At 71.2% G+C, this 57182-nt stretch carries 49 protein-coding genes, 9 tRNA genes, 2 pseudogenes and 1 riboswitch (1 of these 61 running past the window's edge); of the genes and pseudogenes, 27 read left to right on the top strand and 33 right to left on the bottom strand.

Annotated features, from left to right (window positions below; translation table 11 throughout):
- The 4 genes from purD to ABT288_RS00285 form a co-directional block, all read left to right on the top strand.
- On the top strand, window positions 1-321 hold the final stretch of the coding sequence (purD, locus tag ABT288_RS00300) for a phosphoribosylamine--glycine ligase (RefSeq protein ID WP_351600727.1). The gene continues 966 nt to the left of window position 1, outside the view; 321 of the gene's 1287 nt are visible here — the last part of the coding sequence; the start codon falls outside the window, past its left edge; its stop codon occupies window positions 319-321.
- Window positions 322-583: 262 nt separating this feature from the next.
- Complete coding sequence (locus ABT288_RS00295) at window positions 584-2554, top strand: hypothetical protein (protein ID WP_351600724.1); 1971 nt, start codon at window positions 584-586, stop codon at window positions 2552-2554.
- Window positions 2555-2786: 232 nt separating this feature from the next.
- Window positions 2787-4268, top strand: coding sequence for a N,N-dimethylformamidase beta subunit family domain-containing protein (locus ABT288_RS00290; protein ID WP_351600721.1), 1482 nt, complete (start codon window positions 2787-2789; stop codon window positions 4266-4268).
- 93 nt (window positions 4269-4361) lie between these two features.
- Entirely contained in the window at window positions 4362-5261 is a 900-nt protein-coding gene (locus ABT288_RS00285) for a phosphoribosylaminoimidazolesuccinocarboxamide synthase (RefSeq protein WP_351600718.1), read from the top strand.
- 45 nt (window positions 5262-5306) lie between these two features.
- Here the strand turns inward: ABT288_RS00285 and ABT288_RS00280 are convergent.
- The 8 genes from ABT288_RS00280 to ABT288_RS00245 all read right to left on the bottom strand — a co-directional run bounded on the left by ABT288_RS00280 (window position 5307) and on the right by ABT288_RS00245 (window position 9992).
- A tRNA-Gly gene (locus tag ABT288_RS00280) sits at window positions 5307-5379 on the bottom strand.
- A gap of 23 nt (window positions 5380-5402) precedes the next feature.
- Entirely contained in the window at window positions 5403-6017 is a 615-nt protein-coding gene (locus ABT288_RS00275) for a response regulator (protein ID WP_351600715.1), read from the bottom strand.
- Entirely contained in the window at window positions 6014-7258 is a 1245-nt protein-coding gene (locus tag ABT288_RS00270) for a sensor histidine kinase (protein WP_351600712.1), read from the bottom strand. The genes ABT288_RS00275 and ABT288_RS00270 overlap by 4 nt, the downstream gene beginning before the upstream one ends.
- 18 nt (window positions 7259-7276) lie before the next feature.
- A complete protein-coding gene (locus tag ABT288_RS00265) occupies window positions 7277-8074 on the bottom strand; it encodes an ABC transporter permease (protein WP_351600709.1) in 798 nt (265 codons plus the stop codon).
- A 101-nt stretch (window positions 8075-8175) separates the two neighbouring features.
- The gene (locus tag ABT288_RS00260) at window positions 8176-9114 is read right to left on the bottom strand and encodes an ABC transporter ATP-binding protein (RefSeq protein ID WP_351600705.1); all 939 of its coding nucleotides are present in this window, start codon (window positions 9112-9114) and stop codon (window positions 8176-8178) included.
- Between the two features lie 127 nt (window positions 9115-9241).
- Window positions 9242-9314, bottom strand: a tRNA-Gly gene (locus tag ABT288_RS00255).
- An 82-nt stretch (window positions 9315-9396) separates the two neighbouring features.
- Window positions 9397-9468: transfer RNA gene (locus tag ABT288_RS00250), tRNA-Gly, on the bottom strand.
- 206 nt (window positions 9469-9674) lie between these two features.
- Complete coding sequence (locus ABT288_RS00245) at window positions 9675-9992, bottom strand: histone-like nucleoid-structuring protein Lsr2 (protein ID WP_031164632.1); 318 nt, start codon at window positions 9990-9992, stop codon at window positions 9675-9677.
- Window positions 9993-10302: 310 nt separating this feature from the next.
- Here ABT288_RS00245 and purS point away from each other — a divergent pair, with 310 nt between their 5' ends.
- The 7 genes from purS to purM all read left to right on the top strand — a co-directional run bounded on the left by purS (window position 10303) and on the right by purM (window position 17823).
- Window positions 10303-10575 (top strand): phosphoribosylformylglycinamidine synthase subunit PurS, encoded by a 273-nt coding sequence (purS, locus tag ABT288_RS00240; protein WP_351600702.1) that lies wholly within the window; start codon window positions 10303-10305, stop codon window positions 10573-10575.
- Window positions 10572-11252, top strand: coding sequence for a phosphoribosylformylglycinamidine synthase subunit PurQ (purQ, locus tag ABT288_RS00235; protein WP_351600699.1), 681 nt, complete (start codon window positions 10572-10574; stop codon window positions 11250-11252). Before purS ends, purQ begins: the two co-directional genes overlap by 4 nt.
- Window positions 11249-13525: a phosphoribosylformylglycinamidine synthase subunit PurL gene (gene purL, locus ABT288_RS00230; protein WP_351600696.1), complete on the top strand. Its 2277-nt coding sequence runs from the start codon at window positions 11249-11251 to the stop codon at window positions 13523-13525. Before purQ ends, purL begins: the two co-directional genes overlap by 4 nt.
- Before the next feature lie 173 nt (window positions 13526-13698).
- Window positions 13699-14496: a maleylpyruvate isomerase family mycothiol-dependent enzyme gene (locus ABT288_RS00225; protein ID WP_351600693.1), complete on the top strand. Its 798-nt coding sequence runs from the start codon at window positions 13699-13701 to the stop codon at window positions 14494-14496.
- Window positions 14497-14531: 35 nt separating this feature from the next.
- Window positions 14532-14990: an META domain-containing protein gene (locus ABT288_RS00220; RefSeq protein WP_351600690.1), complete on the top strand. Its 459-nt coding sequence runs from the start codon at window positions 14532-14534 to the stop codon at window positions 14988-14990.
- Window positions 14991-15191: 201 nt separating this feature from the next.
- Window positions 15192-16721: an amidophosphoribosyltransferase gene (gene purF, locus ABT288_RS00215; RefSeq protein ID WP_351600687.1), complete on the top strand. Its 1530-nt coding sequence runs from the start codon at window positions 15192-15194 to the stop codon at window positions 16719-16721.
- 34 nt (window positions 16722-16755) lie between these two features.
- Window positions 16756-17823: a phosphoribosylformylglycinamidine cyclo-ligase gene (gene purM / locus ABT288_RS00210; protein ID WP_351600684.1), complete on the top strand. Its 1068-nt coding sequence runs from the start codon at window positions 16756-16758 to the stop codon at window positions 17821-17823.
- A gap of 78 nt (window positions 17824-17901) precedes the next feature.
- On the opposite strand, the gene ABT288_RS00205 is transcribed toward purM, so the two are convergent.
- On the bottom strand, window positions 17902-18159 hold the full coding sequence (locus tag ABT288_RS00205) for a DUF3073 domain-containing protein (RefSeq protein ID WP_071380680.1): 258 nt from the start codon (window positions 18157-18159) through the stop codon (window positions 17902-17904).
- A gap of 290 nt (window positions 18160-18449) precedes the next feature.
- Complete coding sequence (locus ABT288_RS00200; protein WP_351600681.1) at window positions 18450-19556, bottom strand: Leu/Phe/Val dehydrogenase; 1107 nt, start codon at window positions 19554-19556, stop codon at window positions 18450-18452.
- 204 nt (window positions 19557-19760) lie between these two features.
- Between ABT288_RS00200 and ABT288_RS00195 the strand changes: the two genes are divergently transcribed.
- A complete protein-coding gene (locus ABT288_RS00195; protein ID WP_351600679.1) occupies window positions 19761-20603 on the top strand; it encodes a DUF8083 family protein in 843 nt (280 codons plus the stop codon).
- A 538-nt stretch (window positions 20604-21141) separates the two neighbouring features.
- Entirely contained in the window at window positions 21142-21348 is a 207-nt protein-coding gene (bldC, locus tag ABT288_RS00190) for a developmental transcriptional regulator BldC (RefSeq protein ID WP_003949541.1), read from the top strand.
- 459 nt (window positions 21349-21807) lie between these two features.
- Here the strand turns inward: bldC and ABT288_RS00185 are convergent, their stop codons facing one another.
- The 8 genes from ABT288_RS00185 to ABT288_RS00150 form a co-directional block, all read right to left on the bottom strand.
- A complete protein-coding gene (locus ABT288_RS00185) occupies window positions 21808-21999 on the bottom strand; it encodes a DUF6274 family protein (RefSeq protein ID WP_351600676.1) in 192 nt (63 codons plus the stop codon).
- A gap of 289 nt (window positions 22000-22288) precedes the next feature.
- A tRNA-Asp gene (locus ABT288_RS00180) sits at window positions 22289-22363 on the bottom strand.
- Between the two features lie 96 nt (window positions 22364-22459).
- Window positions 22460-26425 carry an ATP-dependent RNA helicase HrpA gene (hrpA, locus tag ABT288_RS00175; RefSeq protein ID WP_351600673.1) on the bottom strand — a complete coding sequence of 1322 codons (3966 nt, stop codon included), beginning with the start codon at window positions 26423-26425 and terminating at the stop codon, window positions 22460-22462.
- Window positions 26426-26565: 140 nt separating this feature from the next.
- Entirely contained in the window at window positions 26566-26775 is a 210-nt protein-coding gene (locus ABT288_RS00170) for a DivIVA domain-containing protein (RefSeq protein ID WP_351600670.1), read from the bottom strand.
- A gap of 52 nt (window positions 26776-26827) precedes the next feature.
- A tRNA-Phe gene (locus tag ABT288_RS00165) sits at window positions 26828-26901 on the bottom strand.
- Between the two features lie 24 nt (window positions 26902-26925).
- A tRNA-Asp gene (locus ABT288_RS00160) sits at window positions 26926-27000 on the bottom strand.
- Between the two features lie 36 nt (window positions 27001-27036).
- Window positions 27037-27109 (bottom strand) — tRNA-Glu (locus ABT288_RS00155).
- A gap of 80 nt (window positions 27110-27189) precedes the next feature.
- Complete coding sequence (locus ABT288_RS00150) at window positions 27190-28743, bottom strand: metallophosphoesterase family protein (RefSeq protein ID WP_502972709.1); 1554 nt, start codon at window positions 28741-28743, stop codon at window positions 27190-27192.
- 115 nt (window positions 28744-28858) lie between these two features.
- Between ABT288_RS00150 and ABT288_RS00145 the strand changes: the two genes are divergently transcribed.
- The 6 genes from ABT288_RS00145 (at window position 28859) to ABT288_RS00120 (ending at window position 34901) form a co-directional block, all read left to right on the top strand.
- On the top strand, window positions 28859-29209 hold the full coding sequence (locus ABT288_RS00145; RefSeq protein WP_228624376.1) for a metallopeptidase family protein: 351 nt from the start codon (window positions 28859-28861) through the stop codon (window positions 29207-29209).
- A 107-nt stretch (window positions 29210-29316) separates the two neighbouring features.
- A complete protein-coding gene (locus tag ABT288_RS00140; protein ID WP_351600663.1) occupies window positions 29317-29850 on the top strand; it encodes a hypothetical protein in 534 nt (177 codons plus the stop codon).
- A gap of 259 nt (window positions 29851-30109) precedes the next feature.
- Window positions 30110-32326: a DEAD/DEAH box helicase gene (locus ABT288_RS00135; RefSeq protein ID WP_351600661.1), complete on the top strand. Its 2217-nt coding sequence runs from the start codon at window positions 30110-30112 to the stop codon at window positions 32324-32326.
- A gap of 116 nt (window positions 32327-32442) precedes the next feature.
- Window positions 32443-33978: an amino acid permease gene (locus tag ABT288_RS00130; RefSeq protein ID WP_351600658.1), complete on the top strand. Its 1536-nt coding sequence runs from the start codon at window positions 32443-32445 to the stop codon at window positions 33976-33978.
- A gap of 99 nt (window positions 33979-34077) precedes the next feature.
- Window positions 34078-34150: transfer RNA gene (locus tag ABT288_RS00125), tRNA-Lys, on the top strand.
- A 265-nt stretch (window positions 34151-34415) separates the two neighbouring features.
- Entirely contained in the window at window positions 34416-34901 is a 486-nt protein-coding gene (locus tag ABT288_RS00120) for a MarR family winged helix-turn-helix transcriptional regulator (RefSeq protein WP_351600655.1), read from the top strand.
- 210 nt (window positions 34902-35111) lie between these two features.
- On the opposite strand, the gene ABT288_RS00115 is transcribed toward ABT288_RS00120, so the two are convergent.
- A complete protein-coding gene (locus ABT288_RS00115; RefSeq protein WP_351600652.1) occupies window positions 35112-35762 on the bottom strand; it encodes an FMN-dependent NADH-azoreductase in 651 nt (216 codons plus the stop codon).
- Window positions 35763-35908: 146 nt separating this feature from the next.
- Between ABT288_RS00115 and ABT288_RS00110 the strand changes: the two genes are divergently transcribed.
- Window positions 35909-36577 carry a nitroreductase gene (locus tag ABT288_RS00110; RefSeq protein ID WP_351601179.1) on the top strand — a complete coding sequence of 223 codons (669 nt, stop codon included), beginning with the start codon at window positions 35909-35911 and terminating at the stop codon, window positions 36575-36577.
- 99 nt (window positions 36578-36676) lie between these two features.
- The gene (locus ABT288_RS00105; RefSeq protein ID WP_351600649.1) at window positions 36677-37405 is read left to right on the top strand and encodes an SDR family oxidoreductase; all 729 of its coding nucleotides are present in this window, start codon (window positions 36677-36679) and stop codon (window positions 37403-37405) included.
- 126 nt (window positions 37406-37531) lie between these two features.
- Here ABT288_RS00105 and ABT288_RS00100 read toward each other — a convergent pair whose 3' ends face one another.
- Genes ABT288_RS00100 through ABT288_RS00075 form a run of 6 tightly spaced genes read right to left on the bottom strand, consistent with a single transcriptional unit; the run spans window position 37532 to window position 43138 of the window.
- Window positions 37532-37993, bottom strand: a complete 462-nt coding sequence (locus tag ABT288_RS00100) for a hypothetical protein (RefSeq protein ID WP_351600647.1) — start codon at window positions 37991-37993, stop codon at window positions 37532-37534.
- On the bottom strand, window positions 37990-39303 hold the full coding sequence (locus tag ABT288_RS00095) for a hypothetical protein (RefSeq protein ID WP_351600644.1): 1314 nt from the start codon (window positions 39301-39303) through the stop codon (window positions 37990-37992). The genes ABT288_RS00100 and ABT288_RS00095 overlap by 4 nt, the downstream gene beginning before the upstream one ends.
- A 15-nt stretch (window positions 39304-39318) precedes the next feature.
- Window positions 39319-39504 carry a hypothetical protein gene (locus tag ABT288_RS00090; RefSeq protein ID WP_351600642.1) on the bottom strand — a complete coding sequence of 62 codons (186 nt, stop codon included), beginning with the start codon at window positions 39502-39504 and terminating at the stop codon, window positions 39319-39321.
- Entirely contained in the window at window positions 39501-40064 is a 564-nt protein-coding gene (locus ABT288_RS00085) for an ATP-binding cassette domain-containing protein (RefSeq protein WP_351601176.1), read from the bottom strand. The genes ABT288_RS00090 and ABT288_RS00085 overlap by 4 nt, the downstream gene beginning before the upstream one ends.
- A 15-nt stretch (window positions 40065-40079) precedes the next feature.
- Window positions 40080-42449, bottom strand: coding sequence for an ABC transporter permease (locus tag ABT288_RS00080; protein WP_351600639.1), 2370 nt, complete (start codon window positions 42447-42449; stop codon window positions 40080-40082).
- Window positions 42446-43138 (bottom strand): ABC transporter ATP-binding protein, encoded by a 693-nt coding sequence (locus ABT288_RS00075; RefSeq protein ID WP_351600636.1) that lies wholly within the window; start codon window positions 43136-43138, stop codon window positions 42446-42448. The genes ABT288_RS00080 and ABT288_RS00075 overlap by 4 nt, the downstream gene beginning before the upstream one ends.
- 220 nt (window positions 43139-43358) lie before the next feature.
- On the opposite strand from ABT288_RS00075, the gene ABT288_RS00070 reads away from it, so the two are divergent.
- Together ABT288_RS00070 and ABT288_RS00065 are read left to right on the top strand one after the other, a co-directional pair.
- Complete coding sequence (locus ABT288_RS00070) at window positions 43359-44984, top strand: sensor histidine kinase (RefSeq protein WP_351600633.1); 1626 nt, start codon at window positions 43359-43361, stop codon at window positions 44982-44984.
- On the top strand, window positions 44948-45592 hold the full coding sequence (locus tag ABT288_RS00065; protein ID WP_351600630.1) for a response regulator transcription factor: 645 nt from the start codon (window positions 44948-44950) through the stop codon (window positions 45590-45592). The genes ABT288_RS00070 and ABT288_RS00065 overlap by 37 nt, the downstream gene beginning before the upstream one ends.
- Window positions 45593-45630: 38 nt before the next feature.
- Here the strand turns inward: ABT288_RS00065 and ABT288_RS00060 are convergent, their stop codons facing one another.
- Complete coding sequence (locus ABT288_RS00060) at window positions 45631-46263, bottom strand: GTP cyclohydrolase II (protein ID WP_351600627.1); 633 nt, start codon at window positions 46261-46263, stop codon at window positions 45631-45633.
- Between the two features lie 115 nt (window positions 46264-46378).
- Complete coding sequence (locus ABT288_RS00055; protein ID WP_351600625.1) at window positions 46379-46888, bottom strand: MarR family winged helix-turn-helix transcriptional regulator; 510 nt, start codon at window positions 46886-46888, stop codon at window positions 46379-46381.
- 62 nt (window positions 46889-46950) lie between these two features.
- Between ABT288_RS00055 and ABT288_RS00050 the strand changes: the two genes are divergently transcribed.
- Window positions 46951-48084 (top strand): dihydrofolate reductase family protein, encoded by a 1134-nt coding sequence (locus tag ABT288_RS00050; protein WP_351600623.1) that lies wholly within the window; start codon window positions 46951-46953, stop codon window positions 48082-48084.
- 79 nt (window positions 48085-48163) lie between these two features.
- Here the strand turns inward: ABT288_RS00050 and ABT288_RS00045 are convergent.
- Window positions 48164-48237, bottom strand: a tRNA-Met gene (locus ABT288_RS00045).
- A gap of 285 nt (window positions 48238-48522) precedes the next feature.
- Window positions 48523-48667, top strand: a riboswitch (cyclic di-AMP (ydaO/yuaA leader).
- A 9-nt stretch (window positions 48668-48676) separates the two neighbouring features.
- Here ABT288_RS00045 and ABT288_RS00040 point away from each other — a divergent pair.
- Window positions 48677-49702, top strand: a complete 1026-nt coding sequence (locus tag ABT288_RS00040) for a M23 family metallopeptidase (protein ID WP_351600620.1) — start codon at window positions 48677-48679, stop codon at window positions 49700-49702.
- A 70-nt stretch (window positions 49703-49772) separates the two neighbouring features.
- A complete protein-coding gene (locus ABT288_RS00035; RefSeq protein ID WP_351600618.1) occupies window positions 49773-50717 on the top strand; it encodes an aldo/keto reductase in 945 nt (314 codons plus the stop codon).
- A 90-nt stretch (window positions 50718-50807) separates the two neighbouring features.
- Here ABT288_RS00035 and ABT288_RS00030 read toward each other — a convergent pair whose 3' ends face one another.
- From ABT288_RS00030 to ABT288_RS00015, 4 genes are all read right to left on the bottom strand, one after another.
- A complete protein-coding gene (locus ABT288_RS00030) occupies window positions 50808-52133 on the bottom strand; it encodes a PrsW family intramembrane metalloprotease (RefSeq protein ID WP_351600615.1) in 1326 nt (441 codons plus the stop codon).
- Between the two features lie 42 nt (window positions 52134-52175).
- Window positions 52176-53000, bottom strand: coding sequence for a tRNA (guanosine(46)-N7)-methyltransferase TrmB (gene trmB, locus ABT288_RS00025; protein ID WP_351600612.1), 825 nt, complete (start codon window positions 52998-53000; stop codon window positions 52176-52178).
- A 71-nt stretch (window positions 53001-53071) separates the two neighbouring features.
- The gene (lhgD, locus tag ABT288_RS00020) at window positions 53072-54289 is read right to left on the bottom strand and encodes an L-2-hydroxyglutarate dehydrogenase (RefSeq protein WP_351600609.1); all 1218 of its coding nucleotides are present in this window, start codon (window positions 54287-54289) and stop codon (window positions 53072-53074) included.
- Window positions 54290-54350: 61 nt separating this feature from the next.
- Window positions 54351-55775 carry an NsdA family TPR-like regulatory protein gene (locus ABT288_RS00015; protein WP_208900045.1) on the bottom strand — a complete coding sequence of 475 codons (1425 nt, stop codon included), beginning with the start codon at window positions 55773-55775 and terminating at the stop codon, window positions 54351-54353.
- 668 nt (window positions 55776-56443) lie between these two features.
- On the opposite strand from ABT288_RS00015, the pseudogene ABT288_RS00010 reads away from it, so the two are divergent.
- Window positions 56444-57091: pseudogene (locus ABT288_RS00010) on the top strand (asparagine synthase-related protein); the annotation flags it as partial.
- On the opposite strand, the pseudogene ABT288_RS00005 reads toward ABT288_RS00010, so the two are convergent.
- A pseudogene (locus ABT288_RS00005) lies at window positions 57087-57182 on the bottom strand (proton-conducting transporter transmembrane domain-containing protein); the annotation flags it as partial. The pseudogenes ABT288_RS00010 and ABT288_RS00005 overlap by 5 nt on opposite strands.

Below are 57182 nucleotides of genomic sequence, written 5' to 3'. Positions count from 1 at the left end.
GTCGTCGCCTCGCACAACTACCCCGCCACCCCCCGCACCGGTGACCCGATCACCGGTCTGGACGAGGTGGCCGCCGAGGACGCCCCGCACGCGTACGTGCTGCACGCCGGGACCAGGCGGGACGGCGACGCCGTCGTCAGCGCGGGCGGACGGGTGCTGTCCGTCACCGCCGCAGGCAAGGACCTGACCGAGGCGCGCGAGCGGGCGTACAGGGCGGTGGGCCGGGTCCGTCTGGACGGCTCCCAGCACCGCACCGACATCGCCGCGAAGGCGGCCCGGGCCGAGCAGGCGGCCCGGGCAGGTCAGGCGCCCACCGCCTGATCCGTCCCCTCCCGACGCAGGCCCCGGATCCCCGATCCGGGGCCTGATCCTTGCTGTCTGTCGCCCACCTCTGACCAAAGCCATTCCATCGAGTGAGCAATCGTCCATATGGCTGACGGGGGCCGGGGCCCCAACTAGGGTTCCGCGCAAGGTTCCGGCACTTGGCTCACCGGCATTGCGATGTCAGTGGCGGGTGCCACAGTGGGGGAGTGAGCACCAACAGGACAGCACGGCATCGGCAGCGAGGGGGTGAGGGCGGGACGTGACCGGAATCGGTGCGGAGGCGGGCGCGCAGGCCGCGCGCTCCCGGGCCCTCGCCGTACTGCGGGTCCGGGGCCGGGCGCTGGCCGTGGCCCTGCTGCCCGCGGCCGCCGCGGTGATCCTGCTGACCGGCGGCTCCACCGGCCACTTCGTCGGCCGGGGCTGGGACACGGCCCGCTGGGTCGTGGGCGTGCTCGCCGTGCTGGTGCTGCTGGCCGCCGCCGGTATCGCCCTGGTCGTGGCCCGGGCCCGCCCCGCCGTCAGCCCGACGGTGCCGGTCCCGGAGGAGTCCGCCCCGGACCTGTACCGGATGGTGCGCGACCTCGCCGACCGGCTGGACGTGCCGGCGCCCTCGGCCATAGCGCTCACCCCGGACTGCGACAGCTGGCTGGAGGACCGCACGCACTCGGCCAACGGCCCGCCCCCGCGCCTCGCTTCCGGCGAGGACGAGCTGGCGGGCCCGGGCCGCCGCCGCGCGCCCGTCGCGCCGGTGCTCGTCATCGGTTCGCCGTTCCTGTGGTGGATGCGGGTCGGTGAGCTGCGCGCGGTCCTCGCCCCGGTCATCGCCGGTACGGGCCCCTCGGCGCACCCCGACATAGCCGCCGCACGGCGTTTTGTGCGCGGCCTGGACGCGGCGGTCGCGGTCGCCTCGACACCGGGCCGCTGCCCCGTGACACGCGGCGTGTGCGCGGCCCTGGGCTGGGTGGCCCGGCTGCTGCTGCGCGGCTGCCGGGAGCACGCGACGCAGATGGAGCGCGGGGTCGCCGCGGCGGCGGCCGAGCGGGCGCAGGCCGTCGACTACGGCCTGCGGATCGTCGCCCAGGAGCAGGTGGGCCTCGCCTACGCCGGCTGGGACCGGCTGCTGACCAGGGTCGCGCTGCCCGCCTGGCGCATGGGCCGCTGGCCCTCCCGGCTGGACGCGGGCGTGGTGGCGGCGCTCACCGAGCTGTCCCGGCGCGACCGCCTGGCCGAGGGTTTCACCTCCCGGCTCGGCGAGCGGCCCGCGTGCGACCTGCTGGAGGAGCCGGGCGTCGTCGACGAGGCCGCGTCCCTCCTCGCCGCCCGCCTCTTCCACGGCGGCCCCGCGGAGTCCGGGCCGGACTGGGCGCCGGTGGACTGGCAGGCGTATCCGGAGGAGGTCGTGGACCGCACCTGGCGCGCCGACGCGGCCCGCCTGCACCGCGTCCTGGACTCCCTCGGCGTCCGCCCCGCCCCCGACCCCGCGGCCCCCGACCCCGGCGGCCCCACCCTGGCCCGAGTCCTGCACCACCTCACCGAGCGCCCCACGGAGGCGGCGATACAGAGATCCCCCGAGGACACCCGTCCACCCGCCGACTACGAGCGCGACCCTGCAGGCCCCTCCACACCGCGGGCCGCCGACGGCGAGGACGCCCCACACGTGCCGCCCGCACCCGGCGACGAGACCCGCACGAGTGGTGCGGAGGGGAGCCCGGACGCCGAGGGCGGAGCCGAGGCGGACGCATCCCGCACCGTCGAGGCGCCGCAGGCGACCCGCGAAGCCGAGGTGGCCCGCGAAGCCGAGGCGGGCCCCGGCGCAGAGGACCCCGGCACGGAACGCAGCGCCGCCCTCGCCGCAGGCCTGAGCGCCGCGCTGGCCCGTGAGGAGGCCGCCGCGCCGAGGTCCGGTGCGGCCGCCACCGGCGGGACCCCGGAGAGCGCCCTGTGGGACGACGGCGGCCTGCCGCTCTTCCCGCTGCAGCCCCCGCGCACCGCCCGCGACCTGCTCACCGATCACGTCACGGCGATGGTGTGCTGCGCGGCCGTCGACACCGCCGGCGCGGTGCCCGCCCTGGACTGGCTGGACGGCCCCTCCCTGCTGCTGGGCGGCGAGCGCGCCGCCGACCTGACACCGAAGGTTCTCAGCCTCATCGAGGAGGGAGACCCGGGCCCGCTGCGGGACTGGCTGGCCGCGTCCGGGATACGCCCGGAGAAGCCCGTACGGCTCGTTTAGGAGCCCTTACGGCTCGTCAAACGGGAGCTCTGTCTTCCACTTCAGGTCAATTCGCAACGACTAGTGACCGAGCCCGTGCGTTATGTGATGTGCTGGGAGCGACCACGCACCTGGCAAGAGCGTGCGACATACGACAGCACGCCCGAGGACTGCGCGTATCACCGAGCACGGAGAGCACCGCGAGCACCACCGAGACAGGACGACACGGGGGGCATGAGGGAGGGGAGCGATCATGGCCTCGGACCACATCCGCCGCTGGGAGTCCGGAGCGCTCGCGCACGCCGTCACGGACCCCTTCGGTCAGGGCCCGGTACCCTGGCTGCGCGGCAGTGAGACCTACTTCGACGACACCGGTCATGTCGTGCCCTGGTACGTCGACCCGAGCCCGCAGCCGCTCAAAGGGGTCGGTCCCACCCCGCGCGTGCCCGGGCCCCGCTCGGCCGACGACGTGCGCCGCCAGATCAAGGGCTTCACCGCGACCGGCGCGGTCACGCCCGGAGAGGCGATCGACTTCCACATCACGGTCGACCCGCCCCAGGAGTTCGGCGTCGACATCTACCGGATCGGCCACTACGGCGGCGACGGCGCCGCGAAGATCACCACCAGCCCGCGTCTGTCCGGCATCGTCCAGCCCCCGCCGCTGGCCGCCGACCGCACGGTCTCCTGCCACCACTGGTGGCTGTCCTGGCGCCTCCAGGTGCCCGCGCACTGGCCCATCGGCGCCTATGTGGCCGTCCTCACCACGGCCGACGGCTACCGCTCCCACGTGCCCTTCACGGTCCGCGACGGCCACCCCGCCGACCTGCTCCTGCTGCTGCCGGACATCACCTGGCAGGCGTACAACCTGTATCCGGAGGACGGCCGCACCGGCGCCAGCCTCTACCACGCCTGGGACGACAAGGGCCGGCTGCTCGGCGAGGCCGATGCGGCGTCCACGGTCTCCTTCGACCGCCCCTACGCCGGCGCCGGCCTGCCCCTGCACGTCGGGCACGCCTACGACTTCATCCGCTGGGCCGAGCGCTACGGCTACGACCTCGCCTACGCCGACGCCCGCGACCTGCACGCCGGCCGCGTCGACCCCGGCCGCTACCGGGGCCTGGTCTTCCCCGGGCACGACGAGTACTGGACGGTGCCGATGCGCCGGGCCGTGGAGGACGCCCGCGACCACGGCACCTCACTGGTCTTCCTCTCCGCCAACACCATGTACTGGCAGGTGGAGCTGGGCCCGTCCCCGTCCGGCGTGCCGGACCGGCTGCTGACCTGCCGCAAACGCAAAGGGCCCGGCAAGCCGGTCCTCTGGCGGGAGATCGACCGGCCCGAGCAGCAGCTGGTCGGCATCCAGTACGCGGGCCGGGTGCCCGAGCCGCATCCGCTGGTCGTCCGCAACGCCGGGCACTGGCTGTGGGAGGCGACCGGCGCGCAGGAGGGCGAGGAGATCCAGGGTCTGGTCGCCGGCGAGGCCGACCGGTACTTCCCGCGCACCCCGCTGCCCACGCATGAGGAACGCATCCTGCTCGCCCACTCCCCGTACACCGACAGCGACGGCGTCCTGCGCCACCAGGAGACCTCCCTCTACCGCGCCCCCTCCGGGGCCTGGGTGTTCGCCTCCGGCACCTTCGCCTGGTCCCCGTCCCTGGACCGCCCCGGGCATGTGGACCCCCGCGTCCAGCGCGCCACGGCGAACCTCCTGGACCGCATCTGCAAACGCGACTGACCGCCGGCGGACCGAGCCCGACCCCCCTGACCGAAACCGATCCCCCCGATAAGGGAGAATCGAGGCACTTGGACAGAACCACGGGGAGGAACCGTGTCCGGATTCGTAGAAAAGCCCGAGCCGATCCAGGTTCCGGGCCTGGTGCACCTGCACACCGGAAAGGTGCGCGAGCTGTACCAGAACGAGGCGGGCGACCTCGTGATGGTCGCCAGCGACCGCATGTCCGCCTACGACTGGGTGCTGCCCACGGAGATCCCCGACAAGGGCCGCGTCCTCACCCAGCTCTCCCTGTGGTGGTTCGACCAGCTGCGGGACCTGGCACCGAACCACGTGATCAGCACCGAGGTGCCCGAGGGCGCCCCCGCCGACTGGGCGGGCCGCACGCTGGTCTGCAAGTCCCTGAAGATGGTCCCGGTGGAGTGCGTGGCCCGCGGCTACCTCACCGGCTCCGGCCTGGTCGAGTACAACGAGTCCCGTACGGTCTGCGGCCTCGCCCTCCCCGAAGGCCTCGTCGACGGTTCTGAACTCCCGGCCCCGATCTTCACTCCCGCCACCAAGGCCGAGGTCGGCGAGCACGACGAGAACGTCTCCTACGAGGAGGTCGCCCGCCAGGTCGGCGCCGACACCGCCGCCCAGCTGCGCCAGGCGACCCTCGCCGTGTACGCGCGGGCACGGGACATCGCCCGCGACCGGGGGATCATCCTGGCGGACACCAAGTTCGAGTTCGGCTTCGAGGGCGACAGCCTGGTGCTCGCGGACGAGGTCCTCACCCCGGACTCCTCCCGCTTCTGGCCGGCCGACCAGTGGCAGCCGGGCCGCGCCCAGCCGTCGTACGACAAGCAGTTCGTCCGGGACTGGCTCACCTCCGCCGAGTCCGGCTGGGACCGGAAGAGCGAGCAGCCCCCGCCGCCGCTGCCGGACCGGGTCGTCGAGCAGACCCGGCAGAAGTACGTGGAGGCGTACGAGCGGCTCACCGGTCTGAGCTGGAGCTAGCAGCACGAGAAGACCCCGGTCCAGTGGACCGGGGTCTTCTTCCCGAGCGGACGACGAGGCTCGAACTCGCGACCTCAACCTTGGCAAGGTTGCGCTCTACCAACTGAGCTACGTCCGCGTTGCGCCGTGGCGCGAGAGCAACTATACCCAACCTCGCTCCCGTGCGAGACGCACCGCCGCATGACGGTTCTCGGCGCCGAGCTTCGTGACGGCCGAGGAGAGGTAGTTCCGCACGGTCCCCGGCGACAGCGCGGCCCGCTCGGCGATCTCCGCGACCGGCGCCCCCTCGGCCGCCAGTTCCAGCACCTCGGCCTCCCGCGCGGTCAGCGGGGAGTCACCGGCGGAGATCGCGTCGGCGGCCAACTCCGGGTCGATGTAACGGTTTCCCGCGTGCACGGTCCGGATGATCTCGGCGAGCCGCCGCGCGCTGACGGTCTTCGGGACGAACCCGCGCACACCGGCCGCGAGCGCCCGTTTCAGATGGCCGGGGCGGCCGTGTCCGGTGACGATCAGGACCTGGCAGCCGGGCAGTTCGGCGCGCAGGGATGTGGCGACCTTCACACCGTCGGCGCCCGGCATCTGGAGATCCAGCACGGCCACATCGGGTGCGTGGGCCCGCGCCATCGCCAGCGCCTCGGGCCCGCTGGCCGCCTCCGCGACGACCAGCAGATCGTCCTCCAGCGACAGCAGCGCGGCCAGCGCGCCCCGGATCAGGTGTTCGTCATCGGCGAGCAACAGCCGTACCGGAGTGCTCATGACGTGACTTCACTCACTTCCTGCATCAAAGGCACCTCGGCCACCAGCCGGAACCGGTCTCCGTCGATCGCCCCGGCCTCCAGGGTCCCGCCGACGACCGCCAGCCGCTCCCGAAGCCCGGCGAGCCCGGAACCCCCACCCCCGTGAGGGGTTCCCGTCACCCCGTCGTTCTCCACCGTCAGCACCACACGCCCCTCAGGCACCCGCAGTTCCACCTCACACCGGTCCGCATCCCCGTGCCGCAGCACATTGGTGGTGGCCTCGCGCACCACCCAGCCAAGCGCGGACTGCACCTCGGCGGGCAGCCCCGTGGCCTCCGCGCGGACCTCGCACGCGATGCCCGCGGCCGTCAACACGCCCTGGGCACCCGCCAGTTCGGCCCCGAGATCGGCTTCCCGGTACCCGCGTACGACGGCCCGCACCTCCCGCTGGGACTCCTGCGCGATGCGCTGCACCTCGATCATCTGCTCCACCGCCTCCGGCCGGCCCCGCCGGGCCAGCTGGACGGCCAGCTCGCTCTTGAGGGAGATCACGGACAGGTTCCGTCCCAGCACGTCATGCAGATCCCGTCCGAACCGCAGCCGCTCCTCGGCGACGGCGAGCCGGGTCTCCACCTCGCGGGCCCGCTCCGCCTCCCACAGCACGGCCAGGGTCCAGGCACCGCAGCGGCCGGCGAGCAACGCGAAGACCGCCTGGAAGACGGCCATCGCACCGGTCGCCACCAGCCCGGCGCCGTCGCGGTCGGCGAGCCCGACGGCAGCCGTGAGCAGGACCGCGAACACCGCCGACCGACGCAGGAACACCCGGACCGGGACCGTGAGTCCGTACAGCAGCGCGAAGGGAAGTACGACACCACCGATCGTGAACCGGACCGCCATCGGGGTCGCCGCGTCCAGCCCGGCGAGCGCCACGATCAGCGCCAGCGCCAGGCCCAGCAGGACCGCCGGTGCGCGGTGGGTGCGGGCCGGCAGCTCGGCGCGCCCGAGGTAGTGGTCGAGCACGGTCCTGGTGAGCCGGTTCGTGAGCGCGCACTGCAGGACCGCCACGAGGGCGAGGAGGGCGCCGAGGACGATAGCGACCGGCCGGTGGGCGAGACCGCCGGGCAGCGGCAGCAGCACCCAGCAGCCCATGATGAACCAGACCGTGCCGTGCCAGGTGAGGACGCTGTACAGCTCGACGCGCTCGGCCTTGCTGCGCTCCCCCCAGTGCCGCTGCTGCCACCGCCGTATGCGTCCCGTCATCCGCGCGTCCCCCGTCCCTCAGCGCCGCGGCTCCCAGCGGAACCGCCGCTGTACAGCAAACACCGCCAGGAAGATCCAGGCCAACGCGGTCGCCAGGGCGCCGAGCGCCTCCCCGGTGCTCAACTGGCCCGTCCAGCCGCCGCGCACGAGCCGGATCGCCGGGGACAGCGGGAGCAGGTCGCAGACGGTGGCCAGCTTGTCCGGCATGACCTCCGTGGGGATCGTGATCCCGGAGCCGACCATCGACAGGAACATCAGCGGCATCGCGGTCACCTGGCCGCTCTCCACGGTCCGGGTGAAGGACGCGGTGAGCGCGGCGAGCGCGGCACTGACCAGATAACCGGCCACCAGCCCGGGCAGGATCAGATACGGCGCCTTGGGCGCGCCGGTGTGCAGCAGGGCCGCGCATCCGGCGCACAGCACCAGCGCCTGGGCCAGGCCGATGACGAGCGCGGGCAGGGCGGTGCCGGTGAGGATCTCCGTGTCGGAGAGCTCGCCGGTGCGCAGCCGTTTGAGGACGAGTTCCTCGCGGCGGGCGACGTAGGTGTTGACCAGGGAGGTGTAGACGGCGAAGAGGAAGGAGAAGCCGATCGCGGCCGTCAGCAGGGTGGTGCCGATGGTCAGCCCCTGCTTCTTCAGATCCAGCTGGTCCATGGCCGGCCGCACGGTGAACGGCAGCAGGAGCGGCACGGCCAGCGCGGTGAAGACGACCCCGCGGTTGCGGCTGAGCAGGGTGAGTTCGGCCCGCCCCAGCGCCCACAGCCGCCGGCCCGCCGACGTCCCCCCGCCGCGTTCCGCCCCGCGCACGCCGCTCACGCCACGGCTCCCGGCCTCCGCCGCGGTCCCGCCCCGGCCCACGGCGGCTCGCGCTCCCACCTCGCGCATTCCGCGCCCCCTCGCTCCCGTTCCGGTCCCGCTCATGCCACCGTCTCCCGCTCGCGTGCGATCCCGAGGAACGCCTCCTCCAGCGAGGCCGACCGCACGTCCAGTCCGCGCAGTTCGACCCCCGCCTGCTCGGCCCAGGCCAGGAGCCGGGTCGCGGTGGGCTGCAGCTCCCGCGTCCGCAGCCGTACGACCCTGCCGTCGGTTTCGTGCGCGCACACGCCGAGCTCGGCCAGCGGGGGCAGATCGCCGAGGAAGTAGCCGTCGGGCAGCTGGAAGGAGATCCGGGAAGGGCGGCCGGCGGTGACCTCGGCCGGGGTGCCGGAGGCGGCGACACGGCCCTCGTGCAGGATGGCGAGCCGGTCGGCGAGGCCCTCGGCCTCCTCCAGATAGTGCGTGGTCAGCAGCACGGTGGTACCGGCGTCGCGCAGCGCGCGGACCAACTCCCAGGTGTCCCGGCGGCCTTCCGCGTCGAGCCCGGTCGTCGGCTCGTCGAGGAAGAGCACCTCGGGATCGCCGAGCAGGGCGAGCGCCAGGTCGAGCCGGCGCCGCTCGCCGCCGGAGAGCTGTTTGACCCGGACGCCGGCCCTGCCGGTCAGCCCCACCAGCTCCAGCGCCTCCGCCTCCGGCCGCGCCCCGCTCGTGCAGCCCGCCCACATCCGGGCCGTCTCGGCGACGGTGAGCTCGGCCGGAAAGCCTCCTTCCTGGAGCATCACACCGGTGCGCGGCCGTACGGCGGCCCGCTCGCGGTACGGATCGTGGCCGAGGACCCGGACCCGGCCCCCGGCGGGTACGGCCAGCCCCTCCAGCAGTTCGACCGTCGAGGTCTTGCCGGCGCCGTTGGTCCCGAGCAGGGCGAAGATCTCCCCACGCGGGACGGAGAAGGAGACTCCGCGTACGGCCTCGAACCCGCCCCCGTAGACGCGCTTGAGGTCGGTCACCTCAATCACGTGCTCGTGTTCGTCGTAGTCCATGACGCCAGCGTCCCGGCGGCCGGAGCGGTGCGGCAGTGTGCGATGTCATCGCCCGGCATGACAAATGTCAGAGCGGATCACGGACAACGAAAAGACCCCGGTCCAGTGGACCGGGGTCTCATTCCCGAGCGGACGACGAGGCTCGAACTCGCGACCTCAACCTTGGCAAGGTTGCGCTCTACCAACTGAGCTACGTCCGCACTGCTCCCGACCGGCTCCCACCGATCGGTGCGAGCACCAGCCTACCTGATCCACCAGAGTGGTCGTGACAAGCGGTGCCGGAGCGGGTGACAGGAATCGCACACTGCGCCTTCCCCCTGGAAGGGGGATGTTCTGCTACTGAACTACACCCGCACGCTCCTCGGGGTTCCGGCCTTTCGGCCTCGCCCCTCGGCGTGTCCCAGACATTAGCTGATCAACAGGGGGGTCGCGCAAGTCGGCTCCCCCTGCTGCCCGGTATGCCCAAGTGCGCGGCCCTCAGGGTCCGCTGACGGGCCCTGAGGGCTGCCCCTTCGCGGGCTCATGCGGCCGGGCCGCTCGTGCGGCTCCCGGCGCGCGCCTCACTGCGCGGCGCTGAACGCCTCGTAGACCTTCTTGGGGATGCGTCCGCGGGCGGGGACGTCCATCTTGTTGGCCTGGGCCCAGGCGCGGACGGCCGCCGGGTCGGGGGCGACCTCCGTCTGCTTGTACGCCTTGCCGGAGCGCGACCGCTTGCGGCCGGCCTCGACGTAGGGCGCGAGCGCCTTGCGCAGTTTCTTGGCGTTGGTTTCGTTCAGGTCGATCTCGTACGACTTGCCGTCGAGTCCGAAGGCGATCGTTTCCGCCGCTTCCGAGCCGTCGATGTCGTCAAAGAGCGTGACCACGACCTTTTGCGCCACGAATATCGGTCCCTTCGTGCGGCACGTCGATACAGCTCAACGGCGATGACGTGCCGAGTATCGGCTATTGCCAATTCATTTGTACAGTGCCCGGCAATGCAAAGTGAAGCCCGACTAAATCCGTCCGCGTGTCCGAAGACAATAGGTGAACGGGGCGGACTGTGGAACTTTCCCAGAACTTTTCACGGGCGTACGACTCCGACACCCGATCGTGATGCGCCTCACGTAGATTCCTACAACTCTACTCGCGTAGAAATTTTGTGCGGGTAGTCTGAAGGAACCTGCTCAGCACCACACACCGGGAGTGCCAGTGGCACGCGTCGTAGTCGACGTCATGCTCAAGCCGGAGATCCTCGACCCCCAGGGCCAGGCGGTCCAGCGTGCGCTGCCGCGCCTGGGTTTCGAAGGGATCTCGGACGTCCGCCAGGGAAAGCGCTTCGAACTGGAAGTTGACGGGCCGGTCGACGAGGCCGCGCTCGCCCGCATCCACGATCTTGCGGAATCCTTCCTCGCCAACACCGTGATCGAGGACTTCACCGTCAAGGTGGAAGAGGCCACGGAAGTCGCGGAGGCGGCCAAGTGACCGCTCGTATTGGCGTCGTCACTTTCCCGGGCAGCCTCGACGATCACGATGCCCAGCGCGCGATCCGCCTCGCGGGCGCCGAACCGGTCGCCCTCTGGCACAAGGACAAGGACCTCAAGCAGGTCGACGCCGTGGTCCTTCCCGGCGGTTTCTCCTACGGCGACTATCTGCGCGCCGGTGCCATCTCCCGGTTCTCGCCGGTGATGGAGACGGTCATCGAGCAGGCGAAGGCCGGACTGCCGGTCCTCGGTATCTGCAACGGCTTCCAGGTCCTCACCGAGGCCCACCTCCTCCCGGGCGCGATGCTCGGCAACGACCACCTCCACTTCATCTGCCGCGACCAGAAGCTGCGGGTGGAGAACGCGGAAACCGCCTGGACCAGCGACTACCGCGCCGGCCAGGAGATCCACATCCCGCTGAAGAACATGGACGGCCGGTACGTCGCCGACGCGTACACGCTGGACAAGCTGGAGGCGGAGGGCCGCGTCGTCTTCCGTTACCTCGACTTCAACCCGAACGGCTCGCTGCGGGACATCGCCGGCATCACCAACGAGGCCGGGAATGTCGTCGGCCTCATGCCGCACCCCGAGCACGCCGTCGAGCCGCTGGTCGGTACGGGCCGTACCGACGGGCTCCCGTTCTTCACCTCGATCCTCAAGAAGCTGGTGGGCGCATGAGCCGGACGCCTCTGGACACGGTCGAGCACGCGGCCGCGACCCCCGACGTCGAGCTGCCCTGGGCCGAACTCGGCCTGAAGAAGGACGAGTACGAGCGGGTGGTGGAGATCCTCGGCCGCCGCCCGACCGGCGCCGAGCTCGCCATGTACTCGGTCATGTGGTCCGAGCACTGCTCGTACAAGTCCTCCAAGGTCCACCTGCGCCAGTTCGGCGAGAAGGCGCCCGAGAGCGACGCCCTCCTCGTCGGCATCGGCGAGAACGCGGGCGTGGTGGACGTCGGCCAGGGTTACGCCGTGACCTTCAAGGTCGAGTCGCACAACCACCCGTCGTACGTCGAGCCCTACCAGGGCGCGGCCACGGGTGTCGGCGGCATCGTCCGCGACATCATCGCCATGGGTGCGCGGCCGGTGGCGGTCGTCGACCCGCTGCGGTTCGGCGCCGCCGACCACCCCGACACCAAGCGCGTCCTGCCGGGCGTGGTCGCGGGCATCGGCGGCTACGGCAACTGCCTGGGCCTGCCCAACATCGGCGGCGAGGTCGTCTTCGACGCCTGCTACCAGGGCAACCCGCTGGTCAACGCCGGTGCCATCGGTGTGATGCGGCACGAGGACATCCACCTCGCCAAGGCCTCCGGCGCGGGCAACAAGGTCATCCTGTACGGGGCTCGTACGGGTGGTGACGGCATCGGTGGTGCCTCGATCCTCGCGTCCGAGACCTTCGACGACGCCAAGCCGTCGAAGCGCCCTGCCGTCCAGGTCGGCGACCCCTTCCAGGAGAAGCTCCTCATCGAGTGCACCCTGGAGGCCTTCAAGGAGAAGCTGGTCGTCGGCATCCAGGACCTCGGTGCCGCGGGTCTGTCCTGCGCCACCTCCGAGCTGGCGTCCAACGGCTCCGGCGGCATGCGCGTCACCCTGGACGACGTCCCGCTGCGCGACTCCACGCTCTCGCCCGAGGAGATCCTCATGAGCGAGTCGCAGGAACGCATGTGCGCGGTCGTGGAGCCGGAGAAGGTCGACCGCTTCCTGGAGATCTGCGCCAAGTGGGACGTCATCGCCACCGTCATCGGTGAGGTGACCGACGGCGACCGGCTGGAGATCTTCTGGCACGGCGAGAAGATCGTGGACGTCGACCCGCGCACGGTCGCCCACGAGGGCCCGACGTACGAGCGCCCGTACGCCCGCCCGGACTGGCAGGACGCCCTGCAGGCCGACGACGCGAACAAGCTGCCGCGGCCCGAGACGTCGCAGGAGCTGAAGGACCAGGTCCTGCAGCTGGTCGGGTCCCCCAACCAGGCCTCCAAGAACTGGATCACCCAGCAGTACGACCACCTCGTGCAGGGCAACACCGTCCTCGCCCAGCCGGAGGACTCCGGCATGATCCGCGTGGACGAGGAGACCGGCCTCGGTGTCGCCATCGCGACGGACGGCAACGGCCGTTACGCCAAGCTGGACCCGTACACGGGCGCGCAGCTGGCCCTGGCCGAGGCGTACCGCAACGTGGCCGCCACCGGCGCCAAGCCGCTCGCCGTGTCCGACTGCCTGAACTTCGGCTCGCCCGAGGACCCGGCCGTGATGTGGCAGTTCGCGGAGGCCGTGCGCGGTCTGGCGGACGCCTGCCGGCAGCTGGGCACCCCGGTGACCGGCGGCAACGTCTCGCTCTACAACCAGACCGGCGAGGCGGCGATCCACCCGACGCCGGTGGTCGCGGTCCTGGGTGTGATCGACGACGTGGCCCGCCGCACGCCCGTCGCCTTCCAGGAGGAGGGCCAGCTGATCTACCTCCTCGGCGACACCCGCGAGGAGTTCGGCGGCTCGGCCTGGTCCCAGGTGGTCCACGACCACCTCGGCGGCCTGCCCCCGAAGGTCGACCTGGAGCGTGAGCGGCTGCTGGGCGAGATCCTGATCTCCGCCTCCCGCGACGGCATGATCGACTCCGCGCACGACCTGTCCGACGGCGGCCTGATCCAGGCCGTGGTCGAGTCCGCGCTGCTCGGCGGCAAGGGCGCGCGGCTGGTCGTACCGGACGGCCTGGACGCGTTCACGTTCCTGTTCTCCGAGTCGGCCGGCCGCGCGATCGTCGCGGTGCCGCGCTCGGAGGAGGTCCGCTTCAACGACATGTGCGGTGCGCGGGGCCTGCCGGCCACCCGGATCGGTGTCGTGGACGGCACCGCGTCTGATTCCACTGCAGTGGTCGAGGTTCAGGGCGAGTTCGCGCTCACCCTGGAGGAGCTGCGGAAGGCCCACGAGGAGACCATCCCGGCGCTGCTGGCGTAGGCAGACCTGAAGAAGGGCCCCGTCCGGAAGCCGGACGGGGCCCTTCTCATGCGGCCACGGGCTCATGCGGCCACGGGCTCAAGCGGAAGAGACCGTCGACCGGGCGGGCCGGGCGTTCGGCCTGGTCGAAAATGCCCTGAAGGCCCGCGCCGCCAGGGCATAGGCTCACCGCCATGCCACCGGCCAAGAAGCGCGCCCGCAGCTACGACCCCGACAGGACCCGCGCCGCGGTCCTCGCCCAGTTCGGAAGCGTCCGGGAGGCGGTGCGCGGTCTCACCCCGGAGCAGCTCGCCCTGCCCACCCGGCTCGGCGAGTGGACCGTACGCGAGCTGGTCGTGCACATCGGCATGGCGCTCACCGCGATCCCCCGGGCGCTCGCCCTGCCCGAGCCGCCGAAGGCGGACGCCGTCCTGCTCGACTGGCCCTTCGCCACCGCGGCCAACGCCGCCGCCATCGACGAGTTCACCCGGAACCTGTCCGCCGGACACCAGGACCTGGACGCCCACCTCACGGACATCGACCGGTCCCTGCGCACCCTGCTCGCCGAGCACTCCGGCAGCCGGATCCTGCAGACGAGCGCCGGTGCGCTGCCCCTGGACGACTACCTGGTCACCCGCACCGCCGAACTCGTCGTCCACACCGACGACCTGAACGCCGCCGTACCGGGTCTGGACATCCCGTACGACCGCCAGGCCCTGGCCGCCGCCACCCGGCTGCTCGCCGACGCGCTCGCCGTGAAGGCGCCCGGCGGCTCCACCGAGGTGCGGGTGCCGCCGTACGCCGTGGTGCAGTGCGTCGAGGGGCCCCGGCACACCCGTGGCACCCCGCCCAACGTGGTGGAGACCGACCCGCTGACCTGGATCCGGCTCGCCACCGGCCGCCTGAGCTGGAAGGACGCCGTGGAGGAGGCCAAGGTGAGCGCCAGTGGGGAGCGGGCGGACATCGGGGGGCTGCTGCCGCTCATGTCGTAGCGGAACCGACCCGGCCGCTCCACCGTCGAATCGCCATGAACCGGTACAAGCAGCGCATGGTCCTCGCACCGGCGGCCGCCGTGCTCGCCGTCCTCACGGTGGCGTGCGGCAACGGGAGGGCGGACAGTGGTGCGGTGACCGTCCAGCAGCCCGTGACCGGCGTCGACTGGCGGGTCGACAGCCTCACCGTCGGCGGCACGACCCGGCACGCGCCCGCCTCCGCCCGCCTCCGCATCGACGCGGACGGCAAGGCGGCCGGCAACCTCGGCTGCAACCAGTTCAGCGCCCGGGTCACCGTCCACGGCGACCGGATCACCTTCGGCGACCTGCGCACCACCCGGATGGCCTGCGCCCCGGACCGGATGGACTTCGAGCGCGCGCTCGCCCGCGCGCTCACCACCGGCACGCTCGTCGCCGAGACGCAACACGCGAAACTGACGCTCACAGACGGCGACGGCGACCGCATCCACCTCAGCCGCAACGCGCCCGGATGATGTGCGACACCTCACTCACGCATCCGGCGAACCGGCCCGCGACCGATGCCCGCAGAGCCGCCGCCGACTCTCAGATCCCCGGGCGCGCCTCGCTGACCTGCGCAAACGCGGAAACCGACAAGGTGATCGGTAAGCCCTTTCCCGTTAAGGGCACGTATCCCCAATTCGGACCAGTGGTCGACCTCGCCTACACTCGGTGCCGTGCCACGTGGTGACGGTCGACTCAATCACGATCTGCTTCCCGGCGAGAAGGGCCCCCAGGACGCTTGCGGCGTCTTCGGTGTCTGGGCTCCGGGTGAAGAGGTCGCAAAGCTCACGTACTTCGGGCTCTACGCCCTCCAGCACCGGGGTCAGGAATCCGCGGGAATCGCGGTCAGCAACGGCTCCCAGATCCTCGTCTTCAAGGACATGGGCCTGGTCTCCCAGGTCTTCGACGAGACCTCGCTCGGTTCGCTCCAGGGTCATATCGCGGTCGGTCACGCCCGCTACTCGACCACCGGCGCCTCCGTGTGGGAGAACGCCCAGCCGACGTTCCGCGCCACCGCGCACGGTTCCATCGCGCTCGGCCACAACGGCAACCTGGTCAACACGGCGCAGCTCGCCGAGATGGTCGCCGAGCTGCCCAACGACAACAACAGCCGTTCCAGCCGGGTCGCGGCCACCAACGACACCGACCTGCTGACGGCCCTGCTGGCCGCCCAGGTCGACGAGGACGGCAAGCCGCTGACCATCGAGGAGGCGGCCCACCAGGTCCTCCCGAAGGTGCGGGGCGCCTTCTCCCTCGTCTTCATGGACGAGCACACCCTCTACACCGCCCGTGACCCGCAGGGCATCCGCCCGCTGGTCCTCGGCCGCCTGGAGCGCGGCTGGGTGGTCGCCTCCGAGACCGCCGCCCTGGACATCTGCGGCGCGAGCTTCGTCCGCGAGATCGAGCCGGGCGAGTTCGTCGCCATCGACGAGAACGGCCTGCGCTCCTCCCGATTCGCGGAAGCGAAGCCCAAGGGCTGTGTCTTCGAGTACGTGTACCTGGCCCGCCCGGACACCGACATCGCCGGCCGGAACGTGTACCTCTCCCGCGTGGAGATGGGCCGCCGGCTGGCCGAGGAAGCCCCCGTCGAGGCCGACCTGGTCATAGCGACCCCGGAGTCCGGCACCCCGGCCGCCATCGGCTACGCGGAGGCCTCCGGCATCCCCTTCGGCGCGGGTCTCGTGAAGAACGCCTACGTCGGCCGGACCTTCATCCAGCCCTCGCAGACCATCCGCCAGCTGGGCATCCGCCTGAAGCTGAACCCGCTGAAGGAAGTCATCAAGGGCAAGCGCCTGGTCGTCGTCGACGACTCCATCGTGCGCGGCAACACCCAGCGGGCCCTGGTCCGCATGCTCCGCGAGGCGGGCGCCGCCGAGGTCCACATCCGGATCTCCTCGCCGCCCGTGAAGTGGCCCTGTTTCTTCGGCATCGACTTCGCCACGCGCGCGGAGCTGATCGCCAACGGCATGACGATCGAGGAGATCGGCACCTCGCTCGGCGCCGACTCGCTCGCCTACATCTCCATCGACGGCATGATCGAGGCGACCACCATCGCCAAGCCGAACCTGTGCCGCGCCTGCTTCGACGGCGAGTACCCGATGGAGCTGCCGGACCCCGAGCTGCTCGGCAAGCAGCTCCTGGAGACCGAGCTGGCGGCCGGTCCCGCCGCCACGGCCGCGGCCGACGCGATCCGTCGCCCGTAACACCCTGCAGTACGACACGAAAGCTCTCACAGTCATGTCTGAGACAACTGGTGCCAGCTACGCAGCGGCGGGCGTCGACATCGAGGCGGGCGACCGCGCGGTCGAGCTGATGAAGGAGTGGGTGAAGAAGACCCAGCGCCCCGAGGTTCTCGGCGGCCTCGGCGGCTTCGCCGGGCTCTTCGACGCCTCCGCCCTCAAGCGCTACGAGCGCCCGCTCCTCGCCTCCGCCACGGACGGCGTCGGCACCAAGGTCGACGTCGCGCGCCGCATGGGCGTCTACGACACCATCGGCCACGACCTGGTCGCCATGGTGATGGACGACATCGTGGTGTGCGGTGCCGAGCCGCTGTTCATGACCGACTACATCTGCGTCGGCAAGGTCCACCCCGAGCGTGTCGCTGCCATCGTGAAGGGCATCGCGGAGGGCTGTGTGCTCGCCGGCTGCGCCCTGGTGGGCGGCGAGACGGCCGAACACCCTGGCCTGCTGGGCGAGGACGACTTCGACGTCGCCGGGGCCGGTACGGGCGTGGTGGAGGCCGACCGGCTGCTCGGCGCGGATCGCATCCGTAAGGGTGACGCGGTGATCGCCATGGCGTCCTCCGGCCTTCACTCGAACGGGTACTCCCTGGTCCGCCACGTCCTGCTGAACACCGCCGGCCTGGCCCTGGAGACGGAGGTCCCGGAGCTCGGCCGCACCCTCGGCGAGGAGCTGCTGGAGCCCACCAAGATCTACTCGCTGGACTGCCTGGCGCTGACCCGCACCACGGACGTGCACGCGTTCTCGCACATCACCGGCGGCGGTCTCGCGGCCAACCTGGCCCGCGTGATCCCCGACGCGCTGCACGCGGTCGTCGACCGCTCCACCTGGACCCCGGGCGCGATCTTCGACCTGGTCGGGAAGACCGGGAACGTCGAGCGCCTGGAGCTGGAGAAGACCCTCAACATGGGCGTCGGCATGATGGCGATCGTCCCCGCAGAGTCCACCGAGGTGGCCCTCGCGACCCTGGCCGACCGCGGCGTCGACGCCTGGGTGGCCGGCGAGATCACCGACCGTGGCGCCAAGGAGACCGGCGCGGAGCTGGTGGGGGACTACGCGGCCTGATTCCGCGGCCGGCGACCGTGCGCACAGCACAGAAACCGGTCGGTGGCTGTGCCACCGACCGGACTGGTCACTGCAAGGTCAAGCGCCGCGACGATGCTGTTGGTGAGGATCGTTGTCGTCCTCTTCCTCGTCGTCGTCCTCGTAGAGGTCGGCGTAACGAGAGTAGAGATCGTCCTCGTCGTTCTCATCGTCCTCGAACGGCTCGCCGTTCGGCGGCTGGCTCGAAGTCGATGCGCCCAGTTCACTGGCCAGACGTGACAGGTCAGTCCCACCGCTGTTGTACTTCAGCTGGCGGGCGACCTTTGTCTGCTTGGCCTTGGCCCGGCCGCGCCCCATGGCTCGACCCCCTCGGTGACGGGGCTCGACGGCCCCAGAGTCTGACACGCGTTCATGATCCGGAACGGACCCTCCGTGGAGAGGCCGGTCCGTAGGGCTTCCACGGTACCTGAGCCCGCGCCCATACGGTACGTCGCCCGCAGCACGCGCGTGTGCACAGGACCTTCGAGGCGCCCCGTCCTCGCTGGTCAGTGGCGATTTTAACCACTTATCGGGGAACGACCCGCCGATGGAAGTGAGAGTTCTCTCGAAGTCCCCACCGGCGGGTACCGCTCACCTGTGCGACGGACTCAGTGCGCAGCGTGGCTGCCGCGAGCCTCGGCCATCCGCTGCTCGGCGATCCGGTCGGCCGCCGCGGCCGGCGGAATCCCGTCTGCCTTCGCACGTGCGAATATGGCCAGCGTGGTGTCGAAGATCTTCGCGGCCTTCGCCTTGCACCGGTCGAAGTCGAACCCGTGCAGCTCGTCGGCCACCTGGATGACCCCGCCGGCGTTCACCACGTAGTCCGGCGCGTAGAGGATCCCGCGGTCCGCGAGGTCCTTCTCCACGCCCGGGTGCGCGAGCTGGTTGTTGGCCGCGCCGCACACCACCTTGGCGGTGAGCACCGGCACGCTGGCGTCGTTCAGGGCGCCGCCCAGCGCGCAGGGGGCGTAGATCTCGAGCCCCTCGACCCGGATCAGCTCCTCGGTGTCGGCCACGGCCGTCACGCGCTCGGGGTGCTGGTCGAGGATCCGCTGGACGGCGTCCGCGCGCACGTCCGTGATCACGACCTCGGCACCCTCGTCCAGCAGGTGCTTCACCAGGTGGTGGCCGACCTTGCCGACGCCGGCGATGCCGACCTTGCGGCCGCGCAGCGAGGGGTCGCCCCACAGGTGCTGCGCGGAGGCGCGCATGCCCTGGTAGACGCCGAAGGCGGTGAGCACGGAGGAGTCCCCGGCGCCGCCGTTCTCGGGGGAGCGGCCGGTGGTCCAGCGGCACTCGCGGGCCACGACGTCCATGTCGGCGACGTATGTGCCGACGTCGCAGGCGGTGACGTAGCGCCCGCCGAGCGAGGCGACCATGCGGCCGTAGGCGAGGAGCAGCTCCTCGGTCTTGTCACGCTCCGGGTCGCCGATGATCACGGCCTTGCCACCGCCGTGGTCGAGGCCGGCCATGGCGTTCTTGTACGACATCCCGCGCGCGAGGTTGAGGGCGTCGGCGACGGCCTCGGCCTCGGTCGCGTAGGGATAGAAGCGCGTGCCGCCGAGGGCCGGGCCCAGGGCGGTGGAGTGGATGGCGATCACGGCCTTGAGGCCGCTCGCGCGGTCCTGGCAGAGCACGACCTGCTCATGGCCGCCCTGGTCCGAGTGGAACAGCGCGTGCAGGACATCAGCAGACGCGCCGGTTACGTCGGTCACTGTGGTGACTCCTGTGTACTAGCGGCGAGTGGGGCAACCGGGCCCCGTGCGGGTGGCGGGGTACCGGCTGGCATGAGCGTAGAGCCTCGGCACGACCACCGTCCGCGCAGTGTTCAGGATCACTCTCCCGCGCCGATCGTGCACGCATGTCCGTGGGACGATTTGCAGTGGTTTCGAGCCGGGTCCGATGGGGAGGGAGCAGGCGTGCCGAAGGTGTCCTCCGTGGTCGTCCCCTATGCCGCGTACCTGCGCGTGTACGAGCCGCTGGGCGCCTTCCCGGAGCCGGAGCGCAGCCACTGGGCGCGCTACGCACGCCGCTCCGACCGCCCCTCGTACCAGGACGAACTGCGCCGCTCCCTGGCCGACTTGCTGCCCACCCCGCCGGTCGTGGTGCCGGTGCACGAGAGCAGCGACGCCTTCGTGACGGAGGTCGACGGCGTGGTCTGCGTGTGCCCCTGGCGGACCCGGCTGCGCGGCTGGCAGGCGCTCGGCGAGCTGGCCGAGGAGCTTCCGGCGCCGGTCCTGGACGCGGTGCTGCCCCCCGTCGTACGGCGCCAGGCCGCCCAGGACTACGAGCGCTGGCTGACCCGCAACCCCGACGCCCGCCCGTGGATCCGTACGGCGACCTGGCAGGTGCCGCTGAACTGGTTCGTGCTGGTCTCCGACGAGGAGCGGCGCTACGAGAAGGGCACCGCCGAGGTGCCGCCCCTGCTGCGCTACCGCACGCCGATGGTGCAGGCCCGGCGGCGGGTGGCGCGGGCGCTGCGCACGCTGAAGGACGCCGTCGAGGAAGGGCCGCTGATCGACGGCCTGGTGGACGTCGGCCGCTGGCTGGAGGAGTTCCATCCGCGCTCGCTGGTGGAGCTGGACTACGGCGGCCTGGTGCATGTGCTGTCGGCGGGCGAGCTGGAGGGCGACCACTCGGCGGCGGACGTGGCCGAGGGGATCCAGGCGCTGCGGCGGGGCGACGGGGCGGCGGCAGGAGAGGCCTATGTGCGGCTCGTGGAGCGGTGGCGGGCGGTCCGGGATCGGCGCTCGGCGAACTGAGGTTCCCGAATCCCTCAGGAGTGACGTACGTCACGGCTCGAACGGCGTCGAACGGCGTACGGTCTAGGCCACTTGACCATGTGACGGGACGTTGGTCCCGATCTGGACTTTTGCCCCAAGGGTGATGGACGGCACTTACGCGGCTCTTGCGTCGCTTACCGCTCCTCATGCCAAAATAGGACAAGGAGTCCGGGGAGGGCTCCGTCCGTCCAACTGTGCTCCATTGTGGGCGGAATCTCGGCATTGCCTGCTTTGGGGGGTCTTGTGGCTCCTGATCGTCCTGTGACTGATCGTCACAGTGGCGTGACTGTCCGCTATGGCATGGTCCATCGGCTTCCGTCGCTGATGAACACCTGGGAGGGCAATTCCATCGGTTTGGCCGACGCGGCTGGACAGATGGTGTAGTTGTAGTGCCGAGGACAAGCCGTTCGTCCTATAACCGACTCGACTCGCGTCCGCCATTTCGGGCAACGCGGGTCAAGGTGCAGAATTTAGAGGAAAGAACCGAGAAGGTTCGGTTCTCCCGAGGAGGCCGCTCATGACCGCTCGCACCCCTGATGCCGAGCCGCTGCTGACCCCGGCTGAGGTCGCCACGATGTTCCGCGTCGACCCGAAGACGGTCACGCGGTGGGCGAAGGCCGGCAAGCTCACTTCCATCCGTACGCTCGGCGGGCACCGCCGCTACCGCGAGGCCGAGGTCCGCGCACTGCTCGCGGGCATCCCGCAGCAGCGCAGCGAGGCCTGAACAACCGAATACCGGGCAATCCGGCAGGTCCCCCAACCGGCCGAGGCGCCCGAACCCTAGCTTCAAGCGACGCGGGATCTGCCCCAACAGGCCCCTCGCCCAAGCCGAAGAGAACGTTGTAGGCAGCGACACAGGGTGCGTCGTGGATCGCGCTGGACTCCGCCGGGTCCAGCGCGATCTTTTTTGTGCGCTGGCCGGGATGTGGATGGGCCGCTGTGAGCGGGCTTGTCGGAGTCTGCGCATGGCTGTCGCCATCGCTGTGCGTGACCCATGAGGGGGGTGCAATTGCACATATTAAATTGACCTGTTGTAGGACAGGGGTAAGTACCGCCCTTTTAAAAACTCATGCGGTGACTCCCGTCACATGCCCCGGCGGTTGTTGCCGACGGCAGGGGTGCGCTAGTGGAGCGGCCGGTCTCCAGCGTCCCACGCGGGCAGGGGTGTTGGGGCCGGCGTCGGTCATGCGCTGCGGGGACTTTCGTCCTCGGCCTCCTCGTCGCTCGCTTCGGGGACCCGGGTGCCGGCGTCCATCGCCAGCCGCAGCAGGTGGTGACAGACGGGGCAGTGGCGGGTGAGATGCCGGTAGGACGAGGCGGCCGCCAGATGAGCCCTCAGCAGCGCCCGCGTCTCGTGCCTGACCGATGCCGCCATACGCCACCTCCGCGGACCGCACAGGGGAACGGGCCCTGTCTTCTGGGTACCGACGGAATGTGACGCCGTCAAGGGAGCGGGGTGGCTCCGCCGGTTCGGCGGCTTCCCCGGGTGCCCCGACCGGCTCCCGCTGTGGACTGCCGCCCCCCGGCCCCCGCAACGGCCCTGAACGGGCCTTGTCCTCAAGCGCCGGACGGGCTGGAGGCGGACCGGCACCGAGCGGCCAAGGGGACGTGCCGACATGCGGAAGGGCCCGCATCCGTTGCCGGATGCGGGCCCTTCGTTCATGCGGTCCTGACGGGATTTGAACCCGCGGCCTCCACCTTGACAGGGTGGCGAGCACTCCAAACTGCTCCACAGGACCAGGTTTCGCGGCGCTTGGCTCGTGCACTGCGCTGCGAGAAGAGACTGTACAGGAGGTGAGCCCGCCTGGTCGAACTCACTCTCTGTGTCCGGACGGCTACGGCGCGGCCGCGTCGATCGCCTTCACGATCCGCTTGTCGGATACGGGGTACGCGGTGCCGAGGGCGTGGGCGAAGTAGCTGACCCGCAGCTCCTCGATCATCCAGCGGATGCCCAGGACCGAGGAGGGGACCGGGCGGCCCTTGGGGAGCTGTTCCAGGAGCCAGGCGTACTCGTCCTGCATCTCGTGGACCTTCTCCATGCGCGTGGTGTCCCGCTGGACGTTCGTCGGCATCTGCTGCAGGCGCCGGTCCGCGGCCACCAGGTAGCGCATCAGGTCGGGCAGGCGCCGTATGCCCGCCCAGGTGACGAATCCCGGCTTCACCAGGGCGTCCAGCTGCCTGCGTACGTCCGTCAGGTTCGCCAGCAGGGCGGGGCTGCGCACGGCCTTCAGGCGCCGCTCACAGGCCTGCCAGGCGGCCAGCACCTGCTGCACCTGGGCGACCGTACGGACCGTCGTGTCGACGATCTCCGCGCGCACCTTGTCGTACAGCTTCCGGTACGACTCCTCGTCCCAGGCCGGACCCCCGAAGTCCGCGATCAGCTTGTCGGCCGCCGCCATCGCGCAGTCGTCGAACAACGCCTGCACGGAGCCGTGCGGGTTCGCGGAGAGCGCCAGCTTCTGGGCGTTCGTCAGCTTCTCGGACGCGAACTTCGCCGGGTTCACCGGGATGTTGCGCAGGATCAGGCGCCGGGTGCCCTTCCACATGGCCTCGGCCTGCTCGTCCTCCGTGTCGAAGAGTCGGACGGAGACGGTGTCGCCGTCGTCCACGAGCGCCGGGTAGGCCTTGACCGGCTGGCCGGCCCGGCGGGTCTCGAAGACCCGGGTGAGGGTGCCGATCGTCCAGTCGGTCAGGCCCTTGCGCTCCAGGGACTCGCCGCCCTCGCGGGACGCGGTCGCCGCCGCGGCCTGGGACAGGGCCTGCCTCGCCTTCGGCTTCAGCCTGAGCTTCAGCGCCTCCAGGTCCTTGTCCTCGGCCAGCTTCCGGCGCCGCTCGTCGACGATCCGGAAGGTGATCTTGAGGTGGTCGGGGACCCTGGACCAGTCGAAGTCCTCGGCCTCGAAGGGGACGCCGACCATACGCTTCAGCTCGCGGGCCATCGTCACCGTCAGCGGCTCCTGCAGGGGCACCGCCTTCTCCAGGAAGGCCTTGGCGTAGTTCGGCGCGGGCACGTAGTGACGGCGGATCGGCTTCGGGAGCGAGCGGATCAGCTCCGTCACGACCTCCTCGCGCAGACCCGGGATCTGCCAGTCGAAGCCCTCGTCGGTGACCTGGTTGAGCACCTGCAGCGGGACGTGGACCGTGACGCCGTCCGCGTCCGCGCCCGGCTCGAACTGGTAGGTCACCGGGAACTTCAGCGGTCCCTGCCGCCAGGAGTCCGGGTAGTCGGCCTTGGTGACCGCCTCCGCCGACTCCCGGATCAGCATCTCCCGCTCGAAGTCCAGGAAGTCCGGCTGCTCGTGGCGCTTGTGCTTCCACCAGGAGTCGAAGTGCGCGCCGGACACGACGTGCTCGGGCACCCGCTGGTCGTAGAAGTCGAAGAGCGTCTCGTCGTCGACCACGATGTCCCGGCGCCGCGCCCGGTGCTCCAGCTCCTCGACCTCGCTGAGGAGTCTGCGGTTGTCGGCGAAGAACTTGTGGTGCGTGCGCCAGTCGCCCTCCACGAGCGCGTTGCGGATGAACAGCTCGCGACTCGTCTCCGGGTCGACACGGCCGTAGTTCACCTTGCGCTGGGCGACGATCGGGACGCCGTACAGCGTGACCTTCTCGTACGCCATCACGGCCGCCAGGTCCTTCTCCCAGTGCGGCTCGCTGTACGTCCGCTTCAGGAGGTGCTCGGCGAGCGGCTCGACCCACTCGGGCTCGATCTTCGCGTTGACCCGCGCCCAGAGCCGGCTCGTCTCCACCAGCTCGGCCGACATCACGAACTTGGGCTGCTTCTTGAACAGCGCCGAACCCGGGAAGATCGCGAACTTGGCGCTGCGGGCGCCCAGGTACTCGTTCTTGTTGCCGTCCTTCACGTCCTTCATCCCGACGTGGGAGAGGAGGCCGGCGAGGAGCGAGATGTGGACGCGCTCGGCGGGGGCGTCCTCCTCGCTGAGGTGGATACCCATCTGCTTGGCGACCGTGCGCAGCTGGGTGTAGATGTCCTGCCATTCGCGAATGCGCAGGAAGTTCAGGTACTCCTGCTTGCACATCCGGCGGAAGGAACTGGAGCCCCGCTCCTTCTGCTGCTCGCGGACGTACCGCCACAGGTTGAGGTAGGCGAGGAAGTCGCTGGTCTCGTCCTTGAAGCGGGCGTGCTGCTGGTCGGCCTGGGCCTGCTTGTCGGCGGGGCGCTCGCGCGGGTCCTGGATGGACAGCGCGGCCGCGATGACCATGACCTCGCGGACACAGCCGTTCCGGTCGGCCTCCAGGACCATGCGGGCCAGGCGCGGGTCGACGGGCAGCTGGGCCAGCTTGCGGCCGGTGTCGGTGAGGCGCTTGCGCGGGTCCTTCTGCGCGGCGTCGAGCGCGCCCAGCTCCTGCAGCAGCTGCACGCCGTCGCGGATGTTGCGGTGGTCCGGCGGGTCGATGAAGGGGAACTTCTCGATGTCGCCGAGGCCGGCCGCGGTCATCTGGAGGATGACGGAGGCCAGGTTCGTACGCAGGATCTCCGCGTCCGTGAACTCCGGGCGGGCGAGGAAGTCGTCCTCGGAGTACAGGCGGATGCAGATGCCGTCGCTGGTCCGGCCGCAGCGGCCCTTGCGCTGGTTCGCGCTGGCCTGGGAGACCGGCTCGATGGGCAGCCGCTGCACCTTGGTGCGGTGGCTGTAGCGGCTGATCCGGGCGAAGCCGGGGTCGATGACGTACTTGATGCCGGGGACGGTGAGGGACGTCTCGGCGACGTTGGTGGCCAGAACGATCCTGCGCCCGGTGTGCGGCTGGAAGACCCGGTGCTGCTCGGCGTGCGAGAGCCGGGCGTAGAGGGGCAGGATCTCGGTGCCCTGCCAATCAGCGCCTCCGGCGCGGGGGTACTTCTTCTCCAGGGCGTCCGCCGTGTCCCGGATCTCACGCTCACCGGAGAGGAAGACGAGGATGTCGCCCTGGCCTTCGGCCCGGAGTTCCTCGACCGCGTCGCAGATCGCGGTGATCTGGTCCCGGTCGGCGTCGTCCGAGTCCTCCTCCAGGAGCGGCCGGTAGCGCACCTCCACGGGGTACGTACGGCCGCTGACCTCGATGATCGGGGCGTCGCCGAAGTGCCGGGAGAAGCGCTCGGGGTCGATCGTCGCCGAGGTGATGACGACCTTGAGATCCGGCCGCTTCGGCAGCAGCTGGGCGAGGTAACCCAGCAGGAAGTCGATGTTGAGGGACCGCTCGTGCGCCTCGTCGATGATGATCGTGTCGTAGGCGCGCAGCTCGCGGTCGGTCTGGATCTCGGCGAGCAGGATGCCGTCCGTCATCAGTTTGATGAAGGTGGCGTCCGGGTTCACCTGGTCGGTGAACCTCACCTTCCAGCCGACGGACTCGCCGAGGGGCGTCCTCAGCTCCTCCGCCACGCGCTCGGCGACGGTACGGGCGGCGATACGCCGGGGCTGGGTGTGCCCGATCATGCCGCGTACGCCGCGCCCCAGCTCCAGACAGATCTTCGGGATCTGCGTGGTCTTTCCGGAACCGGTCTCACCGGCCACGATGACGACCTGGTGATCGCGGATGGCCGCCGCGATCACGTCCTTCTTCTGGCTGACCGGCAGCTGTTCCGGATAGCCGATGGAGGGCACACGGGAGCGGCGCTCGGCCATGCGGGCCTCGGCCTTGCCGACCTCCGCCTCGATCTCGGCGAGGACGGCGGCGCGGGCCTCCGGCTTACGGATCTTGCGCGCGCCCTCGAGCCGCCGGCCGAGCCGATGCGCGTCGCGCAGGGACAACTCGGACAGACGGGGGGCGAGGGTGCCGAGAGCGGGGGCGGGATGCGTAGACATACGCGATCCAGGATCTCACCCCGCCCGAAAAACACGCGAACGATTTGCCCGCGGTGTTCAGAGGGTGCGCCGGGCCGGCGGTGCGACGGCCTTGCTGCCCAGGTAGGCGGTGGTCGTGCCGCTGACCCCGGTGCCCTGACTCATCGTCCCCCGCCTCGCAGCTCGGCGATCCGCGCATCCACCTGCGTACGGTCGTACCCGCGCCGGGCGATGTCGAAAGCGGGTGGCGCCTCCGGTGCCGTACCCGCGGCCAGAACGGCCAGGTAGGCGTCCACCTGGGCGCGGTCATAACCACGCCGAGCGATGTCGAAACCCTGGAAACCCGGGAAACCCTGGAAGTCGTCTGCCACGCATGCCCCCCTACGACGAAGGCCCCGTTCGCTGAACGGGGCCTTCTGGCTGTGGCTGGGGCCGGGGTCGAACCGGCGACCTTCCGCTTTTCAGGCGGACGCTCGTACCAACTGAGCTACCCAGCCACGGTGTTTCACGTGAAACACCAGCGGTCCTGACGGGATTTGAACCCGCGGCCTCCACCTTGACAGGGTGGCGAGCACTCCAAACTGCTCCACAGGACCAAGCGTGCGTGCAACAGTGTCGCACACGGTATTGCGTGCCCCCAACGGGATTCGAACCCGTGCTACCGCCTTGAAAGGGCGGCGTCCTAGGCCGCTAGACGATGAGGGCTATCGGCCCGCCTGGGCGCTTCTCAGCGCGTCGGGGACGTGAGAAGCATATGGGATGGCGGGGAGGATCGCCAAAACGGTTTACGGCGAGGGGGCGGACGAGGCGGGGGAAGCGGGGGACGAGGTGCCCGGGGAGGGGGTGGTCCTCGGCCGGTTCTCGTCCGACAGATGGCGGCTGACCTCGGCCGTCGCCTCGCCCAGCCCGCCCAGTTTGATCGCGTCCCAGGCCTGGAGACGGTGGCTGTGGCGGTCGAAGTAGAGGATCGAGGCCTCGATGGGGGCGGGGTACGCGCGTTCCAGTGCCCGCAGCCCGCTTCCGCCCGTGGAACCCTCCATGCGCAGCCGGGTGCCGTAGGGCAGCATCTCGTCCCCCTCGTGGTGCAGATGGCCGCACAGCACCAGCGGCACCACGCCGTCCGTCTCGCGGGCCGCCGACGGCTCGTGGGCGATCGCCACATCGACCGGGGTGCCGGCCGCCCGCTGGTCGCGCAGGGCGCTGGCCAGCCGGTCTCCCGCAAGCCGCTCGGCCGCGTCCCCGCCGGGCACCACCGAGCGGTCGGGGGTGAACTGCGGGTCCCCGATGCCCGCGAAACGCAGTCCCGCGACCGTCTGCGCCCGGCCGTCGTCCAGGACGTGCACGTTCTTCATGCGCTCCAGATAGCGCTGGGTGGTCCGGGAGTCATGGTTGCCCCGCACCCAGACGTACGGCGCGCCCAGGTCCCGGACCGGGTCCAGGAAGCCGTTCTCCGCCGCCGTACCGTGGTCCATCGTGTCGCCGGAGTCGACGATCACGTTCACCTTGTACTGGTCCACCAGCGAGGCGATGATCTTCCAGCTCGCCGGGTTGAGATGGATGTCCGACACGTGCAGGACCCGGATGGTGGAGGGGTCCGGCTGGTAGGCCGGGAGCGTGGAGGTGACGTCGTAGAGCTTCGTCACGTTCGTCACCAGGCGGGCCAGCTCCTTCTGGTAGACGTCTAACTCCGTGACGATGCTGCGCGCGTTGCCGACCACCGCCGGTGCCGAGGTGAGCAGCCCGGAGAACTTCGGCTCGAGGATCGACTTCGGGTTCCAGGTGGCGTACGCGCTCGCCCCGGACGCGGCCAGCAGGGCCAGAGCGAGGCCGCCGGCGGCCAGGGAGCGGCGGGGGGTGCGGTAGACGGCGAGGCCGAGGGCCGTGGCGCCGGCGACCACGGCGACACAGGAGCGCACGGCCAGGTCCAGCGTGCCGTGCTCGACGTCCCTGGCGACCTCGTCCTGGAGGCCGGAGATCCGCTCGGGGTGGTCCACCAGGGCCTGGGCGCGGAGTGCGTCCAGCTGGTCCACGTTGACGTCCAGGCGGACCGGTGCCACATGGCTGTCCAGGGTGAGCGCGCCCAGCGGCGAGACGTTGATCTTCGTGCCGCCGGTGAGCGACGGGCGCAGCGCCATCGTCGTGTTCATCGGCCCGACCGGGGCCCGTACATTGCCGACGATCAGCAGGCCCAGCCAGGCGCCGACGAGGACCACGGCCGTCAGGCCGAGGGCGCGGAGCCAGGGATGGGGGCGGGCGGCGAGTTCCAGGGCGGGGAGCGGGCGGGCACCGCGACGGGCAGGGTGCGTTCGGCTCGTCGCGGGGCGCAGGCGGTTCGTCATCGTGCGGAGGGCTGCGACAGGGACGCGGACCATTGGTGCCGTATGCCCAAGTACGGGGGCGGATATGCGGTGCCGCACCACTCTCGTACGGGCCCTCGTACCGGACAATGACCATGTGCTGGAGATGACGCGCGAGGAGTTCGAGGAACTGGTCGCCGAGGCGCTCGACCGGATCCCGCCGGAGCTGATGCGGCTCATGGACAACGTGGCGGTGTTCGTGGAGGACGAACCGCCCGCCGACGACCCCGAGCTGCTCGGACTGTACGAGGGCACGCCGCTGACCGACCGGGGCGAGTGGTACGCGGGCGTGCTGCCGGACCGGATCACCGTCTACCGCGGGCCCACACTGCGGATGTGCGACTCCCGCGAGGACGTCGTCGCGGAGACCGAGGTGACCGTGGTGCACGAGATCGCCCACCACTTCGGCATCGACGACGCACGGCTGCACACCCTCGGCTACGGGTGAGCGCCCCGCCCCTGGGTGAGCGCCGGTGCGAACGCGGCGCGTGTCCTCTTGCGGGCGGCGGGAGTTGGGGAGGTTGACTTCTTTCCTTGCCTCCGGAGGTGGCCGCCGTGCGCCCCTTGTCCGTACCCGTCCGGCTCACCGTCACGGTGCTGGCCCTCGCCGCTGCCGCCGGCTGTGTGAACGTGGGTGACGACGCGGGCCCGGCCAGGCGCTCGCACTCGGCGGGGCGGCACGGCGGCGAGGCGCCCGACGGCGGCCCGGTGCACGGCGCCGGAGGTTTCGGCGGGCACGACGGCGCGGCCGACGACGGCAAGCACGAGCACGGCGGCAAGAAGAAGCCGGGAGAGAAGTCGGCCTCCCCGTCGGCCACCGCCCCGTCCGGCAAGGTCAGCTCGCCCGTGGCCCCCGCGCAGCCCGGCGGGCCCGGCCGGACCGTCGACCCCGGCGGCCCGGCGCCGAGCAATGCCCCGCCGACGCCGACGGCCACCTCCGCCCCGCCCGAGCCGCCCGCCTCCAGCCCGCCGCCGGCGACCTCCGAGCCCCCGTCGGCCGAGCCGTCCTCCTCGGCCCACCAGGCGACGGGAACGCAGCTCGTCCAGCGCGAACCGGCACCGGAGCCCGGGGCGGGCGTCGGTTCGTGATCTCGGCACCTGGTCCCCGGGTGTGGTCGCCGGGGCACGGCGATGCGGCTCACCTGCGGAAACGGAGCCAGTTTGCGTTCAGGGGTGGTGGGTGCGTATGGTGGTAGATCGTTTGATCCCATTTGCCCGGCGCCACCACAGAGCGCGCCGTGTGGCGCGTACTCTCCTTTGCCGTGGCGGACCGCATCGAGGCGGTCGTGAGCGAATCACGGAGTTGACGGGCGCGTGCCGACGAGACTCCGGAAGGTTTCGCATTCGCATGTCCGTGTCCAGTACTGATCAGTTCGTCGTGTCCGAGAACGAGTTCAACGAGCTCAGCGAGCTCGACAAGGAGCTCGCCGACGCGACGGCCGAGATCACCGAGGCCCCCGAGGCCGCTGACACCACCCCCCAGACCACCTTCGCCGACCTCGGCCTGCCCGAGGGCGTCGTGCGCAAGCTCGCGCAGAACGGCGTGACGACCCCCTTCCCGATCCAGGCCGCGACCATCCCGGACGCCCTGGCCGGCAAGGACATCCTCGGCCGTGGCCGCACCGGCTCCGGCAAGACCCTCTCCTTCGGTCTGCCGACCCTGGCCCAGCTGGCCGGCGGCCGCACCGAGAGGAAGCGGCCCCGCGCCGTCATCCTCACCCCGACCCGCGAGCTGGCCATGCAGGTGGCCGACGCCCTCCAGCCGTACGGCGACGTCGTCGGCCTGAAGATGAAGGTCGTCTGCGGCGGCACCTCCATGGGCAACCAGATCTACGCCCTGGAGCGCGGCGTCGACATCCTCGTCGCCACCCCGGGCCGCCTGCGCGACATCATCAACCGCGGCGCCTGCTCCCTCGAGGACGTGCAGATCGCCGTCCTGGACGAGGCCGACCAGATGTCCGACCTGGGCTTCCTGCCCGAGGTCACCGAGCTGCTCGACCAGGTCCCGGCCGGCGGCCAGCGCATGCTCTTCTCCGCCACGATGGAGAACGAGATCCAGACCCTCGTCGACCGCTACCTGAACAGCCCCGTCTCCCACGAGGTGGACGCGGCCCAGGGCGCGGTGACGACCATGTCGCACCACATCCTCATCGTGAAGCCCAAGGACAAGGCGCCGGTCACCGCCGCGATCGCCTCCCGCAAGGGCCGCACGATCATCTTCGTCCGCACCCAGCTGGGCGCCGACCGCGTCGCCGAGCAGCTGCGCGACGCCGGTGTGAAGGCCGACGCGCTGCACGGCGGCATGACCCAGGGCGCCCGTACCCGCACGCTGGCCGACTTCAAGGACGGGTACGTCAACGTCCTGGTCGCCACCGACGTCGCCGCCCGCGGCATCCACGTGGACGGCATCGACCTGGTCCTGAACGTGGACCCGGCCGGCGACCACAAGGACTACCTGCACCGCGCCGGCCGTACCGCCCGCGCGGGCCGCACCGGCACGGTCGTGTCGCTCTCCCTGCCGCACCAGCGCCGCCAGATCTTCCGTCTGATGGAGGACGCCGGCGTCGACGCGGCCCGCCACATCATCCAGGGTGCCGGCGCCTTCGACCCGGAGGTCGCCGAGATCACCGGCGCCCGCTCCATGACCGAGGTCCAGGCCGAGTCCGCCGCCAACGCCGCCCAGCAGGCCGAGCGCGAGGTCACCCAGCTGACCAAGCAGCTGGAGCGCGCCCAGCGCCGTGCGACCGAGCTGCGCGAGGAGGCCGACCGGCTGGTCGCCCGCGTCGCCCGCGAGCGTGGCGAGGACCCGGACGCCGCGGTGGCCGAGGCCCAGGCGACGGCGGCGGAGGAGCTCGCGGCCGTGGCCGAGGAGCCGGCGGAGCGGGAGACCGAGCGCGAGGAGCGTCCGGCGGCTTCGGCGCCGTACGAGCGCCGGGAGCGGCGCGGCCACGACCGGGACCGGGGCTTCGACCGCGACCGCGGTGGTTACGACCGCCGTGACGACCGTGGTGACCGCGGTGGCCGTGGCTTCGAGCGTCGCGACGAGCGCCGCTCGTTCGACCGTGACCGTGCTGAGCGGGGCTTCGAGCGCCGTGAGGAGCGGGGCGACCGTGGTGGGCGGGGCTTCGAGCGCCGTGACGACCGTCGTCCGTTCGACCGTGACCGCCGTGACGACCGCGGTGGCCGTTCCTTCGACCGGGACCGTGGCGAGCGTGGCGGCCGCGGCTTCGAGCGGCGTGACGACCGCCGCGACGACCGCCGTGACGACCGCCGTGACGACCGTCGCCCGTTCGACCGCGACCGCGGTGAGCGGGGCTTCGAGCGCCGTGACGACCGCGGTGGCCGTTCCTTCGACCGGGACCGTGGCGAGCGTGGCGGCTTCCGCCGGGACGAGCGCGCCGGGCACCGGGGCAGCGACCGCCCGTTCAACCGTGACCGCCGCGACGACCGCCCGGGCTTCCGCACCGGCGGCCACGAGCGTCCCTTCGGCCGCCGTGACGACCATCGCGGCAACGGCTCCTTCGGCCGCCGCGAGGACAAGCCGCGCTGGAAGCGCAACGGCTGACGCCGGGTGAGCGCCGCCGAGTGACCTGAGAAGGGCCCGTACGACCACGTCGTACGGGCCCTTTTTCGCCACCGCGTGACGCATGTCACGCCCCCGGGGAGGGAATTGCTGGGGGCATGACAGATGACGCGAGAGTGAGCGGGCAGCAGGAAGCGTCCGGCCCGTCGGGCCTGTCGGACGAGGAACGGCTGGCCCAGCTCGGTTACACCCAGGTCCTCGCCCGCCGGATGTCGGCGTTCTCGAACTACGCCGTCTCCTTCACGATCATCTCGGTCCTGTCCGGCTGCCTGACCCTGTACCTCTTCGGCATGACCACCGGCGGTCCCGCGGTGATCACCTGGGGCTGGGTGGCGGTGGGCCTGATGACCCTGTTCGTCGGCCTGTCGATGGCCGAGATCTGCTCGGCGTACCCCACCTCGGCGGGCCTGTACTTCTGGGCGCACCGCCTGGCGCCACCGCGCTCGGCGGCGGCCTGGGCCTGGTTCACCGGCTGGTTCAACGTGCTGGGCCAGGTCGCGGTGACCGCCGGCATCGACTTCGGCGCGGCCTCCTTCCTCGGTGCGTACCTGAACCTGCAGTTCGGCTTCGAGGTGACCCCGGGCCGCACGGTCCTCCTCTTCGCGGCGATCCTGATCCTCCACGGCCTGCTGAACACCTTCGGTGTCCGGGTCGTCGCGTTCCTGAACGACGTGAGCGTGTGGTGGCACGTGCTGGGCGTGGCGGTGATCGTCGGCGCGCTCGCCTTCGTCCCCGACCACCACCAGTCGGCGACGTTCGTGTTCACGAAGTTCGTCAACGAGACGGGCTGGGGCAGCGGCACGTACGTCGTCCTGCTCGGCCTGCTGATGGCCCAGTACACCTTCACCGGCTACGACGCCTCCGCCCACATGACCGAGGAGACCCACGACGCGTCCACGGCGGGCCCGAAGGGCATCGTCCGCTCGATCTGGACGTCCTGGATCGCCGGCTTCGTGCTCCTGCTCGGCTTCACGTTCGCGATCCAGTCGTACGACAAGGAACTGACGTCCCCGACGGGCGCGCCCCCGGCCCAGATCCTCCTGGACGCGCTGGGAGCGACGACGGGGAAGCTGTTGCTGCTGGTGGTGATCGGCGCCCAGCTCTTCTGCGGCATGGCCTCGGTGACCGCCAACAGCCGCATGATCTACGCCTTTTCGCGCGACGGCGCGCTGCCCTTCTCCCGCGTCTGGCACACGGTCAGCCCGCGCACCCGCACCCCCGTGGCGGCGGTCTGGCTGGCCGCGCTGGCCGCCCTGGTCCTCGGCCTGCCCTATCTGATCAATTCGACGGCGTACGCGGCGGTGACCTCGATCGCCGTCATCGGCCTCTACATCGCGTACGTCATCCCGACCTTCCTGCGGGTCCGCAGGGGCGCCGCCTTCGAGCGAGGGCCCTGGCACCTGGGCCGCTGGTCGGGCGTGATCGGCGTGGTCTCGGTGCTGTGGGTGGCCGCGATCACCGTCCTCTTCATGCTCCCGCAGGTCTCCCCGGTCACCTCGCAGACCTTCAACTACGCCCCCGTCGCCGTCCTGGTCGTCCTCGGCTTCGCCGCGACCTGGTGGCTCGCCTCGGCCCGTCACTGGTTCCTCACCGGGGAGCGGGCGGCCCCGGCCCCGAACCCGGTCGAAAAGTGACCATCCGAAACCTTGGTCCCCTCCCGACGCGGCCGCGTCACCGATACCCGATCGGAGACACGGCCTCGTCCGGCTATGCTCGGACAGGCAACATCGCCTGGGCCCTTAGCTCAATTGGCAGAGCAGTGGACTTTTAATCCATTGGTTGTGGGTTCGAGTCCCACAGGGCCTACGGCTGGTAGGCGGGGGGTATGGCCTCTGACCTGCTACGCAGCGCCTGAGTCGGCTTCGGCCCGCTCGGGCGCTGCGGCGTTTTCGGGCCCGTGCGTGAGCGATGCGTGAGCGGACGTGCCCGTGGCCTGCGGTCCGGCTGGGACCTCGGCGGACGATCAGGCGGCTGTCGGACGGGGCCGGGGATGTCGCACTGCGATGCCAACGGCGCCGTCCCGCACATTTAGTTTCAGGCGATACCGTATCGAATGAAGTAGTCTGGCCTCATGGCCGCTGACGTTCCTCACCGCCCCACCACCTCGCATGCGACCGACCGCCCCGGGGACACGTCGCCTTTCGCTCTGGGTCTGCTGCTGCGCCGGGCGCACTGGCGCGCGGCCGCGGTGATGGGGGAGGCGCTTCGGCCGCTCGGCATCGAGTTGCGGCATTTCGCGGTACTGATCGAGCTGGTCAATCACGGGCCCACGGTGCAGCGGGATCTGGTGGCGGCGACGGGGTCGGACAAGGCCGGAATCATGCGGGTCGTGGACGACCTGGAGCGGAAGGGGCTGGCCGTACGCAAGCTCGTTCCGGGGGACCGGCGGGTGCGGGCGGTGGAGATCACTCCTCAGGGGCTGGAGCTCTTCGATGCAGTCCATGTCGCTGCGGAGCCTCTGGCTGAGCGTCTGGTTGCGGAATTGGGGCCCGGTGAGCCCGAGAAGCTGAGGGATCTGCTGACACGGCTTGCCCATCCGGCGGACGACGAGGCGTAAGCGCGCGGGCGCACCGGTTGTCGGCCGCGTCGGCGCCCTTGGTCTCATGCGGCTTCCACCGCGAAACCGGCATTGAGGGTGACGCGCCCGCATACGTGGCCGGCGGTGTGCTGTACAGGGCGCCACGGCCACCGTCGGAGGGGTGCACGCGCCGACGACGCCGTGTGACCTCCTGGGACGGGGCGTCACACGGCGTCCACGGCCAGGGGGTCACGCGGCGAGGCGCTCCGCGAGTTCTTTGGCCTTGGCGGTCGCGTCCTCGAAGGCGCGGTTGCGGGACGCCTCGTAGAGAGGGACCAGTTCTGACATGGCCGGGTTGCGGGGGGCCATGGTGAGCTCCGGGACGATGAAGTCGAGGTCCAGGCCGAGAGTTCCCCTGAGGACGGCCTCCAGATAGTTCTGTACGAACTCGTAGCCCTCGCGCGGGGTGCCCGGCGCGTAGGAGCCGCCACGGCTGGCGACGACGATCACCGGGGTGCCCTGGGCCGAGGGCGTCTCGCCCGCGGTGCGGCCGAGCAGGAGCACGCTGTCCAGCCACGCCTTGAGGGTCGACGGGATCGAGAAGTTGTACATGGGAGCACCGATCAGTACGGCGTCCGCCTCCTCCAGTTCCTCGATGAGCTTCACGCGTGCGGCGAACGCGGCGGACTGCTCCGGGGTGCGCTCGGCGGGGGCGGCGTAACCGGCGGACCATGCGGCGGCGGTGATGTGCGGGACAGGGGCGGCGGCCAGGTCGCGGTAGATCACCGTGCCCTCCGGGTGCTGTTCCTCCCAGGTCTTGCGGAAGGCGGCAGTGACCGAACGGGACGAGGACGCCTCGCCCGGGAACACGGACGAGTCGATGTGCAGCAGCGTGGCCATGGGTTTTCTCCAAGGAACGGCGCCCGAGGCGGGGAGCCGGGGGCTGTGGATTCGCGCTCGATAATAGTTGCACACGATACGGTATTGAGTGATACCATTTTGAGTGTGATGAAGGTGAACCGGACCAGAGGTGGAGGCGGGTGATCGTGGACGTCTACGAGGCGGTCACGAGCCGACGAGCGGTGCGTCGGTTCACCGACCAACCCGTCCCGAGGAAGACACTGGAGCGCGTGCTGTCCGCCGCGGCCTGGGCGCCGTCCGGATCGAACCTCCAGCCGTGGCACACCTACGTGCTGACCGGCGCACCGCTGGCCGAACTCAAGAAACGGGCCGGCGAGCGCCTGGCCTCGGGCGACCCCTGGGACACGCCGGAGTACGAGATGTATCCGCCCGCACTGAAGTCTCCGTACCGCGAGCGCCGATCCGCCTTCGGCGAGCAGCGCTACGGTGCGCTCGGCATCGCGCGTGAGGACCTGGAGGCACGTCAGCGGGCCGCTGCCGCGAACTGGGACTGCTTCGGTGCGCCCGCCGCCCTGTTCTGCTACATCGACCGCGAGATGGGTTCGCCCCAGTGGGCCGATGTCGGCATGTATCTGCAGACCGTCATGCTGCTGCTCCGCGCCGAAGGGCTGCACAGCTGCACGCAGATGGCCTGGGCGAAGTACCACAAGACCGTCGCGGAGGTCCTGTCACCACCGGACGAACTCATCCTCTTCTGCGGCATGTCGTTCGGGTTCGAAGACGTCACAGCGGGTGACGCCCGTATGGGCCGGGCGCCGCTCGACGAGACGGTCACGTTCGTCGACGGTCTGTGACGCCATCCCTCCTCGGCCGATCAACGGGCCGTTTCATGCCGCATCCGTATAGCGGCCCATATGCCATATTGCGCACGTGATCAAGACGAAAGGCATGCCATGAAGATCGCAGTCATCGGCGGTACCGGACTCATCGGGTCACAGGTCGTCAAGAACCTGAACGCCGCCGGACACGAGGCGGTACCGCACTCGAAGTCCACCGGGGTCGACATCATCAGCGGCCAGGGGCTGGACGAGGCGGTGGCGGGAGCCGACGTCCTCGTCAACCTGACGAACTCCCCGACCTTCGACGAAGCCTCCCTGGCCTTCTTCCAGACCTCGATGGACAACCTCCTGGCGGCAGCCCACAAGGGCGGCGTCGGCCACTTCGTCATCCTCTCGATCGTCGGCGTGGAACACGTGCCGGAGCTGGACTACTACCGGGCCAAGGTGCTCCAGGAGAACATCCTCGCGGCCGGGTCGATCCCCTACTCGATCGTCCGGGCGACGCAGTTCATGGAGTTCATGGACGCCGCCATGTCCTGGACCGCCGACGCCGACACCGTCCGGCTGCCCGCCACGCCCATCCAGCCCATCGCCTCCAAAGACGTGGCCGCCGCGGTCGCGGAGGTCGCCGCCGGCGCCCCGCTGAACGGCATCCGCAACATCGCCGGCCCCGAGATCTTCACCCTGGACGAGCTGGGCCGGATCACCCTGTCCCACAAGGGCGACAACCGCACCGTCGTCACCGACCCCACCGCCGGCATGTTCGCCGTCGTCAAGGGCGACGTCCTCACCGACAAGAACGCCCACCTCGCCCCCACCCGCTACACGGACTGGCTCTCCTGACATCCCTCGCCGCCTGCGGGTCCTGTCCCATTGGTTGTGGGTTGCTGCTGCGCAGCGCCCGAGCCGGCTGCGTCGGCTCGGGCGCTGACTCGTCTCCGGGGCTTGCGCGGCAAGGGCCTGCCGGCATCACGGGGTCTTCGGAGGCTTCGGTGTCCGTGTCATGTGCTTGGCCCGGTCGACGCTGCAGACCTGCAATCCGAACGACCGCAGCCGCCACATCGTCTTCGACGAGGGCTTCCGGATGGTGTCGGCGCTCGGGTAGCCCTTGTCGTCGTGGGCGACGTCATTGAGCGCGTAGACCTTGCCGTCGGGTGCCGTGAAGGTGATGGCGAAGCCGTTGTACGGGGTCGTGTCGCAGCGGACGTCGCCCTCCTGGGGTTTCACCGGCCACGCGGAGCCGAGCTGGTCGGCGGTGATGTGCTGCGGATTGTGCGTCGCGGCCGGCCATTTCGTGAGGGCGTCGCCCTCCTGGGACGAGCAGCCGGACAGGATCAGAGGCAGGGCCAGACCGGCGGCCGTGGCGAGCAGTACGCCGGCTCGCGCCGTGCGTGTGCGGGTGCGCAACTGCGTGCGCGTGGGGGTGGTCATGAGTTCTCCGCCGCCTTTCGGGTCGCGTGCGTGATGCCGAGAGTGAAGAGAGCCGTGGCGACCAGGCTCACCGGGAGCGTCACCGACATGCGGTGCAGGTCGAGGTAGTTGGCCCACGAGTAGGGGATCAGCGGCCACAGCGTCCGCTGCATGGCGGTCCCGCCGACGAGCACGCCGAAGAGGATGCCGATGATCCCGACGACCGCCGCGACGGCCTGTGACGTACGGATCGCCAGCCACAGGGTGAGCGTGGCGAGCATCGCACCGACCGTCGCGCTGGTGAGCGCGAGCGGCCAGGCATGCCCGGCCGGAATGCCGGCCGTCAGACAGAGGAGCGCGGTGATCAGCGACACGGCGACCGCGATGGCGACCGTGACGAGCGTGAGCACGACAGCGGGGCCCGAGATGCCGGTGGCGCGAGAGGCGACCGCCCGCCAGCCCTGACCGCCGGCGCTCCAGACCACCAGGCCCAGAACCAGGGCGCCGATGGGCAGGACCAGCAGAGTGAACAGCTGGACACTGGCGTTCGGGTCGTGCCAGGACAGCCACAGCGCGATCAGTGCGACAGTGCCGGGGCACAGCCAGGTCAGTGCGGTGCCGCGGAGCATGCCGAGTACGGCGGCGACCACCCGGGGCCTGCCCGGTTCGAGGCGGGGGGCGGGCTCCGTCACCGTGCCCAGGATCGCCGTGGCTCCTGGTGCGAAGACCTGCCGGTCGAGTGTCGTCAGGTGCTTGGCGCTCCGGCTACCGGACGGGTGCAGCCGCGGCAGCAGCAGGAACGGGGCCGCGAGCAGCGCGCCCAGGAGCGCGGGCGGCCAGGGGGAGGCACCGGCCGGCGCGGAGTGGCTTTCCAGGGCGACACCGTTGGCGTGCGTGCCGAGGACCGGCAGGGCCCCGCGGTCCAGCCAGGTGAACGGCAGGACCGTCCAGGCGGCCGACTCGGCGTTCACCACCCCCAGCACCGTCCACACGAACCCGGCGGCGAGGGCCGCCACCGGAGACAGCTGCCGGGCCGGCCACAGGGTCAGGGCCAGCAGGCCGAGTTGGGAGACCCAGGGGACCATGACGGCCTCGACCGCGCGGTCGGCGGGGACGAGCTGGGTGCTGGACAGCAGCCCGAGTGCCAGCAGGGGTGCCCCGGCGCCGAGCACATTGAGCAGGAGGGACCGCGCGGCCAGGACGGCGAACCGGCTCAGGTGCCGGTACCCCGGGGGCACGGGCCGGCACCAGGTGCCGCCACCTCGGGCGCCGCGGTCGATGCGGGCCGCGGTGACCACCAGCAGCACGGTGAGCATGGGGCCGACGAACATCGCCCACAGGTTCTGTTAGCCGAGGAGGTCCTTCCAGGTCTTGCCGGGGCCGGTGGAGAGAAACATCGCGCTGTTGGCGAGCGCGAAGGCCAGTCCGCCCAGGGGCAGGTACGCGACGGTGCTGCGTCGCCAGACGGCGCGCTCGGCACGCAGGGTCGCGGGCAGGCCGACGAGCGGCGTCAGGGGTACGAGGGCGGTCATCGTGCCGCCGTCCGGGCTTCGCCGGCGGCGCCGGCCAGCGCGAAGTAGGCGCGTTCGAGGTCCCCGTCCGGCGCCAGATCGGTCAGACTTCCCTGGTAGCGCAGGCGCCCCTGTGCGATCAGGCCGATGTCGTCGGCGACCGAGGCGACCTCGCCCAGCAGATGGCTGGAGAGCGCGATGGTGCGCCCGGTGTCGGTGAAGCGGCGCATCATGGCGCGCAGCGCGGCGATGCCCTCCGGGTCGAGGCCGTTCTGCGGTTCGTCCAGGATGAGCAGGTCCGGGTCTCCCAGCATGGCGATGGCCAGGGCCAGGCGTCCCTTCATGCCGGTGGAGAAGGCCTTCGCCTTCTTCCGGTCGCTGCTGTTCAGTTCGACCGTGTCCAGCGTACGGTCGACCTCCGCCTCGGACAGTCCGAGCAGATGGGCGTGCACCATCAGGTTCTGCAGGGCGGACAAGTGACCGTAGAAACTGGGGCCGTTGATGCTCGCTCCGATGCGGGACAGGGCCCGCCTCTCCCAGGGCCGGCCGAACAGCCGCACCTCTCCCCTGTCGGGAGGCAGCAGGCCCCGCCCTCGCTACTCGCTTCTCAGGGCCTCCGCCGTCCTCGTCCTCGCCGCCCACCCCGCGGGCAGCAGCGCTCCCGCCGTGGCGATCACCAGGCCGCCCAGTACCAGCGCGACCAGCACAGGCGGTGAGTACACCGCGGTGTCCGCCTTGGGGAGGGCCGTGCCTGCTGCGCGGCCCATCACGGGCAGTACCCACCGGTGCAGGGCCACGCCGAGCGGCACGCCGACCGCACCGGCCGCCAGCCCGGTCCCGGCCACCGAGGTGAGCACCATGGCGACGGTCTGCCTCGGCGACATGCCGAGCGCTTTGAACACCCCGAGGTCGTGCACGCGTTCACGGGTGTCCAGCAGCACGGTGTTGAGGACACCGAGCCCGGCCACCGCGACCAGCATCAGGGTGAACATCGCCACCAGCGCGTCCATGGCGATGATCGTCGGGTTGACCCTGTCACCGGACGGGAGCACCAGGATGCCCGGCGGTTGCAGGGCCTTGCCCAGCGAGGCCGCGTAGGCCGTGGCGTCGGTGCCGGGCTTCAGGTCGATGTCGAACTGCACCGTCTCGGAGGGGATCCTGAGGCGGAGGCCGGCCAGGGAGGAGCTGTCGGTCAGCATGACCATGCCGCCCTCGCGGACGTCCATGTCCTCGCCGACGATCCGCACCGCCGCGCGGCGGTCGTTCGCGGTGAGGGTGACGGTGTCGCCGACGTGCGTTCCGGTGGCCCGCAGGAAGCCGTAGGGGACGACCGCCTGGCCGGGGCCGTGGCACCAGGTTCCGGAAACCAACTGGTAGGCGCCCCAGGAGTAGTCGCCCCCGTAGCCCCGATAAGCGGTCACGTGGACGGAACCGGTCAGACCGGCCACGCGGACCTGGGTCTGTTCCGTGCTGAAGTACCGCCGGGTGCCCGGCTGCGCCGCGATCTTCGTCGCGATCAGCGCCGGATCGACCGTGTCCTGCGCCCCCTTGCCGGACGGTGGTGCGATGTCCTGGACCGTGACCGCGCCCGCGTCCCTGCGGTCGAGTCCGTTCTGGACGCCGTTCACCGAGACCGCCAGGCCGGTCCCGAAGGTCACCCCGACCGTGCCGAAGACGACGGCCGCCGCCACCGTCGCCGAACGGGCGGGCCGGGCGAAGGGGTTCGCCAGCCCCAGGCTCAGGGCGCGAGGCAGCGGCAGCCCGGCCAGCCACCGCTGGACCGCCCGGCCACGGGCCGCCCGCGGGGTCCGGCCCACGGCGAGCGCCTCGACCGTACGCAGCCGCCCGGCACGCAGCGCGGGGACCAGCGCCGTCGCCACGACCACGGCCAGCGCGACGGCGGGCACGGCGAGGTCGATCCACGGTGCGACGGCCGACGACCCCGTGCTGTAGGCGCGTTGGGCCTCGTGCAGGGCCGGGATCGCCATCAGGTTGCCGAGCACGACGCCGAGAACGCTGCCGGCCGAGGCGGGGATCAGCGCTTGGGCGACGTAGGCGCGGACCACGTGCGCCGGGGCGAAGCCCAGGGATTTCAGGATGCCGATGCGCCTGGTCGCCGAGCCGGCCGCGCCACTGACCACCGTGCCGATGACCAGCACCGACATGACCAGGCTGAGCACCCCGAAGGCGACCACGAAGGGGACGAAGGTCGCTTCGGTGCGGTTCGCGGACCGTTCGGTCTGGAGGTAGGAGGAGGCCCCGGTCAGCGACCCCGGTGGTACGGCGGCCTCGACGGCCTTGCGGTCGGCGGTGACGTCGGCATCGGTGGCGGCGCCGCGGAAGCGGTAGAGCATCTGCAGGCCGGGCCTGCCGCCCCGGGCGGTCAGGGACGTGAGCTGCGCCGGAGAGACCCAGGCGTCCGCGGTCGCGGTCACCGACCGGGCCAGTCCTACGACGGTCAGCACCGGCCTGCCCGGCAGGTCCGGGAGGGACAGCCGGTCGCCCAGGCCCAGCGGCGGGTTCCGGTCGCTGAGCACGATCTGTCCGCCGCCCGTGGCCCAGTGGCCCGCGGTGAGCACCAGGTCGTCGACCGCTCCTGCGGTGTCCGCCCGGCCGACCACGCTCATCTCGGGCATGACGCCGCCCACCGGCAACCGCGACGTGTTGGCCCCGACCCGCGGGGACAGCGACAGCACCGGGTAGGGACCGGCCGCGGCGGTCACCCCGGAGACGTGTGCGGTCGCCGCCACCTGCGCGGCAGGGGCCCCGGCCGGGTCGAACCAGGCGGTCAGCTGCGCCCCGCGCTGCTTGGCGAAGGCATGCTCGAACGGCGCCCGCGAGGCGACCAGCAGTCCGGTCGCCAGCACGGCCGCGGCCACCGCCATCGTCGTGGTCAGCACCATCACCAGGGTCTGCATCCGGCGTCGGCCGACACCGGCGCGGACCACCTTGCCCAGCGCGCTCATCCGGCCACCGCCCGCATGACGTCGCGGGCGATCCGGCCGTCAACGAGTTCGACGGTGCGGGTCGCGCAGGAGGCCGCCAGCGCGGTGTCGTGAGTGACCAGCACGATCGTCTGCCCCTCGCGATTCAGCTCGGCCAGCAGGTCCCTGACCTCCACCGCGGAGGCGCTGTCCAGCGCACCGGTCGGCTCGTCGGCCAGCAGCAGACGCGGACTGTTCATCAGCGCCCTTGCCACCGCGACCCGTTGCCGCTCACCGCCGGAGAGACGGCCGGGGAAGGCGCGCGCGTGCCGGGCGATTCCCAGGCGCTCCAGCAGGTCGGCCGCCCGGTGGCGGGCCAGGGCGCGCGGTCGGCCCGCCAACTGCGCCGGCAGCAGCACGTTGTCCGCCACGGTCAGGTCGTCCAGCAGGTTGAAGAACTGGAAGACCATCCCGATCCGCTCCCTGCGGTACTTCGCCAGCTCGGTCTCGCCCAGCCCGTCCAGGCGGAGTCCGTCTACGGTGACGGTGCCCTCGGAGGGCCGGTCCAGCCCGGCGATCAGGTTGAGCAGGCTGGACTTGCCGCTGCCCGACGGCCCGAGGACCGCCAATGCCTCGCCGGCGTTCACCACCAGGTCCAGGCCGGCCAGCGCCGGGGGGCCGCCGTCGTACTTCTTGCTCGCGTCGCGGATCTCGATGATCGGCGCGGTCACGGGTCCTCCCACGTGTCGGGGCAACGACCGGGGCGCCGCTCCTGCGGTGTCCCTCGAAGCCGCCGAAGAAGCTAGGGAAAAACGGGAGTTCGCCGACACGGGGCTGAGCGGGGTCCTGGGGGTGTAGCTGGCTACATCCCTGTTCCGGGGCCCAGGGCCGATGCCGGCCGATGCGGCCGGCTCGCACACTGGTCCGGAGCGACAGGGGAGGAGAACGGACGTGAGCAGTGGTGCGATCAGCCCGGGCAGGGAGCCGCGGGGGCAGGAGCGTGCTCGGCAGCCCACGCCGGGGCGCGCGCGGGAACCGGAACCCGAGCCGTCCCGGGTCGGCAGGGGCGTCCTGGCGACGGTCCGACTGGGCGCGGTCTGGGGCGTCAGCCTGGTCGGGGCCGCGGCCCTGCTGGCCGTCCCCGGACTGCTTGTGGTCGACCTGGTGATCCGGGCGTGGCAACCGCCGGCCTCCGCGATGACGAGCGGCGCCGGCAAGGACAGGTACCACTTCTGGCTGCTGACACTCCTCGCTCTGCTTCCCTGCGCGGTGCTGGGGGCGCGCCGGCTCGTCCGCGGTGGTGAGGCGGGCCGGGCCGGCGAGGGCGTCTTCGGGAAGGGCTGGGCGGCGCTGCTGGTCCCGCCGGTCCTGACGCTGGCCGCCCTGGCGGTCCGTCACGGGCCGCTGCCCGGCGGCGACCACGGCGTCGTGTGGCTCAGCGTGCCGCTGCTCCCCTGCAGCCTGCTGGGCATGCGCTGGGTGGCCGGGCTGCACCGGAGGATGGCGGGTTCGTGGAGCGGGGTGCCCGTCCCGGTGCCGTACCGTGCCGCGCCCGCCACCGGCGGACGATCGCTGTGGGGGCGAACCCGGCTGTGGACACGGTGGATCCTGACCGACCCGGCGACCTGGCGGGACCTGCTGTGGACCTCCTTCACCGGGGGCGTGGGCTGTGTCCTCGCCGCGCTGGTCGCCCTCCCCGTCTACGTCGCGGCGCAGCTGCTCGGCACGTTCCTCGGTTCCGCCTCGCTGCAGCCCCCCAACGTGCATGTGTTCCTGGTACTCCTCACGGTGACGACGGCGTTGGTGACGTTGCTGCCGCTCGTGCTGTGGGCCGCGCCCCGGCTGATGGCGGCGTACGGCAGGTCGGCCCGCCATCTGCTGGGTCCCAGCCGGCAGGAGGAACTGGCGCAGCGCGTCGGCCACCTGGCGCAGACCCGGTCCGACACCCTCGACGCCGGGGCGGCCGAGATGCGCCGGATCGAGCGCGATCTGCACGACGGCGCGCAGGCCCGGCTGGTGGCCATGGGTATGGCCCTGGACACGGCGGAACACCTGCTGGCCACCGACCCCGAGGCGGCGCGGAGCATGCTGGCCGAGGTCAAGGAGTCCTCGGCGCGGGCGCTGGCGGAACTGCGTGACCTGATCCGGGGCATCCACCCGCCGGTACTGGCCGACCGGGGCCTGGCCGACGCGGTGCACGCACTCGCCCTCGACCTGCCGTACCGGCTGCACTTCACCTCGGACCTGCCGGGCCGGGCGCCCGCTCCGGTGGAGTCGGCGGCCTACTTCACGGTGAGCGAACTGCTGGCCAATGTGACCAAGCACGCGGAGGCCCGGCAGATATGGATCGAGATCGGCCATGACGGCGGTGCGGCCACGGGTACGCTGCGGATCACCGTCACCGACGACGGCCGGGGTGGGGCCGATCCCGCGGCCGGCACGGGGCTGCACGGTGTCGAGCGCCGCCTCGCCGCCTTCGACGGAGTACTCGCCGTCAGCAGCCCGCCCGGCGGTCCGACCATCGTGAACATGGAGATCCCGTGCGCGTTGTCATCGCCGAAGACCTCTTCCTCCTGAGGGACGGCCTGACGCGCCTGCTGGAGGCACACGGATTCGAGGTGGCGGCGGCCGTGGACAACGGCCCCGACCTGCTGGCCGCGGTGGCGGCGGAGAGCCCCCAGGCGGCGATCGTGGACGTACGACTGCCACCGACCTTCACCGACGAGGGCCTGCGCGCCGCACTGGAGGCCCGGCGGCTCACCCCCGGGCTTCCGGTCCTGGTCCTCTCCCAGTACGTCGAGCAGCTCTACGCCCGCGAGTTGCTGGCCGCCGGACAGGGCGGCACGGGGTACCTGCTGAAGGACCGGGTGATGGACGGCGCCCAGTTCATCGACGCGGTGCGACGCGTGGCGGCGGGCGGCACCGCGATGGATCCCGAGGTGATCGCCCGTCTGCTGGCCCACAACTCCGCGGACGGCGCCGTGGCCGCACTGAGCCCGCGCGAGCGGGAGGTGCTCGCGCTGATGGCGGAGGGGCGTTCCAACGCTGCCATCGCCCAGCACCTGGTGATCACCGAGCGATCGGTGTCCAAGCACACGGCCTCGATCTTCACGCGGCTCGGCCTGCAGCCCTCCGACGACGACAACCGGCGCGTCCTCGCCGTGCTGGCGTACCTCAACCGCTGAGTGCGGTGATCGGTCGTGGTCCGGCCGACCCGCCGGGCTCAGCTCACGCTCAGTTCCGCGAGCGGCAGCGTGTGCCGGGTCTGGAGGACCTTCGCGCGCAGGTAGCGGACGTTGTGGGCGGTGGTGAAGACACCGGTCGGCACCCGGTCCCGTACGACCACGTCCAGTTCCCGCAACTGCTCGGCCTTGTCGGGGTTGTTGGACAGCAGGTCCAGCTCCCCGATGCCGAGGGCGGCGAGCATCTGCGCGGCGGCCGTGTAGTCGCGGGCGTCCTCCGGCAGGCCGAGCGCGGCGTTCGCCTCGTAGGTGTCGAGGCCCTGGTCCTGGAGGGCGTAGGCGTCGAGCTTGTTGTAGAGGCCGATGCCGCGGCCCTCCTGGCGGAGGTAGAGCAGGACTCCGCCGCGGTCGGCGATGCGCTCGACCGCCTCGCGCAGCTGGGGTCCGCAGTCGCAGCGGGCCGAACCGAAGACGTCGCCGGTCAGGCACTCGGAGTGCAGGCGCACCAGTGGGACGGTGCCGGGGGCGGGGTCGCCGAGGACGACGGCGACATGCTCCTGGCCGTCGGCCAGGCCGTGGAAGGTGACGAGTTCGGCGTCGACGCCGTAGCCGTCGTGGAAGCGCAGCGGTACCCGGACGCGGGCGCGCGGCGTGGCGGCGGGGATGTCGGGCATGCGGGTCCCTCCGGGTGCGGACAGGTGCAGGTGCTTCAGATTTGAAGCAGCGCTTCGCACGGACCCTACCCCATGTTTCAAACTTAAAGCAATCAGGAATCACGAACGGCGGGAATCACGAACAGGACGAACGGCGCCGCCAGGGCACGTCCTCCGTCCCGGACTCGGCGTCGCCGCCCTGCAGCCCGCGCGCGATCCCCGTGCAGATCTCCTCCAGCTGCCGCACCTGCTCCGGAGTGAGCCGGTCGAACAGGGTGGCGCGCACGGTCTCGACATGCCCGGGCGCCGTGCGCTCCAGTGCGGCCATCCCCTCGTCCGTCAGTACGGCGATGCTGCTGCGCTTGTCCCATCGGCAGTCCTCCCGCCGTACCAGCCCGTCCCGCTCAAGGCGGGTCACCGCGTACGTCAGCCTGCTGCGCGTGATCTTCAGCGACTCGGCGAGGTCGGTCATCCGCAGCCGCCGGTCGGGCGCCTCGGACAGGTTGGCCAGCACGGAGTAGAACAGGTGCGGCATGCCGGCGTCCTGCTGGAGCTGTCGGTCGATCGCGTCCTCCAGAAGGTGCGTCGCGGCCATGTACGCGCGCCAGGCGCGCTGCTCCTCGGGGCTGAGCCAGCGGGTCGTCATGCCGCCAGTGTAAGTTTGTTTCAAACTTGAACCAAGACTCGCCTCGCAGGGAGACCGCGCCGATGTCGTACCCGTACGTGCTGCTGTCCGCCGCCGTCTCTCTCGACGGCTACCTGGACGACACCGGCCCCGACCGGCTCCTGCTGTCCAGCCCGGCCGACTTCGACCGGGTCGACGCGGTACGGGCCTCCGTCGACGCCATCCTGATCGGCGCCGGCACGATCCGCGCCGACAACCCGCGACTGCTGGTCAACTCCGCCGAGCGCCGCGCGGCGCGGGTGCGGGCGGGCCGGCCGGAGTACCCGCTGAAGGTGACCGTCACCGCCACCGGCGACCTCGACCCCGATGCCAACTTCTGGCACACCGGCGGCGACAAACTCGTCTACACGACCGACGAGGGCGCCGAGCGGGCCGTCCGCCGCGTCGGCGGCACCGCCGACGTCGTCCCGCTCGGCCCCGGCCTCGACTGGCGGGCCCTGCTGTCCCACCTGCACGACGTGCGCGGGGTCGGACGGCTGATGGTCGAGGGCGGCGGCACGGTCCACACCCAGCTGCTCCAGCTGGGGCTCGCCGACGAGCTCCAGCTGGTCCTCGCGCCGCTGTTCGTCGGCGACCCGGCCGCGCCCCGCCTGTTCGGCCCCGGCGGCTACCAGGCCGGCCGGCTGCGCCTGACCGAGACCCGCCGGATCGAGGACGTTGTTCTCATGCGCTACGAGCCCACGGCCCCCGGCACGGGTGCCGTCGCCACCGCCGCCGACCGTCACTGGCTGCGCACCGCCTGCGAGCTGGCCGCGCTGTGTCCGCCCTCGCGGACCGCGTTCAGTGTGGGGGCGGTGGTGGTCGCGGCCGACGGTACGGAGCTCGCGCGGGGTCACTCGCGCGAGGGAGACGACCCAGTGGTCCATGCGGAGGAGGCCGCCCTCGCCAAGCTCGACCCGGCGGATCCGCGGCTGGCCGGCGCCACGGTGTACAGCAGCCTGGAGCCCTGCGCCCGGCGGGCCTCGCGGCCCGCGCCCTGTGCCGAGCTGATCCTTCGGGCGGGGGTGCGCAGGGTGGTCACGGCCTGGCGGGAGCCGGACACGTTCGTGGACGCGGCCGACGGGAGCGGCGTCCTGGCGAAGGCGGGCGCGGAGGTGGTCGTCCTGCCCGAGCTGGAGGGCCCCGCCAAGGCGCCGAACGGGCATCTGCTGGGGTGAGCCCGCCCCGGCCCGTCCCGTACAGGGGCGGAAAGCACTCAGGGCCGGAATCCCATGGATTCCGGCCCTGAGCCTTCAGTAGCGGGGACAGGATTTGAACCTGCGACCTCTGGGTTATGAGCCCAGCGAGCTACCGAGCTGCTCCACCCCGCGTCGTTGTGTCTCTACTGTACACCACCCGGTGTGCCGCCCGGCGCCACCTGATCGTCTTCACCCACAGTGACCGGACGGACGCCCTCCGCATAACATCTGAGTCACCATCAAAAACGCCGAGACTCCTGAGCGGCGGCCAACTCGCCCCATTTGCCGCACTCCTGGCCGGTAAGTCCCGCTCGGAAAAGGTTAATGATCAAGCCGAACGGCTTGGAAAGTGACTCGCAGGTCTATTAACGTTCGATAACGCAGCGCGGTCGTCCCAGCCGCCACAAGAGGCGGCTCCGTGCGCACGCGCCTAATCCCGCAAGGGAGCCGGGGAACCACCACCTTGGGGTGAATCGCGCGGATACCGGCCGGTATACGCGCGTAGGAGACCTTCCTGCTCCGAACCCGTCAGCTAACCCGGTAGGCGGAGGAAGGAAAGGAGTACGCCCGAGTGGCGTCCAACCGGCCCGCCCCAGAAGCCCCGTTCGTGCCCCCGCAAGCCCAGCCGGAGACCTTCGGCTACGGCGCCTACCGCGCCGAGGAGGGGCCCTGGGAGGAGTGGAACCCCACCGAGGACTCCGTCTCCCCGGTCCGTGGCCGGCACCGCGTCGCCAAGCAGCGCGGCGGCTTCGCGCGCAGCTCCACCGTCCTCGGCGTCGGCGTGATGGCCGCGGTCGGCGCGGGCGGCATGGCCAGCGCCAACACCGGCAAGCCGCCGGTCTCCATATCCCTGCCGGACCTGAACTCCGTCGAGCACATCTTCGGCGGCTCCTCCGACACGCCCCAGGCCACCGCCACCGGCCTCAGCAAGGTCGGTGTGACCACCGACAGCGCCGGCGGCGGCAACGCCGGCGAGGCCCTGCGCAACCGGATCATGGCCCAGGCCGAGCAGCAGCAGAACAAGGCCGACAGCAAGGCCACCGTCGCCGCGATCGCCGCGGCCGACAAGCAGACCGCCGCCGCGGCCGCCAAGGCGGAGCAGGCCGCCGCCGCCGAGGCCGCCGACGCCAAGGCGAAGGCGGAGGCCGACGCCAAGCAGGCCGCCGAGGCCAAGCGGCTGGCCGAGCTGGCCAAGGAGTACACGCTGCCGGTCGTCTCGTACACGATCACCGGAACCTTCGGGCAGCCCGGCGCGATGTGGTCCTCCGGCTACCACACCGGCCTCGACTTCGCCGCCCCCACCGGCACCCTCATCAAGGCCGTCCACAGCGGCACGGTCACCCAGGCCGGCTGGGCGGGCGCCTACGGCTACCGCACCGTCATCACCCTGGACGACGGCACCGAGCTGTGGTTCTGCCACCAGTCCTCGATCAACGTCTCCGTCGGGCAGAAGGTCTCCACCGGCCAGGTCATCGGCCGCGTCGGCGCCACCGGCAACGTCACCGGCCCGCACCTGCACCTGGAGGTCCACCCGAACGGCCAGGCGACCGCCATCGACCCGGCGCCGTGGCTGCGGGACAAGGGCCTCACCCCCTGACGCCTCCGTTCGGGCGATCCTGACGCCGGTGGTGGAATGCGGTCATCCACCGCCGGCGTTGGCACAGAGCATGACCTCTCTGCGCACACTCGGCTCCTCCGACCTCCAGGTCTTCCCGCTCTGCCTCGGCGGCAACGTCTTCGGCTGGACCGCCGACGAGGACACCTCCTTCGCCGTCCTCGACGCCTACACGGCGGTCGGCGGCAACTTCATCGACACCGCCGACTCCTACACGGCGTGGATCGAGGGCCACCGGGGCGGCGAGTCCGAGACGATCATCGGCAAGTGGGTCAAGGCCCGCGGCAACCGCGACCGCGTCGTCATCGCCACCAAGGTCAGCCAGCACCCCGAGTTCCAGGGCCTGTCCGCCGCCAACATCAAGGCCGCCGCCGACGCCTCCCTGCGCCGCCTGGACACCGACTACATCGACCTCTACTACACCCACTTCGACAAGCCCGAGATCCCGGTCGAGGAGATCATCGGCGCGCTGGACGAGCTGGTGAAGGCGGGCAAGGTCCGCCACATCGCCGCCTCCAACATCAGCCCCGAGCGCCTCAAGGCCTCGCTCGAGGTCTCCGACCGCGAGGGTCTGGCCCGCTACGTCGCCCTCCAGCCCCACTACAACCTCGTCTCCCGCGACACCTACGAGGGCCCGCTGCAGGACCTGGCCGCCAAGGAGGGCCTGTCCGCCGTGCCGTACTTCTCCCTCGCCGCAGGCTTCCTGACCGGCAAGTACCGCCCCGGCACCAAGGTCGACAGCGCCCGCGCGGGCCGGGCCCAGGAGTACGCGGAGACCGAGCGCGGCCAGAAGGTCCTCGCGGCCCTGGACGAGATCGCCGGCGCCCACGACGCCCCCGTCGCCACGGTCGCCCTCGCCTGGCTGGCGGCCCAGCCGACGATCACGGCCCCGATCGCCTCGGCCCGCACGCCGGCCCAGCTCCCGGCCCTCCTGGCCGTGGCGGACCTGAAGCTGACGGAGGAGGAGCTGGCGCGGCTGACGGCAGCGTCTGCCTGAGCCCTCCCGCCGGCTTGATTCCTCCGCCGCAACGGCGCTCGGCCACGACGGCGGATTCCGGCGGTGCCATACCCTCCGCCACCCGATCGGTCACGACTGATACGGGTTGTAAGCAGAGTAGGGCGCCGCCGGACTGCCGTACCCCGGCCGATACGCCGTGGGCATCGGCACCGGCGCCGCGTACATCGGCCGAACCGGTGGAGCCATCCGCGCCGCATACTCCAGCGCCGGCCGTGCCGCGTTCCTCCGCTTCCACAGCTCGTCCAGCAGCTCCCGCTCCCGTACGACGAAGTCGGCCCCGGCCTTCCCCTGACGCCCCCGGCGCCGCAGGAACGCGAGCGAGGTGGCGTCCGTCTCGTAGCGCGCCACCTCCCGCGCCACCGGCTTGCCGCCGTGGTGCCGGGCGTAGTCACGGGCCGTCCGCCGGGCCCGCATCGACCCGAGCGCGAACGGCTCGGCCGGCCCCAGCCACCCGGCCAGCACATACGCCGGCAACTCCTCGCGCACGGTGCGCAGTTCCCGCTGCCGCGTCCAGATCGCGAGCCAGGTCAGCAGCCCGAACACGGGCACCATGAATCCGCCGTAGACGGCGAAGAAGCCGAACTCGCCGAAGGTGGAGGAGCCGTTCCAGAAGGCGTGCATGCTCATCGCGAGCAGCAGACCGCAGACCGGCAGCAGCGCCCGCCGGGCGCGCTGCCGCTCGGCGGAGAGCGCGGCGATGCCGAAGCCGAGGCCGGTCATGGTGGTGAACAGGGGGTGCGCGAACGGGGACATCACGATGCGCACGAAGAAGGTGGCGGCGGTGACGGAGGGGATGCCGCGGCCGCCGCTGAGCTGGTCGGCCCCGAAGGCCGTACCCAGGTAGAGGATGTTCTCGGTGAACGCGAACCCGGTGGCGGTGATGCCCGCTATCACCACCCCGTCGACGATCCCGGTGAAGTGACGTCTGCGGAAGAGAAAGACCAGCAGCACGGCCGCGGCCTTGGCGGACTCCTCCACGATGGGCGCGATCACGGTGGCGCCCAGGGTGTTCGCACTGGCCGGATCGGCCGTGGCGGTGGCTATCCATTTCGTCGCGAAGCTGTTGGCGACGATGGCTATCAGCGCCGCCGCGCAGGCCCCCCAGGCGAACGCGAAGAGCAGGTTCCGCCAGGGGCCGGGCTCGACCCGGTCCAGCCACCGGAATGCCGCTATGAGCCACGGCACGGGCAGCACGGCGAGACCGAGCCCGACGAGAAACCCCTCGGTACCGGTCTGTCTGCGCACCAGCGCCAGGATGACGAGCCCGGACAGCGCGAGCAGTGTGATCAGTGCCCCGTACCGCACCCACCTGCGCTGCCACCAGTGCGGATGGCGGAACGGCACGGGGCCGTGGGGACCCGGCGGATACGTCGGAAACGGAGGACTGGTGGCCACGGCATCGACCCTAACGGTGACGGGACGAGGGGCTGGAGCGGATTATCGGTCCTGGTGGGGTACGCGACGAAAGAGCAGATCGTTCACCACGTGTCCCTTGTCCAGTCCCTGCCCCTCGAAACGGGTCAGCGGCCGGAACTCGGGGCGTGCTGCGAAACCGCCGCGCGCCTGCGTGTTCTCGAAGTCGGGGTGCGCGGTGAGCACCTCGAGCATCTGCTCGGCGTACGGCTCCCAGTCGGTCGCGCAGTGCACGAGCGCGCCGGGCTTCAGCCGGGTCGCGGCGAGGGTCAGGAACTCGGGCTGGATGAGCCGCCGCTTGTGGTGCCGCTTCTTGGGCCAGGGGTCCGGGAAGTACACGCGCAGCCCGTCGAGCGCGTCGGGGGCGAGCATCTCCCGGAGCAGGATGATCGCGTCCCCGTTGCCCACACGGACGTTGGACAGCCCGTTGCGGTCGGCGAGAGCCAGCAGATTGCCCTGACCTGGGGTGTGCACGTCGACGGCGAGGATGTTGGTGTCCGGGTCGGCCGCCGCCATCCGCGCGGTGGCCTCGCCCATCCCGAAGCCGATCTCCAGGACGACGGGCCCGTCGTTCCCGAACAGCTCGGGGAGGTCGATGACCCGCTGTCCGTCGATGTCCAGCCCCCACGTGGGCCACAGCCGCTGCAGCGCGTCCGCCTGCCCGGAGGTCACCCGGCTGCGCCGCGGCTGGAAACTCCGGATCCGCCGCTCGAAGTGCGACCCGGCGGGGTCCGCCCTGGGACCGTCCGGAAACCGCGGCTCCCCCTTGGCCCGGGTATGCCGGATGGACGCGCCGGGGGGGTGGGGGGCCGGCGAGGGGGCTTCGGGGGCGTTGAGGAAGTCAGACACAGTGCTTCCGATTTTACGGCGCTCCACCAGGGGGCGGACGGGGGCCGGGGGCGAGCCCCCTGGTACGGCCACTACAGCGCCCCGAGCATGGACAGCACCCGCCGCCCGACCTCCCGACCGATCGGCAGAGAGGCGGTCGCTGCGGGGGACGGCGCGTTGAGAACATGCACCGCCCGGCTCCCTTCTCGGATGAGGAAGTCGTCCACCAGCGTCCCGTCGCGCAACACCGCCTGCGCCCGCACCCCGGCAGGGGCCCGCACCAGGTCGTCCGCCTCCGCCCCGGGCAGCAGTCTGCGCACCGCCTCCAGGAACGCCCCCTTCGACAGCGAGCGGTGCAGCTCCCCCGCGCCGTATCTCCAGTGCCGCCGGGCGATCGCCCACGACCCCGGCCATGCCACGGTCCCGGCCAGCTCCCGGGGCCGTAGGACCCCCCAGCCGTACCCCTCCCGGGCCAGGGCCGGCACCGCGTTGGGGCCGATGTGCACGCCGCCGTCGATGCCCCGGGTCAGATGGACCCCGAGGAACGGGAAGGCGGGGTCCGGCACCGGATACACCAGGCCGCGCACCAGCTCCGGCCGCGCCAGCTCGTAGTACTCCCCGCGGAACGGCACGATCCGCACCGGGGGCTCGTCCCCGGTCAGCCGCGCGATCTCGTCGCAGTACAGCCCGGCGCAGTTCACCAGGACGCGCGCGCGTACGACGTCTCCGCCCGAGGTGAGCACGGCCACGCCCCGCTCCGGCCGCCGGTCGATCCGTACGACCCGGGCGCCGTAGCGGATCTCGGCCCCGGAGGCCCGCGCCAGCTGCCGGGCGACGCCGACGAAGTCGCACACGCCGGTGGTCCCGACGTGTATGGCGGCCAGCCCTCTCACCTCGGGCTCGTACTCACCGATCTGCGCGGCGCCCAGCTCCCTGACCGGAATCCCGTTCTCCCGGCCTCTTTGCACGAGCGCGTGCAGCCGGGGCAGCTCCTCCCGCTCGGTGGCGACGATCAGCTTGCCGGTGACGGCGTGCGCGATGCCGTACTCGGCGCAGAACTTGACCATCTCGGCGGCGCCCCGCACCGCGTACCGCGCCTTGAGGGAGCCCGGCCGGTAGTAGATCCCGCTGTGGATGACCCCGCTGTTGCGCCCCGTCTGGTGCCGGGCCGGTCCCGGCTCCTTCTCCAGCACGGTGACCGCCGTGCCCGGTGCGGCCCGCGTGATCGCATACGCCGTGGACAGCCCGACGATCCCCCCACCGACCACGAGCACATCACAGTCGTAGGCCCCGACCGGCACCTGCACCACCTCCCACCTCGATAGTGCACTGCGCCACTGACAACGCCTTCAAACGCGGGTGTGACGGTTCTCAGGCCGGAGCCATCAACAGCGGGCGCGCCCGCTCCCGCAGCTCCACCACCCTCGGCTCGTCCCCGTACGGCTCCAGCCGGTGCAGAAGGTCCTTCACGTACTCGGTCGTGCGCGCGGACGAGATCCGACCGGCCACCTCCACGGCCCGCACGCCCTGCTCGCAGGCGGCGTCGAGGTTCCCGGACTCCAGCTCGGCGACGGCCGAGACGACCAGCCGCAGGCCGTGCGACCGTACGAACTCCTCGGTCGGCTTGGACAAGGCCTGTTCCGTGAACCTCCGCACCTGCCGGGGGGCCTTCAGGTCCCGGTAGCATTCGGCCGCATCCGCGGCAAAACGATCATATCCATAGAAACCAAGCCAAGAAGGATCGTTGTCCCCCTCCCGGGACCGCTCCAGCCATCCCTCGGCCGCCTTCAGCGCAGCACCCGCCGCCTGCGCGTCCCCGGCACGCGCGTGTGCCCGGGCCTCCACCAGCCGGAAGAAACTCATCGTGCGCGCGGTCGCCAGCCCGCGGTTCCGCTCCAGCGCGGCCTGCGCCAGATCGACCCCCTCGTCGCCGAAGCCGCGATACGTCGCCTGCAAGGACATGGAGGCCAGGACATAGCCCCCCAGCGGGACGTCCGCCGCCGCGCGCGCGAGCCGCAGCGCCTGGATGTAGTACCGCTGTGCCGCCTCCTGCTGACCGGTGTCGAAGGCCATCCACCCGGCGAGCCGGGTGAGTTCGGCGGACGCCCCGAAGAGCGCGCGGCCCACTTCGTCGGAGTAGGAGCCGAGCAGCAGCGGCGCCGCCTCCACCCGCAGGCACTCCGGCACCATCGACGAACGCCAGTCCCCGCCCCCGTACTTGGAGTCCCAGCGCCGGGCGTCCTCGGCGGCCTCCCGCAGCTTGCGCACATCGCTGTGGCCGACTTTGATCGGTGCGCCGGAGCCCTCGGCGGAGCCCGCCTCCCGCGCGACCGAGCTGTCGGCGGGGGTTATCAGCCAGCGCGAGGCAGGCGTTGCGTATGCGCTCACTGCGAACGATCCGGCGAGCGACTGCCAGATGCCGCCGGAGCCGGCCCGGCGCCCGGCGAGGTCGAGACGGTACAGCTCCGTCGCCGACTTCACCGCCTGTCCGACGTCTCTGGGGAAGGCGAGGCCCACTTCGGGCGCGGGATCCGCGTCCGCCAGGCCGATCTCGTGGAGCGGCACCGGGCGGCCGAGCTTCTGGCCGATGGCGGCCGCGATGAGGTGCGGCGCCGCACCCTGCGGCACCATCCCCTTCGACACCCAGCGCGCCACCGAGGTCTTGTCGTAGCGAAGAGTCAACCCGCGTTGCGCCCCAAGGTCGTTGACGCGCCTGGCGAGTCCTGCGTTGCTGATTCCCGCGAGGGCGAGAACGGCGCCGAGCTTTTCGTTCGGCCCGCGTTGCTCCCTGGACATGCGCCACCCCTCGACACAGACGGCTGCCGCGCTGGCATAACCATGCGGCATTCGTAAACCCAGCGTAGTTCGCCGCATCCCAAGCGTTAAGGGGCATTGTTCCGGTTGGCGGGATTGTGGTCCGTACGGAAGCGCGGTCCTGTACGCACCGTGCACGGCCTGCCGCCTCGTGCCCCCGTGCGTGTGGCCGTGCGCCCGTCCGTGCGCTCTTCTCCGGCCATCTCGGGAGCGGTTCCATGGCTCTTGCGTGGGTCGGCCCGCTGTACTGGATCCAGTGGGCTGGGGGACACCGCCACCTTCATCCCCGCGGGTGGCGGACCGGTCCGGGAGGCGATGCCCGCCTCCCGGACTGTGCGCGTGTTCGCGCCGCCACGCGCTCCGCAGGCCTGTACGGAGCGTGCTCAAGTCCGGCTCCGTTCAGCATATTTGGCTGAAAATAGTCCCCGCCTGTCGTGGTCGACATGTGCTCCGACCATGCAACTTGAGGGCGTGAAGGGCGTTTTGGGGGAGCGTTCAGGGGGCGCATTCGAGTCGCCCCCGTCCCCTGCCCGCTGGGCATTTCCCTCGATCGAAGCCGGTGCCGCCGCACTTCCACAACGCGCCTCTCATGGCAGCATGGGGATCCGGTTCGTACGGTGCACTGTTGTCCACAGCCTGTGGAGGCGTCGATGCGGTGGTTGGTGGGTTGGAGCAGCACCGCCGCGGGCGCCGCCGGGATCGGTTCCGCGGGCGCCACCGGTTACGACGGCGAGACGCTGCACCCGGTCGGCTCCCAACTCCTGTGGGGCGACCCGGATCCGCTCTGGGCCGTCGGCGACTGGCGCCCGGACGAGCTGCGCGTGGTGAAGGCCGACGCGGACAACCGCATCGCCGTCCTCGGCATCTGCGGCGCCTCCGACGAGGAGCTGCGGCGCGGCCTGTTCACCGCGCGCGGGGGCGCACTGCGCCATCTGACGGCCTGGCCGGGCAGCTACACGGCCGTCGTCAAGGTCGGCCGCCGCATCACCGTCTGCGGCGATCTCGCGGGCGCCCGCCCGGTGTTCCACACCCCCTGGGCCGGCGGCACTGCCTACGCCACCGCCGCGCTGCCCCTCGCCGACCTCATCGAGGCCAACCTCGACTTCGGCCACCTGGCCGCCCTGCTCGCCGCCCCGGACGTACCGGCCGCGCTGCGCGACACCACACCGTACGAGGGCGTACGGCGCGTTCCGCCGGGGCACGCGCTCGTACTGCGCGCCGGGATGCGCGAGATCGCCGGGTACGAGCCGGTCGCCTCGCTCGCCGTGGCCGCGTCCCCGGCCGACCCCGACCGCGCCCCTCACCGCCCCAGCGGGCGATGAGGAAGTACATCGGGATGAGCACCATCTCGAACGCGAGGAAGAACAGCAGCAGGTCGAGGACGGCGAA

This window comes from Streptomyces sp. NPDC001093, assembly GCF_040298985.1.
Classification (GTDB): domain Bacteria; phylum Actinomycetota; class Actinomycetes; order Streptomycetales; family Streptomycetaceae; genus Streptomyces.
This window is presented reverse-complemented; position numbering and strand designations above follow the sequence as displayed.

Excerpts from the sequence above, each read along its gene's own strand:
- ABT288_RS00220 (WP_351600690.1), top strand. The coding sequence starts at position 14,532 with ATGAACCGGTACAAGCAGCGCATGGTCCTCGCACCGGCGGCCGCCGTG.
- ABT288_RS00115 (WP_351600652.1), bottom strand. The coding sequence starts at position 35,762 with ATGGCCACGCTGCTGCACATCGACTCGTCCGTGTTCCCGGGCGAGGCG.
- ABT288_RS00120 (WP_351600655.1), top strand. The coding sequence starts at position 34,416 with ATGGCCGCTGACGTTCCTCACCGCCCCACCACCTCGCATGCGACCGAC.
- ABT288_RS00060 (WP_351600627.1), bottom strand. The coding sequence starts at position 46,263 with ATGCCCGACATCCCCGCCGCCACGCCGCGCGCCCGCGTCCGGGTACCG.
- ABT288_RS00185 (WP_351600676.1), bottom strand. The coding sequence starts at position 21,999 with ATGGCGGCATCGGTCAGGCACGAGACGCGGGCGCTGCTGAGGGCTCAT.
- ABT288_RS00290 (WP_351600721.1), top strand. The coding sequence starts at position 2,787 with ATGGCCTCGGACCACATCCGCCGCTGGGAGTCCGGAGCGCTCGCGCAC.
- ABT288_RS00135 (WP_351600661.1), top strand. The coding sequence starts at position 30,110 with ATGTCCGTGTCCAGTACTGATCAGTTCGTCGTGTCCGAGAACGAGTTC.
- purL (WP_351600696.1), top strand. The coding sequence starts at position 11,249 with ATGAGCCGGACGCCTCTGGACACGGTCGAGCACGCGGCCGCGACCCCC.
- ABT288_RS00055 (WP_351600625.1), bottom strand. The coding sequence starts at position 46,888 with ATGACGACCCGCTGGCTCAGCCCCGAGGAGCAGCGCGCCTGGCGCGCG.
- ABT288_RS00205 (WP_071380680.1), bottom strand. The coding sequence starts at position 18,159 with ATGGGGCGCGGCCGGGCCAAGGCCAAGCAGACAAAGGTCGCCCGCCAG.
- ABT288_RS00095 (WP_351600644.1), bottom strand. The coding sequence starts at position 39,303 with ATGTTCGTCGGCCCCATGCTCACCGTGCTGCTGGTGGTCACCGCGGCC.
- ABT288_RS00260 (WP_351600705.1), bottom strand. The coding sequence starts at position 9,114 with ATGGACTACGACGAACACGAGCACGTGATTGAGGTGACCGACCTCAAG.
- ABT288_RS00035 (WP_351600618.1), top strand. The coding sequence starts at position 49,773 with ATGACCTCTCTGCGCACACTCGGCTCCTCCGACCTCCAGGTCTTCCCG.
- ABT288_RS00150 (WP_502972709.1), bottom strand. The coding sequence starts at position 28,743 with ATGACGAACCGCCTGCGCCCCGCGACGAGCCGAACGCACCCTGCCCGT.
- ABT288_RS00130 (WP_351600658.1), top strand. The coding sequence starts at position 32,443 with ATGACAGATGACGCGAGAGTGAGCGGGCAGCAGGAAGCGTCCGGCCCG.
- ABT288_RS00225 (WP_351600693.1), top strand. The coding sequence starts at position 13,699 with ATGCCACCGGCCAAGAAGCGCGCCCGCAGCTACGACCCCGACAGGACC.
- ABT288_RS00270 (WP_351600712.1), bottom strand. The coding sequence starts at position 7,258 with ATGACGGGACGCATACGGCGGTGGCAGCAGCGGCACTGGGGGGAGCGC.
- ABT288_RS00015 (WP_208900045.1), bottom strand. The coding sequence starts at position 55,775 with ATGTCCAGGGAGCAACGCGGGCCGAACGAAAAGCTCGGCGCCGTTCTC.
- ABT288_RS00080 (WP_351600639.1), bottom strand. The coding sequence starts at position 42,449 with ATGAGCGCGCTGGGCAAGGTGGTCCGCGCCGGTGTCGGCCGACGCCGG.
- purM (WP_351600684.1), top strand. The coding sequence starts at position 16,756 with ATGTCTGAGACAACTGGTGCCAGCTACGCAGCGGCGGGCGTCGACATC.
- hrpA (WP_351600673.1), bottom strand. The coding sequence starts at position 26,425 with ATGTCTACGCATCCCGCCCCCGCTCTCGGCACCCTCGCCCCCCGTCTG.
- bldC (WP_003949541.1), top strand. The coding sequence starts at position 21,142 with ATGACCGCTCGCACCCCTGATGCCGAGCCGCTGCTGACCCCGGCTGAG.
- ABT288_RS00275 (WP_351600715.1), bottom strand. The coding sequence starts at position 6,017 with ATGAGCACTCCGGTACGGCTGTTGCTCGCCGATGACGAACACCTGATC.
- ABT288_RS00105 (WP_351600649.1), top strand. The coding sequence starts at position 36,677 with ATGAAGATCGCAGTCATCGGCGGTACCGGACTCATCGGGTCACAGGTC.
- ABT288_RS00090 (WP_351600642.1), bottom strand. The coding sequence starts at position 39,504 with ATGACCGCCCTCGTACCCCTGACGCCGCTCGTCGGCCTGCCCGCGACC.
- ABT288_RS00050 (WP_351600623.1), top strand. The coding sequence starts at position 46,951 with ATGTCGTACCCGTACGTGCTGCTGTCCGCCGCCGTCTCTCTCGACGGC.
- ABT288_RS00100 (WP_351600647.1), bottom strand. The coding sequence starts at position 37,993 with ATGACCACCCCCACGCGCACGCAGTTGCGCACCCGCACACGCACGGCG.